Below are 57,671 nucleotides of genomic sequence, written 5' to 3' on the forward strand. Positions count from 1 at the left end.
ATCGCCTGCGCCTGGCCGACGACGGCATCGAGCGGGCGCTTGATCCGGCGCAGCAGTTGCATGCCGAGCAGGCCCATGAGCGCGCCGGCGACGGCGAACCAGCCGAGCAGCTTGAAGGCGCCCCGCCACAGTTCCTGGTAGGCGAAGTGGCTGTGGCTGATCAGCTCGATGGTGGCGAACTGGTTCCAGCCGTTGCTGATCTGCGCCTGGCCCGGCGCCGAGGCGATGGGGAAGATGCGGACGAACCAGTCGGGCACGTTGCCGGCGAGCGGCGGGCTGGTCTTTTCAATCATCGTCCTGCCGTTCGGGTCGGTCAGGCGGACGACGGCGTATTGGCCGCTGTCGAAGATCGCGGCGACCTGCAGCTCGATGGTGATCGGGTCTTTTTCCAGTTGCGAGATGGAGAGGGCGAGCGACGCGGCATTGTCGTTGTTCTTGATGGCGAGTTGCTGTTCCAGGTAGTGGCGGGCCGTCAGCATGCTGGCCAGGAAGCTGCCGGCAAAGGCGATGACGGTGCTGGCGATGACCGCGAGCCAGATTTGTCGGAATAGGGACATCTTCGGTTACCTCACTGGAAGCCTTCGGCGCGCGCCCGGGCCAGCAGGTCCTGCCAGCGGGACAGGTTGCTCTTGCTGGACGTGTTGCCGGTGCCCATCCACAGGCCGGCGCCGTTGAAACTGAAAATCGGGAGAAGGTCGTCCCGCTTCGAAGCCGGGACGAGGTTGGTGTTCAGGTTGTCGAGAATGATCGGGTCGGCCGTTGGCGTCGCGTAGTAGGCGAGCACCATGTGGGCGATCTGGATGGTCGTTCCCAGGCTGCTCTGCGTGGCCTTGACGTAGACCAGGCGCAGCTTGTTGATCGGGATGCCCAGTTCGAGCAGCGAGTAGTACTTGGCGATCGAATAGTCTTCGCAGTCGCCGCGCCCCTGGCCGATCAGTTCGATGGGGGTGGCCCAGTAGTCGCTCTGGCCCCACACCGACATGTCGTCATCGAAGGCGATGTGGCGGTTGAAGAAATCGTTGACCCGCCTGAGCTTGTCCTGTTCGGAGAGCTTGCGCCCTTCGCTGACGGTTTTTTGCCACTCGTGCAACAGCGCGACCTGGCTTTGCCCGAAGCGGCTGGTCAGCAGTTGCTGCAGGCGATCGAAGTCCCAGCCCAGCGCACTCGGCAGGCCGCTCAGCCACAGGCTGAAGAGGGCGGCGGCGGCGACCAGCAGGCGGAGAACGGCGGTTCGGTCAGGCAATGGCAGGCGTCAGGTCGTTGCGGGAATGGGCGGGAAACGAAAGCGCGACAGCGGTAGGGCGAACAGCAGACGGATTATCGCCCATGGGGACGATAAGGGCGAGGTCGGATCGTTTTTCCGGCGACTCGTGGCCCGGCCGCCGGCATGGTGCTTAGTTGCTTGCCTCGACGTCGGCGACGAAGACATAGCCCTGCGAACGCAGGGTCTTGATGAAGCTGCTGCCATCGGCCTGCGTGCCGAGCGCGCGCCGGATCTGGCTGACGTGGACGTCGATGATCCGGTCGTAGGGCATGTATTCCCGCTTGAGGACGCGTGACAGGTGTTCGCGGGAAAGGGTTTCGAAGGGGTGTTCGAGAAAGGCCAGCAGCAGGGCGTAGCCGGATACGCCCAGCGATGCCGCGGCGGCGCCGGGGCGGGTCAGCTCCCGCGAGGCGGTATCCAGCGTCCAGTCGCCAAAGTGCAGCCGGCGCAGGTCGTTGCGCGACACCGGGGCGGTGCGCTGGGTGCGGCGCAGCAGGCTGCGCACGCGGGCGAGCAGTTCGCGCATGTTGCACGGCTTGGGCAGGAAGTCGTCGGCGCCGATCTCGATGCCGATGATGCGCTCGATCTCATCCGAGCGGGTCGAGTGGATGAGAACCGGAATATCCGAGGTCTGGCGCAACTGGCGCAACAGCTCGAGACCGTCGCAATCGGGCAGGCTGAGATCGAGGATGATGACATCCGGCGTCTGGTCCAGCAGCGGCCACATGGCGGCGCCGGTGGCGGCATGGATGCTTTCGATGCCCGCTGTCGCCAGCGTTGCATTCAATACATGACGGGTGCCGGGATCATCTTCAACGATAAGCGCAGTCTGGCGCATGGTTATTTTTTTGTTGCCATCCGGAAAGAAGGGATTGTAATCGAATGTAAACAAAAGGATGCGTTTTGCGATTCTTTTACACTGATCCGAAATACCGAGCGAAAATACGAGCTTGGTTGATGTTGAAAATGAATTTGGAATTTTTCCCGGAGTCCATGTTGGTTCCTGATTCTCTTGATGGTTTTGATGTCTCGGCGGCGGTTGGCCGCATGCTGGATCAACCGGCGCTGTGGTGGCAGGCCGTCGGCCTGTTCGTCGCGCATTTTGCCGACTGGGAAGCGGCGTGGCAGGGCTGCGTGGGCGACGATGCGCGCGAGCGAAAACAGGTTCATGCCCTGCGCAGCGCTGCCGCCAATGTCGGGGCGACGGCGCTCGCGGCCAGCGCCGGGGCGCTGGAGAACTGCCTGCTGGCGCGCCTGGCGGGGGGCGCCGAGCGCGTTCCCGAGGCCTTGCGCGCGCGCTTGCAGGCGGATTTCCGCGGCGCCTGGCGGGGGGCGGCGGATGCCCGGCGGGCAAGCGATCCGGAGGCGCTGGCGCGATGAGCGGGCCGGCTTCGGTTTCGCTGCGCGCCAGGCTGGCGCGCATCAACTTTTCGGTGCTGGCGCTGGCCGTTCTGCTGCTCACGGTCTTCGTCGCCTTCACCTCGGCCTGGATGAGCGTCAAGGGGCGGGTGGACGAGGTGTATCAGCGCATCGACCTGTTGCGCGAAGGCACGCCGCCGGTCCTGCGCATCGCCGACGAATCGGCGGCGGCCGGCGTCTTGGCGGCATGGCGCACCATGCCCTATCTGAAACAGGTCGGCGTATTTCGCGAGGACGGCTCGCTGCTCGCCCGCCATGGCGACGAGTACCCGCCGGACTTCCTGAGCGATCCTGTCGCCGGCCACCGCTACTCCTGGCAGCGTATCGATTTCCTGACGCCGGCCGAGGTCGGCGGTCGCAGCAAGGGCTGGCTGCTGGTGTCGGTCGACCTGGGGCAGCTGTATCGGCAGTTGCTCGGCTATCTCGGGCTGATCCTGATCGAAATGCTCGCCGCCCTGGCGATAGCCCTGCACCTGCAGTCCCGCCTGGTCGGCCGGCTCGTCGAGCCCCTGCAGGAGCTGACAGGACATATGGCCGACGTCTCGGTCGGCCGGCTCGACGCGCGTGCCGCCGATAGTCAGGTGACCGAAATCGGGCAGCTGGCGAACGGCTTCAACCAGATGCTCGAGCAGATTCGCGAACGGGACCATTGGCTGTCGGCGCATCTGGGCAATCTGGAACAGATCGTCGAGCAGCGCACGCGCGAGTTGCGCCTGGCCAAGGAGGCCGCCGAGGCGGGCAGCCTGGCCAAGAGCGAATTCCTGGCGACGATGAGCCACGAGATTCGGACGCCGATGAATGGCGTGCTGGGCATGACCGAACTGCTGCTCGAGACCGAGTTGACGCCCAGCCAGCGTCAGTTCGTCGAGGCCGTGGCGCACTCGGGTCAGCACCTGCTGGGGATCATCAACGACATTCTCGATTTTTCCAAGATCGAGGCCGGCAAGCTGGAACTCGATTGCGCCGATTTCGATCTGCGGGCCATGCTCGAAGAATTGCAGGATATTTTTGCGCAGGCGGCCGGGCGCAAGGGGCTGGTCTTGTCGTCCGAGCTGCCGCCGACGGGCAGCCTGGTGGTGCGCGGCGATGCGCTGCGCCTGCGGCAGGTGGCGACCAACCTGCTCGGCAACGCCATCAAGTTCACCGAGCGCGGCGAGGTTCTGCTGCGCCTCCAGGCCAGCGAGAGGGAGCCCGGCCAACTGGCGGTGGTGCTGACGGTCAGGGATACCGGGGTCGGCATTCCGCTCGGCGCCCAGAAGCGGATATTCGAGCATTTCCAGCAGGCCGACGGCTCGACCACCCGCAAGTACGGCGGTACCGGGCTGGGCCTGGCGATCTGCCGGCGGCTGGTGGAGATGATGGGGGGGGCGATCGACGTCGAAAGCGCCCCCGACCACGGGGCGACGTTCGTCGTCCGCCTCGTTCTGCCCAGGGGCGCATCGCCGATGCCGGCCGAACGGCCGGGGCGGCGCGACGACGCCCAGGCCGGGGCTTCCGGAAAGCTGCGCGGGCGGGTGCTGATCGCCGAGGACAACGAGAGCAACCTGATCGTGGCGCGGGCCCAGCTGCTACGCATGGGGCTCGAGGTCGTCGTCGCCGAGGACGGCCAGCAGGCGCTCGATATCCTCGCCCAGGAGACGGTGGATGCGGTGCTGATGGACTGTCAGATGCCGGTGCTCGACGGCTATGCGGCGACCGCCGCCCTGCGTCGGCGCGAGGCCGGAAGCGGCAGGCATCTGCCGGTCATTGCCCTGACCGCCAACGCCATGCGCGGCGACCGCGAACGTTGCGAGGCGGCGGGGATGGACGACTATCTGGCCAAACCCTATACCGGGGAGGCGCTGCGCGCCATCCTGGCGCACTGGCTGCCGGCCGAACGGCGGCGTCCGCTCCAGGGCGCCCGGGTGCCGCCGGTCGGCATGGGGTACAAGGACCCGCGTGCGGCCGACGAGCCGGCCATCGACCGGGCTGCCTTCGATAAAATCCGGGCGCTGTCGCCAAGCGGCGGCGACGAACTGGTGGCCCAGGTCGTGCAGGCTTATCTGAAGGCGGCCGAACGGGAGCTGGCCAGACTGGAGCAGGGCCTTGCCGATGTCGATGCCGGGCCGCTGGCCAAGGCGGCGCATGCCCTGAAATCGAGCAGCTTCAATGTCGGGGCGGAGCCGTTCGCGGGGTGCTGCAAGGCGCTCGAAGAAGCCGCGCGGGCCGAGCGCTGGGACGAAATCCCGGCCGCCGCCGAGGCGGCTCGTGCCGCCTGGCAGCGCGTGGAGGTCGCGCTCGGCTCCCTGCTGAAGGAGTTGGACAAATGAGCCGTCCGCCCTGGCGCATCCTGGTTGCCGACGACGACCCGACGGCCGCGCTGCTGTTCCGGGCCGCGCTTGCCGGGGATGACTTTTCCATCGCGCTGGCGGCTGACGGTGACGATGCGCTGGCCATGTTTCGCCGGCAGGCCTTCGACGCCGCCTTGCTCGACGTCGAGATGCCCGGGCTGGACGGCCTCGAGGTCTGCGCGGCCATCCGGCAGAGCCATGGCCCGGCGTTTCCGGTATTCCTGATTACCGGGCGGGGGGACGACGCGTTCTTGCATCGCGTTCGCGCCCTGGCGGCCCGCTACGTGGCGAAACCCCTCGACTGGGCCGCGCTGCCCGGGATGCTGCGCGAGGCGCTGGGCGGTATGCCCGGCTGAGCCTAACTGCGTGGCTCAGCCGTTCCGCCCGGCCAGGGGCGCTTCGCTGCATTGGGTTGGTGGTACTTATGGCAGAATCGGGGAAAAATGGCCGCAAGGCTGCGTACTGTCGGTACGGACAAGGGGGAGACCATGAATTTTCGGAGCGCGTCACGAAGCCTGCTGTGCGGGCTGGCGATGGGCATGCTGGGCGCCATGTCGGGAGCGAACGCCCAGGAGGTCCGCGCCCCGAGCAAGGGGCAGGTGCTGTATCTCCCCGTCTATTCCCACATGCTGTACGGCAACCTGGGAAAAACCGGCAAGGCCTCGACGGTGCTGCTGTCGACCCTGGTCAGCATTCGCAACACCGATCCGCGCAGGGCGCTGCGGATACTGTCGGCGAAGTATTTCGACACCCACGGCAAGCTGCTCGGGGAGCGCGTGCCGAACGGGGCCGCGATCCCGCCGCTCGGCACGCTGGAGCTGTTCGTCGAACTGAATGACGCCTCGGGCGGCTCGGGGGCGAATTTCGTCATCAAGTGGGATGCCGAGCAGCCGGTCAACCCGCCGCTGGTCGAAGCGCTGCATGTCAACATGGATGGCGGCAAGGCGGTCATCTTCATGACGCAATCGGTACCCATCGCGGAATGAGCAAGACCGGTGGCGTGACCGCGATCGGCACCATGCAGGCCGGCTACATCCTCCGGCTGCTGTATATCGCCATCGGTGCGCTGGTCTTCGTGCACCTGTTCGGCACCATCGGCTACATGGTGCTGACCGAGCACAAGTACTCGTGGTTCGACTGCTTCTACATGACCTTCATCACCGTCGCCACCATCGGCTTCGGCGAGATCATCGACATGTCGAGCAACCAGCCGGCGCGCATGCTGACCGTGGTCATCGGCATCCTCGGCGCCGGCAACCTGTCGCTGCTCTTTTCGGTCGTCACCGTCGCCCTGCTCGAAACCGACCTCAATGGAACCCTGCGGAGAAAACGCATGGAAAAAGCAATCAAGAAACTCAAAGGCCATTTCATTCTGTGCGGCTACGGCCGCGTCGGGCGCAACATCGCGCATGAACTGGAGGCGACCAACCGGCACTTCGTGGGGATAGACGAGGATTTGCAGCGCCTGGAGGACTACAAGGAACGCAACCCCGGCTTCCTCTACCTGCACGGCGACGCCAGCGACGACGATGTCCTGCTCGCCGCCGACCTGGAAGATGCCCGGGGGCTGTTCGCCGTCACCGGCGACGACTCGCGCAACCTGATGATCGTCATCACCGCCAAGCAGCTGAAGCCGGAGTTGCGCGTCGTCGCCCGCTGCACCGAGCAGCGCAATATCGAAAAGATGCGCAAGGCCGGGGCCGACGCCATCGTCTCGCCCGACTTTACCGGCGGCATGCGCATCGCGTCGGCGATGATCCGTCCGCACGTGGTCTCCTTCCTCGACGAAATGCTGAAGTCGGAGAAGAACCTGCGCGTCGAGGAGGTGGCCGTGCCGGCCGGCTTCATCCCCAAGCCCCTGGGCTCGCTGAAACTGCGCAGCGCCAATTACGTGCTGCTCGCCGTGCGCGAGCGCAACGGCGGGTGGCAGTTCAATCCGGACAAGGATTTCCTGCTCAAGCCCGGCTTTACCTTGATCGCGATGGCCAGCCCGGTCGGGCGCATCGAGATCGAACAACTGTTGATCGAAACGGCCTCCTAGGGGGCTGCTGCGCCATTAACGAAACATGAAAATGTGAGGAAAGAAAGATGAGCAAAACGCTGTTGTTGATCCTTGCCGGCATCGCCGCCGGCGGCACCGCGCAGGCCTCCGACGAACTGGCCAAGGCCAAGAATTGCCTGACCTGCCACGCCGCCGACAAGAAGATCGTCGGGCCGTCCTACAAGGACATCGTCGCCAAGCGGGCCGGCGAGAAGGGAGCCGAGGCGGCGCTGGCCCAGAAGATCAAGGCCGGCAGCAAGAGCGAGTGGGGCACCGTTCCCATGCCCCCCAACAACGTCAGCGATGCCGAGGCCGCAACCCTGGCCAAGTGGGTTCTCGCCCACAAGTAGGCGGCGCCCGGCGGCCGGCTGCCCGCCATCGACCGCAGCCTGACTAAATAAAACAATATTCCCAGAGAGAGAACATGCTGAACCTGACTCCCGCGCAAATGCGCCGACGCTGGCTGGCCCTGGGCATCGTGGCCCTGGCCTACGTCCTGTCCTTCTTCCAGCGTTTCGCGCCGGCCGGCATCGCCAACGACCTGGCGGCCGCCTTCCAGACTTCGGCGGCCTCGCTCGGCGTGCTGGCGGCCACCTACTTTTATGTCTATACCGTCATGCAGGTGCCCACCGGCATGCTGGCCGATACCCTGGGGCCGCGCCGCATCCTGGTGCTGGGCGGGGTGGTCGGCGGCATCGGCAGCTTCCTGTTCGGCTTTGCGCCGTCGCTCGACGTGGCCCTGTTCGGGCGGACCCTGATCGGCCTGGGCGTGTCGGTGACCTTCATCGCCATGCTCAAGCTGATCGCCGTCTGGTTCGAGGAGAACCGCTTCGCCACCATGGTCGGCATCTGCATGCTGATCGGCAACCTGGGGTCGGTGCTGGCCGGGGCGCCGCTCTCCGCCGTGGCGCAGGCGACGGGGTGGCGCGGCGTGTTCATCGGCGTCGGGGCGCTTTCCCTGGTGCTCGCGGCGCTGTGCTGGCTGATCGTGCGCGACCGGCCGGAGCAGCCGGATGGCGTGCCCGGCGCGGCTCCCCGCTTCGACCGTACCGTCCTGCTCAACAGCCTGCTGTCGGTCGTGCGCAACCGCGCGACCTGGCCGGCCATCCTGGTCAATACCGGAACCTGCGGTGCTTTCTTCACCTTCGCCGGTTTGTGGACCGTGCCCTACCTGATGCAGGTGCACGACATGGCGCGGCCGGTGGCGGCGTCGCATCTGTCGCTGTGGTTCGGCGGCTTCGCCGTCGGTTGCCTGCTGCTCGGCACGCTGTCGGATCGCCTGGGGCGGCGGAAGCCGGTCATCATCGCCGCCAGCCATGTTTACGCGCTGGTCTGGCTGTGGCTGCTGTCCGGCATCCGTCTGCCGATCGAATTCTCCTACGCGATGTTCGGCCTGCTCGGCGTGGCCACGGCCGGCTTCTCCCTGACCTGGGCGTGTGCCAAGGAAGTCAATCCGCCGATGCTGTCGGGGATGTCGACCAGCGTCACGAACATGGGCAGTTTCCTCGCCGCCGCCTTGTGCCAGCCGCTGGTCGGCTGGGTCATGGATCTCGGCTGGCGGGGCGAGATGGTGGCCGGGGCCCGGGTCTACGATCTCGCCGCCTGGCGCGGCGGCCTGGGCGTTGCCGTGGCGCTGGCCCTGGCCGGTGCGGCGTGCAGCTGGTGGATCGTCGAAACGCGCTGCCGCAATATCTGGAAGCCGGCCTGATTCCAGCGGGCTGAAAACCCGCGGTAAATCAACGCGCTCGCGGCGCCCTGGCTTGCACTGCGCTCGTGAATTAGAGTATTCTTATATTCATGAACGCAAATGCCTTTCGTCCTTTCGCGTGGGGCTTGCCCCTGTTTGTCGCGGCTGCGCTTGCCGCCGAGCCGGCCGCGGTCGTGACCGTGCGGCCGCATGCCGTCGATCTGGGCTTCCCGGCCGATGCGCTGGTCGAAGCCGTCCAGCAGACCACGGTCGGCGCCCGGCTGGCCGGGCGCATCCTCGAGGTCAGGGCCGATGCCGGGCAGGTGGTGAACAAGGGCGACGTGCTGATGCGCCTTGATGCGCGCGAGGCCGCCGAAGCGGCGCGCGCCGCCGATGCCGTCCATGCCAATGCCAAGGTGCATTTCGAACGCCAGCAGCAACTCAAGGCGCAGAAATTCGTCAGCCAGGCGGCCGTCGACAAGGCCAGGGCCGATCTCGACGCTGCCGCGGCCAATCGCGCCGCGGCGGCTGCCGGGCAGAGCCATGCCACGGTCGTGGCGCCGATTTCCGGCGTCATCGCCCGTCGCCATGCCGAGGCGGGCGACATGGCCATGCCCGGGGCGCCGTTGTTCACGCTCTATCAGCCGGGCGGCTTGCGCGTGACGGCGAGCATTCCGCAGTATCGCCTGAAGGAGATGCGCGCCGTCGGGACGGCGCGGGTCGAGTTTCCGGAACTGGGCAAGTGGGTGACGGCGACCTCGGTCCAGGTCTTGCCGACAGCCGATGCGGCGACCCATGTCTCCCCGGTGCGGATCGGCTTGCCGGCGATGCCGGAAGCGATTCCCGGGATGTTCGCCCGCGTTCATTTCGTCACCGGGCAGGCCGAGAAACTGACCGTGCCGTCGGCTGCCGTCGTGCGCCGCGGCGAGGTCTCCGCCGTTTATGTGCAGGCGGCCGATGGCCGGTTTTCCCTGCGCCAGCTCCGTCTCGGCGATCCGGTCGGGCATGCCGAAATCGAGGTGCTGGCCGGGCTGGCGAGCGGCGACAAGGTGGCGACCGATCCGGTCCGGGTCGGCATCCAGCTCAAGTCAGGCAAATAAGCCGTGTCCGCCGCCAAGAATCCGCTGGGGGTTTCCGGGCGTATCGCCGCCCTGTTCCTGGCCTCGCGGATGACGCCGCTGCTTGCGCTGGTCGCCTTCCTGCTGGGCCTCTTTGCCACGCTGGTCACGCCGCGCGAGGAGGAGCCGCAGATCGACGTCACCATGGCCGACGTGCTGATCCCCTTCCCCGGCGCTTCGGCCAAGGATGTCGAGAACCTGGTCGCCCGGCCCGGCGAGCAGGTCCTGTCGCGCCTGCACGGCGTCGAGCATGTCTATTCGATGTCGCGCCCGGGCATGGCGGTGATCACGGTGCAGTTCGATGTCGGGGTGAAGTACAACGACGCGGTGCTGCGCCTGTACGACACGGTACATTCCCATCGCGACTGGCTGGCGCCCAACCTGGGGGTGCAGGAGCCGGTCATCAAACCGCGCGGCATCGACGACGTGCCCATCCTGTCGCTGACTTTCTGGACCGCCGATGCCGGGCGCTCGGCCTTCGAGCTGCAGCAGGTGGCGCGGGCCGTCGAGACCGAACTCAAGCGCATCAAGGGGACGCGCGACGTGTCCACGCTGGGCGGCCCGGATCACGCCATCCGCGTGCTGATGGATGCCGAGCGGATGAGCGCCTACGGGGTGACGCCGCAGGACCTGGCCGGGGCGCTCAAGGTATCGAACGCCTTGCAGCCGTCGGGCAGCCTGACGGCGGGCAATCGCGAGGTGCTGGTGCATACCGGCACCTACCTGGAGTCGGCCGGCGACGTGAAGCAGCTGGTGGTGGCGGTGCGCGGCGACGAGAAATCGCGCAAGCCGGTCTTCATGAGCGATGTGGCGAGCGTCGAGGATGGCCCCGACCAGCCGCGCCGCTATGCCTGGTTCGGCAATCGCGAGGGCGAGTTCCCGGCGGTCACCGTGCAGTTGTCCAAGCAGCCGGGGGTCAATGCGGCCGATGTGGCCGGGGCGGCGGTGGCACGGGTGGCCTCCCTGCGCGATACGGTGATTCCGGAAGGCGTCGAGGTCACGGTCACCCGCAATTACGGCGAGACGGCGACCGAGAAGGCGCAGAAACTGATCGGCAAGCTCATTTTCGCGACGGCTTTCGTGGTGGCTCTCGTCTTCTTCGCGCTGGGGCGCCGCGAGGCCGTGATCGTCGGCCTCGCCGTGACCCTGACCCTGGCGGCGACGCTGTTCGCGTCGTGGGCCTGGGGCTTCACGCTGAACCGGGTGTCGCTGTTCGCGCTGATCTTCTCGATCGGGATACTGGTCGATGATGCCATCGTGGTTGTTGAAAACATTCATCGCCACATGGCGATGAATGTTTCGGCGCAGGCTAACGCGAGCGAAGCGACCGTTAAGTCCGCAGAAGCGGACGGCCGTAGCCAGAACATTCACCGCTGGCAAGGCCTGTATCCGGAAAAGAAGCTCGCGGAGATCATTCCGGACGCCGTCGACGAAGTCGGCGGCCCGACCATCCTGGCCACCCTGACGGTCATCGCCGCCCTGCTGCCGATGGCCTTCGTGACCGGGCTGATGGGGCCGTACATGAGCCCGATCCCGATCAATTCGTCGATGGGCATGGCCATTTCGCTGGCGGTCGCCTTCGTCGTCACGCCCTGGCTGGCCGCCCGCCTGATGAAGGCGCCGGGCCATGCGCCGGGCGGCGACCGGGTTTCCCGGCTCGACGCCAGGCTGGATGCGACCTTCCGCCGGCTGCTGACGCCCTTCCTCGACCCGCTCACCGGCGGTGCGGCGCGGCGCAAGCTGGCGCTGGCGATCGTCCTGCTCATTCTCGGCTCGGTGTCGCTCGCCTGGTTGCAGCTGGTCGTTCTGAAAATGCTGCCCTTCGACAACAAGAGCGAGTTCCAGGTCGTGCTCGACATGCCCGTCGGCACGCCCGTCGAGGAAACGGCGCGCGTGCTGCACGAGATCGGCGGCGAGCTGGCGAAGGAAGCCGATGTCGTGAATTACCAGGCCTATGCCGGCACGGCCAGCCCGATCAACTTCAACGGCCTGGTGCGCCAGTACTACCTGCGCGCCGCGCCGGAAAAGGGCGACATCCAGGTCAACCTGGCCGACAAGCACCATCGCACGCGGCAGAGCCACGACATCGCGGTGGCGGTTCGCCAGCGCATCGAGGCCATCGGCCAGGCCAACGGCGGTGTTGCCAAGGTCGTCGAGGTGCCGCCGGGGCCGCCGGTCATGTCGCCCATCGTCGCCGAGGTCTACGGCCCCGATTACGCCGGCCAGATGGCCGTCGGCAAGCGGGTGCGGGCGGCTTTCGGGCAGAGCGCCGACGTCGTCGCCGTGGATGACAGCGTCGAGGCGGACAGCCGCAAGCTGGTGCTGCATGTGCTGCAGAGCAAGGCGGCGCAGCTCGGCGTGGCGCAGAGCGATATCGTCGAGGTGGTCGGCATGGGGCTGGCCGGGATGGACGTGACGCCGGCCCGCAATGCCGATTCGAAGCACGAGGTGCCGGTCCGGATCGTCCTGCCGGCGGAGCGCCAGTCGTCGCTCGACGCCTTGCTGAAGCTGCGCGTGCGTTCGCGCGACGGGCGGCTGGTCGCCGTTTCCGAGTTGGTCGAGGTGCGCGACGCGGCGCGCGAGAAGGCCGTTTTCCACAAGGACCTGCTGCCCGTGGTCTATGTCGTCGGCGACATGGGCGGCAAACTTGATTCCCCTCTCTACGGCATGTTCGACATCCGTTCGCGGATCAACGGCATGGCCCTCGACGAGGGGGGAACGCTGGGCGAATGGTTCATCCGCCAGCCGCCGGACCCCTATGCGGGCTATAGCGTGAAGTGGGACGGCGAGTGGAAGGTGACCTACCAAACCTTCCGCGACATGGGGATCGCCTATGGCGTCGGCCTGATCCTGATCTACCTGCTGGTCGTCGCCCACTTCGGCTCGTATTCGGTGCCGCTGATCATCATGGCGCCGATCCCGCTGACACTCATCGGCGTCATGCCGGGGCACGCGCTGTTCGGCGCGCAATTCACCGCCACCTCGATGATCGGCATGATCGCCCTGGCCGGCATCATCGTCCGCAACTCCATCCTGCTGGTCGATTTCATCCGGCAGCAGGTGGCCGGCGGCATGAACGTCCGCGACGCGGTGATCCAGTCGGCCGCCGTGCGCGCCAAGCCGATCGCCCTGACCGCGCTGGCCGCCATGCTCGGCGCCTTGTTCATCGTCGACGACCCGATCTTCAACGGCCTGGCGCTGGCGCTCATCTTCGGCATCCTGGTGTCCACGCTGCTCACCCTGGTGGTGATTCCCGTGCTCTATTTCTCAGCCTTCGGAAAGGAAAAATCATGACCATCGAACGCGTGATCCGGATCATGGCCGGCAGCTTCATCCTGTTGTCGCTGGCACTGGGCGTCGACGAGAGCCCGCTGTTCGTCTCCCGCTGGTTCCTCGCCTTCACCGCCTTCGTCGGCTTCAACCTGCTGCAGAGCGGGTTTACGGGCTTCTGCCCGCCGGAAAAACTGCTGCGCCGGATGGGCTTCCGGAAGGGCGACGGCGGCGCTTGTTGCGAATAAGCAACGCCGCCGAAAGTACTTTCAGGTCAAGGATTAATAGTCTGTCGTAAGCGCTTGTTGTATATGCGCAATGTCTTTTTTCTGTAGTGCAATCGATTTAGGCTGAAAGTAATATTTTTCTCGGCTACACTGCCAGCCATGTTCATGTTCCGGTAGCCGAATCTTGCCTGTCAGCCCGACCGTTCCCGGTCGAAAATATGGTCTCGTTGCCTTCGCGGCTCTTCTGCTGGTGTGGAGCCTGATCGGCCACGACCTGTGGATGCTCGCTTACCCCGTGAAGTCGGGGCTTGCCCTGTCGGCCGTCGGGAACCTGCGCGCCGATCTGCCCAGGGTGGGCTGCGTGCTGGCGCTGGGGGCATTGCTGACCCTGCTCGTCTGGCAGGCGTGCCGGCACATGCGGCGCACCGGGGTCGAGGCGTCGGCCCGGCTGGCCTTGCAGAGGCTGATCGTCGATCACGCGTCGGAAGCCATGATGCTGACCGACAGCGCGCAACGCATTTTGTCGGTGAACGCCGCGTTCACCGCCATCACCGGCTACGCATCGGAAGAGGTCATCGGCCTGACGCCGACCCGCCTCAGCGCCGGGCACCAGGGCCTGACCGGACATCGCAACGTCTGGGATTTCGTCGCCGAGAATGCCTACTGGGAAGGCGAGCTGTGGGACAGGCGCAAGGATGGCACGATCTATCCCAAGCAGATGCGCATCACGGCCATCTGCGAGGATGGCGTGCATATCTCGCACTATGTCGCGGTTTTCTGCGATGCCAGCGAGAGCAAGGCGCAGGCCCAGCGCCTCGAGTATCTCGCCCGCCACGACCCGCTGACCAACCTGCCCAATCGCCTGGCGCTGGATGCCCATTTGCTCAAGGCGCTCGACGGGGCGGTGCCGGGCATCGACCGCATGGCCTTGCTGGTCATCGATCTCGACAATTTCAAGACGGTCAACGACTCGCTCGGCCATCCCGCCGGCGACCGCCTGCTGGCCGAACTGGCGCGCCGGCTCGGGGCCAGCATGGACCAGGCCCGGCGCCTGTTCCGCCTGGGCGGCGACGAATTCGTCATCTTCATCGAGCAGCTCGATAACGAGGAAACGGCCATCGCGCTGGCCGATCGCCTGATCAAGCTGATCAGCGAGCCTTGCGACGTCGATGGCCATATCCTGCACATGACGTCGTCGATCGGCATCAGCCTCTATCCCGAGGACGGACGGGACGGCCAGGCGCTGATCCGCAACGCCGACACCGCCATGTATTACGCCAAGGCCCACGGCCGGGCCAACTACAAGTTCTTCACCGAGCCGATGAACGCGGCGGCCACCAAGCGCCTGCACCTGGAAAGCGAGTTGTGGCGCGCGCTGGCCGAGAACCAGCTGGTCCTGCACTACCAGCCGCAGGTCGATCTGCTCAGCGGCAAGGTGGTCGGCGTCGAGGCGCTGGTCCGTTGGCGCCACCCGCAGCGCGGGCTGATCGGGCCGGCCGAGTTCATCCCGGTGGCCGAAGAGTGCGGCCTGATCCTGCCCCTCGGTCACTGGGTGCTGCTCACCGCCTGCCGCCAGGTGCGCTCCTGGCTGGACCAGGGCGTCGACATGGGCGAGATGGCGGTCAACATATCGGCGCACCAGTTCCGCCAGCCGGAATTCGCGCGCTCGGTGCGCGCCATCCTGGCCGAGACCGGCGTCAGCGCCAACCGGCTGGAGCTGGAAATCACCGAAAGCACCGTCATGCACGGCGTCGACGAGGCGATCCGCACGCTGGCCGAGCTCAAGGACATGGGCATCAAGCTGGCGATCGACGATTTCGGGACGGGCTACTCGTCGCTGGCCTACCTGCGCCGCTTCCCGCTCGATCGCCTGAAGATCGACCGCTCCTTCCTCGCCGATGTCGACAGCGATCCCGATGCCGCGTCGCTGCTCACCTCCATCGTGCTGCTCGGCCGTTCGCTCGGCTTGCAGCTCGTCGCCGAGGGCGTCGAGAATTTTGCCCAGGCCGAGTTCCTGCGCACCCTGGAATGCGAGCGGGTGCAGGGCTTCCATTTCTACCAGCCGGCGTCGGCCGAAGAGGTTGTCGGTTTCGGCGGCTTCGGCCTGTTCAGGGCGCTTCCCGCCTGAACGGTCTTGACCCGGCCTGGCGCTTGCCTAAAATTCGAGGCTTCTCGACTGGGAGTTTTCTATGAAGATCGGATTCATCGGCCTCGGCATCATGGGGCGCCCCATGGCGCTCAACCTCATCAAGGGCGGCCATGACCTCAGCGTCTGGGCGCGCCGCGCCGAATCCATGCAACCGCTCGTCGCCGCCGGCGCACGGGCGGCGCTCGACCCGGCCGATGCGGCGAAGGGTTGCGAGCTGGTCATTTCCATGGTGGCCGATGCGCCGGACGTCGCCGAAGTCATGCGCGGCGTCGCCCGCGGCGCCGAGCCGGGGCTGGTGGCGGTGGACATGAGCACCATCGCGCCCGGGGCGGCGCGCCGGATCGGCGAGGAACTGGCGGCGGCCGGCATCGATTTCGTCGATGCGCCGGTGTCGGGCGGCGAGGTCGGCGCCATCGCCGGCACCCTGTCGATCATGGCCGGCGGTACCGAAGCCGGTTTTGCCAAGGCCGGCCCGGCCTTCGCCTGCATGGGCAAGAACGTCATCCACGTCGGCGCGTCAGGCGCCGGCCAGGTGGCCAAGGCGGCCAACCAGATCGTCACCGGCATGGGCGTGCTGGCCGTTGCCGAGGCGCTGGCCTTTGCCGCGAAGAACGGCGTCGACGGCGCCAAGGTGCGCGAGGCGCTGCTCGGCGGCTTCGCCTATTCGCGCATCCTCGAGAATCACGGCCAGCGCATGCTCGACCGCAATTTCAAGCCGGGCTTCAAGAGCTGGATGCACGAGAAGGATCTCAATATCGTGATGCAGACCGCGCACGAGCTCGGCCTGTGCCTGCCCGGCTCGGCGGCGACGGCGCAGATGTTCAACGCCATGGTCGGCAGCGGCCACGGCGAGGAAGATTCCGTCGCCGTGCTCAAGCTGCTGGAAAAGCTGTCGGGCCAGGCATCATGAAAGTCGGCTTCATCGGCCTCGGCGTCATGGGGCGTCCGATGGCCTTGCACCTGCAGCGGGCCGGGCATGAACTCTTCGTCTGGGCACGCCGCCCGGACAGCGTCGGCGATCTGCCGGCCACCGTGTGCGCCACGCCTGCCGAGCTGGGCCGGCGTTGCGAGGTGGTGTTCACGATGATCACCTCAAGCGCCGATGTCGAAGGCGTCGTGCTCGGCGAGCAGGGGCTGAGCGCCGGCATGGCGCGGGATTCGGTATTGGTCGACTGCTCGACCATCGCCCCGGACGTCGCCCGGCGCATCGCGGCCAAGCTCGGCGAACGGGGCATCCACATGCTCGACGCGCCGGTTTCCGGCGGCGAGCAGGGGGCCATCGACGCCACGCTCGCCATCATGGCCGGCGGCGACGCCCTGGTGCTCGAGCGGGTTCGTCCGCTGCTCGCCTGCCTCGGCCAGCGCATTGTCCATATCGGGCCGAACGGCGCCGGGCAGGTCGCCAAGGCGTGCAACCAGATGATCATGGTGGCCGCCATCCAGGCGGTGGCCGAGGCCATGCGGCTGGCCGCGGCGTCCGGCGTCGATTGCGGCCAGGTGCGCGCGGCGCTGGCCGGCGGCTCGGCCGCCTCGCGGGTACTCGACGTGATGGGCGAGCGCATGGTGCGGCGCGATTTCGCAGCCGGCATCGAAGCCCGCCTGCATCACAAGGATTTCGGACTGGTTCTCGAAGCGGCCAGGCAGAGCGGCGTACCGCTGCCTCTGGCGGCGGTCGTCGACCAGCAGCTCAACGCCCTGATGGCGCAAGGCTGGGGGCGCGACGACACGGCGTCGTTGCTGCGCGTGCTGGAGTTGCCGTGAGCCAGATCGCGCAGCTTTCCGAAGCCGAGATCGAAGCGCGTTTCCATGTCGTCGGCAAACGTCCGGTGGCGTTCACGCTGGATGGCTTTGCGCGCGCAAAAACCGGGTTTTCCGTCCAGTTCCATGGCGGCGAGGAGATGTTCCTGACCACGCTGCTCGCCGTCCTGCCCGAGAAGCAGATGCTGGTTTTCGACTGCAGCGGCAGCCTGGAGACCAACCGGCGCTTTCTGCAGAGCGAGCGCAGCATCTTCGTCGCCCGGCCGGGCGGGATTCACGTCCAGTTCGTCGGCGGCAAGGCGCGGGAGATTCTCTACGCGGGAAGCCAGGCCTTTGCCATCGGCCTGCCGGAGCATCTCGTTCGCTTGCAGCGCCGCGAGTTTTTCCGCATCGACACGCCGCGGGTCAAGCCGCTGCAGTTTCACGGCCGCCTGCCGGGCGGCGCGCTGCTGAGCCTGGCGGCGCACGATATCTCGGTGGCGGGAATCGGGCTCAACGCCGCGTCGCTGGCCGACGACCTGGTCAGCGGCAGCGTGCTGCCCAACTGCCGCTTTTCCCTGCCGGACGATGCGCACGACCTGCTGTTCAGCGCGACCGTCCGCCACATCACCGAACGGGACAGCCGGGGCGGCTTCCGGCAGTGGCGCATCGGCCTGCAATTCAACGATCTGCCGCGCCCGGCCGAAGCCCGGGTGCAGCGCTACATCACCCATCTCGAGCGCGAGCGGCACGAGCTTTCCTGAGCGGGGCGCCGCTCAGCAGATATCGCAGCGATGGATCTCGACCGTGACGTGCATGATCTCCTCGTGCACGCAGAGCGCCTGGCGGATCTGCAGCGGCGTCAGCCCGGCATCGTGGGTGAGCAGGCTGAGCGCGCAGGCATAGGCGCCGTTGCCGACGCGCCAGACGTGCAGGTCGGTGAGCAGCGTGTTGCCGGCCGCCGGCAGCGCGGCGATGACCTCGCGGATTTCGTCGACGACCGGATGATCCATTTCCCGGTCGAGCAGCACGCGGCCGCTCTGCGCGATCAGGTTCTTCGCCCATAACGCGACCAGTACCGCGCCGACCAGGCCGGTGGCCGGATCGAGCCAGGCCCAGCCCCACAGCCAGCCGCCGGCGAGGGCGGCAATCGCCAGTACCGAGGTCAGCGCGTCGGTGACGACGTGGATGTAGGCGGCCTTGAGGTTGAGGTCGTGGTGGTGGTCATGGCCGTGATCGTGGTGATGGCCGTGCCCATGATCGTGCCCGTGGTCGTGGCCGTGCGCGCCGCCCAGGATCAGGGCGCAGACGAGATTGACCAGCAGGCCGAAGACGGCGACACCCATCGCCTCGGCGTAGTGGATCGGCTGCGGCGACCACAGCCGTTCGAGCGAGCCGAAGATCATCGCGCCGGCCACGCCGAGCAGGAAGATGGCGCTGGTGTAGCTGGCCAGCACCTCGATCTTCCAGGTGCCGAAGGCGAAGCTGGGGTCGTTGGCGTACTTGCGCGACGCCGCATAGGCGAAGGCCGACAGGCCGATGGCCAGGGCGTGCGAGCTCATGTGCCAGCCGTCGGCGAGCACCGCCATGGAGTTGAACCACCAGCCGGCGACGATCTCGACCAGCATGGTGGCGAGCGTGATCCACAGCACCAGGCGCGTGCCGCGTTCGGCCGCCGCATTGCCGGTGCCGTAGTGGTGCCGGTGCGCCCAGCGGGCGAGGTCGTGATCCGTGCTCATTGTTGTCCGTAGCCGGCGAATTTGACGAGGACTTCGGCCATCTCGCCGGCCGACAGCAGCACCGGTTCGCCCAGCTGGCAGGCGCGCCAGTATTGTTCGCACAGCTCCTCCAGTTCGACGGCCAGCGCCAGGGCATCGTCGAGATCGTGGCCGGCGACGAGCAGGCCGTGGTTGGCGAGCAGGCAGCCCTTGCGGTCGGCCATCGCGGTCATCGCCGATGCCGACAGGGCATCCGAACCGAAAATGGCGTAGTCGGCGCAGCGGATCGTATCGCCGCCGAAGCGGGCGATCATGTAGTGGAAGGGCGGTATGTCGCGGCGCAGGCAGGCCAGGCTGACGGCGAAGGGCGAATGGGCGTGGAGCACGGCGCCGACCTCCGGCCGGGCGGCGTAGAGGTCGCGGTGGAAGCGCCACTCCGACGACGGCTTGCGCCGGCCGGCATGCGTGCCGTCGAGCGCCATCAGCGGAATGTCGTCGGCGAGCAGGCGGTCGTAAGCCATGCCGGTCGGCGTGATATGGAAGCCGTCGCCGTGGCGCACGCTGACATTGCCCGAAGTGCCCCTGTTCAGCCCGGCCGGCTGCATGGCGCGGGCGGTGGCGATCAGATCGTCGCGCAAATCAGCCACGGCCTTCCTCCGGGTAGAGCGCGAGCAGGCCTTCGCGGCTGGCGGCGCAGACGCCGCGCTCGGTGATGATGGCCTTGACCAGCCAGTTCGGCGTCACGTCGAAGGCCGGGTTGGCGACATCCTCGCCGGCCGGCAGCTGGCGCAGCGCCGACGGTTGGGCGTGGCGGTCGAGGCCGTGCACCAGGCGGAATTCGTCGCCGTCGCGTTCCTCGATCGGGATGTCGGCGCCGTCCGGGCAGGCGAAGTCGAGCGTCGAGCGCGGCGCGGCGACGTAGAAGGGAATGCCGTTGTCGGCGCAGGCCAGCGCCTTGAGGTAGGTGCCGACCTTGTTGGCGACGTCGCCGTTGGCGGCGATGCGGTCGGCGCCGACGATCACCGCGTCGACCCGGCCCTGGCGCATGAGCAGGCCGGCGGCGTTGTCGGCGATCAGGGTGTGCGGCACGCCGTGCTGTTCCAGTTCCCAGGCGGTGAGCAGGCCCTGGTTGCGCGGCCGGGTTTCGGAGACCCAGACATGCACCGGCACCCCGGCGTCGTGCGCGGCATAGACCGGCGACAGCGCGGTGCCCCAGTCCACCGTCGCCAGCCAGCCGGCGTTGCAGTGGGTCATGATGTTCAGCGTCCGGCCGTCGGCGACGATCAGCTCGTTCCACAGCTTCAGGCCGTGCCGGCCGATGGCGGCGTTCTGCGCCACGTCTTCCTCGGCGATGGCGGCGGCTTCGGTCCAGGCGGCGGCGCAGCGTTCATCGGCCGCTAGCGGGCGCAGCAGCTTTTCCATGCGGGCCAGCGCCCAGTGGAGGTTGACGGCGGTCGGCCGGGTGGCGCCGAGCACGGCGATCGCTTCGGCCAGGCGCCGGTCGGAGCCTTCGAAATCGAGGGCGATGGCCAGGCCGTAGGCGGCGGTGGCGCCGATCAGCGGGGCGCCGCGCACCTGCATGGCGCGGATGGCGTGCGCCGCCTCGTCCAGCGTGGCGACGCGGACCCAGTGCAGCGCATGGGGCAGGCGGGTCTGGTCGATGATGTCGATGACGCGCCGCTCGGGATGGGCGCGCAGGGTACGAGTGGGAATGCCGTCGATGTTCATGGGGCGAATTTTGGCATAGCCGCGGGATTCCGGGCGGCTTGTTCGCCGGGCGATGAACTGCCGGGTGGCTCGGCGGTCAATCAGTGCGTGCGTGGCGGAGGCCGGCTGTCGTGTCTGTCCGGTTTTTCCTGACCGATATTTCCGTCACGACTGTCGGTGCGGGACCGAATTGATGATAAAAGCGTAAGTGACTACCGGAAAGGATGCATGGAACACAATATTTCCCTGATTACGACCCTGGCCGCCGGCTTTGGCGTGGCCCTGATTCTTGGCTTCGTGGCCGAACGCGTCAAATTGCCGGCGCTGGTCGGCTATCTGGTGGCGGGCATCCTGATCGGACCGGCAACGCCGGGTTTCGTCGCCGACATGCATCTCGCCGCCCAGCTCTCCGAGATCGGCGTGATGTTGCTGATGTTCGGCGTCGGCCTGCATTTTTCGCTGGGCGACCTGTTGGCGGTCAAGCGCATCGCCGTCCCCGGCGCCGTGGTGCAGATGACCTGCGCCACCTTGCTTGGCCTCGGCGTGGCCCAGGCCTGGGGCTGGGAATGGGGACATGGCCTGCTGTTCGGCCTGTCGCTGTCCTGCGCCAGCACCGTCGTCCTGCTCAAGGCGCTCGAGGCGCGCGGCGTGCTCGACAGCATGAACGGGCGAATCGCGGTCGGCTGGTTGGTCGTCGAGGACCTGGCCACCGTCCTCGTACTGGTCCTGTTGCCGCCGCTGGCCGGCGTGCTGGGCGGCGAGGCCGGTTCCGCAGCGGCCGGCGAATCGGTCGGCCTGACCGTGGCCAAGACGTTGCTCCAGGTTGGCGCCTTCATCGGCCTGATGCTGGCGGTCGGCCGCAAGGCGATTCCCTGGCTGCTCTGGCAGGTGGCCGGCACCGGCTCGCGCGAGTTGTTCACGCTGGCCGTGGTGGCGGCGGCCATCGGCATCGCCTACGGCGCGGCTTCCCTGTTCAACGTTTCCTTCGCGCTCGGCGCCTTCTTCGCCGGCATGGTGATGCGCGAATCGAAATTCAGCCACCGCGCGGCTGAGGAGTCCCTGCCCTTGCGCGATGCCTTCTCGGTGCTGTTCTTCGTCTCGGTCGGCATGCTCTTCCAGCCGGCCATCCTGCTCGAGGAACCGCTGCGCGTGCTGATCGTCGTCGCCATCATCATGCTCGGCAAGACGCTGGCCGCGCTGGCCATCGTGCTGGCCTTCCGCTACCCGCTGAATACCGCGCTGACCGTGGCCGCCAGCCTGGCCCAGATCGGCGAGTTTTCCTTCATCCTGGCCGGTCTCGGCCAGGCGCTGGGGCTGATGTCGGCCGAAGGCATGAGCCTGGTGCTGGCCGGCGCGCTGATCTCGATTGCCCTTAACCCGGTGATGTTCTCGGTCGTCGAACCCTTGCGCCGCTGGGTCCTGGGCAAATCGTCGGTGGCGCGCCAGCTCGAGCAGCGCGACGACCCGTATGCCGAACTGCCGACGAGCACCGAGCGCAAGTATCTCGAACGCCAGGTCGTGCTGGTCGGCTACGGGCGCGTCGGGCAGCGCATCGCCGAGGACTTGCTGCAGCGGAACATCCCCTTCGTCGTCGCCGAACAGAACCGGGAATTGGTGGAAATCCTTCGCCAGCGGGGCATCCCGGCCGTGTCGGGCGATGCGGCGGAAGCCTCGGTCCTGATTCAGGCGCATGTCGCCGCCGCCGCCATGCTCGTCGTCGCCACCCCCGACCCGATCGACGTGCGGAAAATGGTGGCCACGGCGCGGGCGCTGAATCCGGACATCGACATCGTGTTGCGCACGCACAGCGAGGTCGAGTCCGAGCTGCTGCGCCGGGAAAAGCTGGGTACCGTCTTTCTCGGCGAGGAAGAGCTGGCGCGCGGCATGGCCGGCCACGTTTTGCGGCGCAGCGAGGAGAGGCTGGGCAGCCGCTGATTGTCTTGGTGTCTCGTGCAAGGGAGAGCGCATATGACGAACTTGAACCGCATCGTTGCCGCCACCGACCTGTCGGCCCCGGCGCGTCATGCCAGCGAGCGGGCGGCCATGCTCGCCGCCGACCGCGATGCCTGCCTGACCTTGATCCATGTGGCGAGCCAGGCCCCGCTGGCGCAGTTGCGGCAGTTGCTGGGCACGGCCGACGAGCGGGTGGCGGAAGCCTTGCAGGAAGGTTTGCGCGAAGCGATGCGCGAGCTGGGGGAATCCGTCCGGCAGCGCTTCGCCGTCGCGCCGGCCCTCGATCTATCCACCGGCGACCTGTTGCCCGGCTTGCTGGCCCGCGTCGATGCCGCCCGGGCCGATCTGCTGGTGCTCGGGGCCCGGGGCGCCAGCTTCCTGCGCCATATCCTGCTCGGCTCGACCGCCGAGCGCTTGCTCAGTTCGGCGCGCGTGCCGGTGCTGGTGGTCAGGCTGCCGCCCCACGAGCGCTACCGTTGCGTGCTGGTTCCCGTCGATTTTTCGCCGGTTTCGCTGCGCGCCCTGAAGCTGGCGGCGGAGATCGCTCCCGGCGCAGTGATCACGGCGATGCATGTTTACGAGGTGCCTTTCGAGGGCCAGCTGCGTTATGCCGGTGTCGACGAGGCGAAGATCGAGCACTACCGTTCCCTGGCCGCCGCCCGGGCGCAGGCCAACCTGGCCGGCCTGCTCGAGACGAGCGGCATCGAGCCCGGCCGGCTGCGCACGGTGATGGTCAACGGCGACGTATCGCAACGCATCCTCGAGTACGAACAGGAACTCGACTGCGAGCTGATCGTGGTCGGCAAGCACGGCGCGGGCGTTTTCGAGGAGCTGCTGCTCGGCAGCACCACCAAGCACCTGCTGGCCGAGGCGCAGGGCGACGTGCTGGTCGTCGCCTGAGGCGGGCGCAGCGCCCGGCCGGCCGACTGTGGCATAGTGCCCGTCTCGTCTGTTCAGGGCTCGACCATGGAAACCAAGCTTCGCATCGACTCCCGCTTCCCGGCCATGGGAACGACCATCTTCACCGTCATGTCCCGCATGGCCGCCGAATGCGGCGCCGTCAACCTGTCGCAGGGCTTTCCCGACTTCCAGGCCGAGCCGGCCTTGTTCGATGCGGTGCATCGCCACATGCTCGCCGGGCGCAATCAGTACGCGCCGATGGCCGGTCTGCCGGAACTGCGCCAGGCCGTCGTCGACAAGGTGGCCGCCCTGTACGGCCCGCGTTTCGATGTCGAATCCGAGGTCACGGTCACGGCGGGGGCGACGCAGGCCATCTTCACCGCCGTCGCCGCCTTCGTCCGGCCGGGCGACGAGGTGATCGTCTTCGAGCCGGTCTATGACAGCTATGTGCCGGCCATCGAAACGGTCGGCGGCAAGGCGGTCCATGCCCAGCTGAAGTTTCCCGACTACGCGCCCGATTGGCAGCAGGTGGCGTCGCTGATCACCCCGCGGACGCGGATGATCATGCTCAATTCGCCGCACAACCCGACCGGCAGCCTGCTCTCCCGGGCCGATCTCGACCAGCTGGCGGAGCTGGTGCGCGGCACCGACATCGTGATCCTGTCCGACGAGGTTTACGAGCACATCGTCTTCGACGGCGAGCGGCATGCCAGCCTGTGCGGGCATCCGGAGCTGGCGGCGCGCAGCCTGGTCGTCTCCAGCTTCGGCAAGACCTACCACATCACCGGCTGGAAAATCGGCTACGTGGTCGGCCCGGCGGCGCTGATGGACGAGTTCCGCAAGGTGCACCAGTTCAACGTGTTCACCGTGCATGCGCCGTCGCAACTGGCCATCGCCGAGTACATGCGGGATGCCTCGCGCCATCTCGGGCTGGCCGCGTTCTACCAGGAAAAGCGGGACAGCTTCCGCCGGCTGATGGCGGATACGCCGTTCGAGTTGCTGCCCTGCCGCGGCACCTATTTCCAGCTGGCCCGCTACGACCGGATCTCGGATCTGCCGGATCGCGCCTTCGCCGAGTGGCTGACGCGCGAGGTCGGGGTGGCGGTGATCCCGGTCTCGGCCTTCTATGCCGACGGACGCGACGACAAGGTGGTGCGCTTCTGTTTCGCCAAACGCGAAGAGACGCTGGAGGCCGCCGCGGAGCGGCTTTGTAAAGCTCTGTAGGGAAACCTGAAGTTATGAAAAACGCTTGACCGGATTTCGCCGCGGAGAGAATAATCGGCGCATCCATAACCATCTAAACCCAATATCAACGGAGAAAATACCATGGGCATGATTCAGGAATTCAAGGAGTTCGCGGTCAAGGGCAATGCGATGGATCTCGCGGTCGGCGTGATCATCGGCGGCGCTTTCGGCAAGATCGTGGACTCCATCGTCGGCGACCTGATCATGCCAATCGTCAGCCGCGTCGTCGGCAAGCTGGATTTTTCCAACCTCTTCGTCATCCTCGGCGACAACCCGAACAACCTGGCCACCCTGGCCGATCTCAAGAAGGCGGGCGTCGCCGTTTTCGCCTACGGTTCCTTCCTGACCATCCTGGTCAACTTCATCATCCTGGCCTTCATCATCTTCATGATGGTCAAGCAGATGAACCGGCTGCGCAAGGAAGAGCCGGCACCGGCGCCGGAAGCCCCGGTCACCCCGGAAGACATCGTCCTGCTGCGCGAAATCCGCGATTCGCTGAAGAAGTAGGCGCCGGACGCTCGGAGAAAAGCCGCCCGCGGGCGGCTTTTTTCATTTGCGCCGCCCGGTTCAGCCGAAAACGGAACGCCACAGCCCGGTCACCGCCGCGATGTGGTTCTCCACTTCCTCCCGCGGGATCGGTGCCTTCGGATTGGCCGACAGCCGCTTGGCGTGCTGCAGGCGGCGGAACTCGCGGTAGGCGTTGCCGGCCGCCTTGGCCTGGGCCGGGTCGATCAGGCCCAGTTCACCGGCGATGCGCAGCAGGGCGATGTTGCCCAGGTTGCCGGTCAGTTCGGCATGCCGGTGGGCGTGGCCGAGAATCAGGTACTGCACGATGAATTCGACGTCGATGATGCCGCCCGGGTCGTGCTTGAGGCCGAACCCGGTTTCGCTTTTCGAGGCGTGGGCATCGACCATCTTGCGGCGCATGGCGACGACTTCCTCGCCGAGCTTGGCCAGGTCGCGCGGCTGGCGCAGGATCTCGACGCGGATCGCCTCGAAGCGCTGGCCGACCGCCGGGTCGCCGGCACAGAAGCGGGCGCGGGTCAGCGCCTGGTGTTCCCAGGTCCAGGCATTCTTGAGCTGGTAGTCGCGGAAGGCGTCGACGGAGACGGCGAGCAGGCCCGAATCCCCGTTCGGACGCAGGCGGAGGTCGGTCTCGAACAGGATGCCGGCCGGCGTCTGGCTCGACAGCCAGGTATTCAGGCGCTGGCTGAGCCGCGTGTAATGCTCGGCGGCCTCCTGGTCGCCATCGTCGTAGAGGTAGACCAGGTCGAGGTCGGAGGCGTAGCCCAGTTCCTTGCCGCCCATCTTGCCGTAGCCGATGACGGCGAATTGCGGCGTGTCCCGGTGGCGCTTCTTGATGGTGCTCCACACCAGGGGCAGGGTTTCCTGGACCAGCGTGTCGGCCAGTTCGGTCAGGTGGTCGGACAGGCGCTCGATGGTCTGCAGGCCGGCCAGGTCCTGGGCCAGCAGCCGGAAAACCTGGCCGTGGTGCATTTCGCGCAGGATGTCCATCTCGCGCTCGGTGTCGCCGGCATGCTGGGCCAGGTTGGCGCGCAGGTTGTCGCGGAAGCCGCTCCAGTCGGTGGCGATTTCGTACAGGCGCGGGTCGAGCAGTTCGTCGAGGAGCAGCGGGTAGCGGTTCAGGTAGTCGGCGGCCCAGTGCGAGGCGCACATCATGTCGGCCACCCGGCGCAGCGCCATCGGGTATTGCTGGAGCAGGGCCAGGTAGGCGCCGCGCCGGGAGATCCCCTCCAGGAAGCTCAGCCCGCGCACCAGCGTGGTGTCGGGGTCCGGCGTCGCGCCGGCGGCTTCGAGCAGGCGCGGGCCGACGGCGTCGAGGCGCGAACGGTTGGCCGAGGGCAGCTGCTGGTAGCGGCTGGAGGCGCGCAGGTCGGCCAGGCGCGCGATGGCTTCACGCGGCTGCCGGAAGCCGAGGTTGCCGAGCGCCTCGATGGCGCCGTCCTCGTCGAGCTGCCCCTGCCACAGGCCGGTCAGCGGGTGTTCGCCGGCCTCGGGGTCGGAAAACACGGCCTCGAAATGGCGGCTGACGATGTCGCGATGCCCGGCCAGCACCTCGGCCATCGCGTCCCAGCCGGCGAAGCCCATGCTGCGGCCGATCTTTTCGCGCTCGGCGGGGTCCGTGGGGAGCATGTGCGTCTGCTTGTCCTCGACATACTGCAGGCGATGCTCGAGGCGGCGCAGGAAAACGTAGGCGGTGTTCAGTTCGCGCTCGGTCTCCGCCGAGATCAGCTTGCGCTCGGCGAGCAGGGAGAGGACTTGCAGGGTCGGGCGGACCTGCAGCGCCGGGTCGCGGCCGCCGCGGATGAGCTGGAAGACCTGGGCCATGAACTCGATTTCGCGGATGCCGCCGGGGCCGAGCTTGACGTGGTCGGCCATGTCCTTGCGGGCGACTTCGCGGCGGATCTGCGCATGCAGGTCGCGCATGGCGTTGATCGCGCCGAAATCCAGGTACTTGCGGAACACGAAGGGGCGGGCGATTTTCTGCATCGCCACCACCCAGTCGGGCTGCAGGTTGTCGCCGGCGTTCATGGTGCGCGCCTTGATCCAGGCGTAGCGTTCCCATTCGCGGCCCTGCGTGATGAAGTAGTTTTCCAGCGCGTCGATGGAACAGACCAGCGGCCCGGAATCGCCGTTCGGGCGCAGCCGCATGTCGACGCGGAAAACCTGTCCGTCCGCCGTGATGTCGCCGAGCGCCTGGATGACCTTCTTGCCCACGCGGTTGAAGAAATCGAAGTTCTCGATGCGCTTCTGGGCGCCGGCCGTATCGCCTTCTTCGGGGTAGATGAAGATGTAGTCGACGTCGGACGAGACGTTCAGCTCGCGGCCCCCGAGCTTGCCCATGCCGATGACCATCAGGCGCAGCGGCCGACCCTGGCTGTCGAGCGGCTCGCCGTAGGTTTCCGCCAGCTGCCGGTGATAGTGGTCGAGGGCGAAATTGGTGGTGACGTCGGCGAGCAGGGTCATGCATTCGACGATTTCCGCCAGCGGCGCCAGGCCGCACAGGTCGCGCAGCACGAGGTGGGCCATGGCCCGCTGGCGCAGGCGGCGCAGGGTCGAGCGCACCGCCTCGTCGTCGGCCAGGGGCTGGCGCAGCGGCGCCATGAGCAGCGCCTCGTCCAGCGGCTGCTCCCAGGTGGCGGCCAGTTCGGGAATCAGCTCGGGGCGGGCGTTGAGCAGGGTAGTCAGGTAGCGGCTGTGATCGAGGGCCGGCTGCCAGCGGGGATCGAGCGTGGTGTCCATGATGTTGGGGCGGCTACTGGGCCGAAAAGGTAGAATGTCATCTTTTGCGATTTCCCGATTGTAGTGATCTATTACCCCCAATGGCAAAGCGGTTTCGCCGGTGAGTGAGCCGTCAGGCCCGAATGCCGGCGTAATGTCGCCGGACCTGCGTGCCGCGGCCTATCACCGCTTGCACTGGCTGTGGCCGATCCTGGCCAAGCCGGCGGTCGCCCGCGGATTGCGCTGGAGCGGCTGGCTGGTTTTCGCGGCCTGGCTGGCGTTCACCGTGCTGGTGCTGGCCTTGCGTTTCGTCGTGCTGCCCAAGGTGGCGGATTACCGCGACGAGATCGAGCGCGCCGCCAGCAAGGCGGTCGGGCAGGCCGTCAGCATCGGCCGCATCGAGGCGCGCTGGCAGGGGCTGAATCCCGATCTCGTGCTCGACGACGTGGTGGTCGCCGACCGCCAGGGCATGCCGGCTTTTTCGCTGGCCCGCGTCGAGGGCGTGATGTCGTGGCAGACCCTGCTGCGTCTGCGCCCGACCTTGTCGCTGCTGGCCTTCGACGGGCCGGTGCTGCACGTCCGCCGGGAGACGAACGGAAAGCTGACCGTCGCCGGCATCGATACCGAGGGCGAGGGCGACCCGGCGTTTGCCGAATGGGTGCTCGACCAGAAACGCATCCGCATCCACGACGCCACCATCGTCTGGGAGGATCGCCTGCGCAAGGCGCCGCCGCTGGTCCTCGAGGATCTGCAGTTCGCGCTGGACAACAGCGGCCGGCGGCACCGTTTCGGGCTGTCGGCCGCGCCGCCGGCGCATCTGGCGGCGCGGATCGATATCCGTGGCGAGGTGCGCGGCAAGCTGGGCGATGCCCTCGACCAACTGACCGGCAAGCTCTTCGTCGAGCTGGATTATGCCGACCTGGCGGGATGGCGGGCCTGGGTCGACTACCCCGTCCTGCTTCCCCAGGGGCGCGGCGCCTTGCGGGTATGGGGCGATCTCGGCGCCGGTGCCGGCAAGGTGACGGCCGACGTCGCGCTCGAGGAGCTGCGCATCCGGCTCGGCCGCAAGCTGCCGGAACTCGATCTGGCCAGCATGCGCGGCCGCCTGGAGGGGCGCTACGCAGCCAGCGAATGGGCGCTGGCCGGACACAAGGTCGAGTTGCTGACCCAGGACGGCGTGCGCGTCGCGCCGACCGATTTCAAGCTGGAGTGGCGCCAGGATCCGCAGACGATGCTCGTCAATGGCAATGCCAGCGCCAGTTTCCTCGATCTCGGCATCCTCGCCCGGCTGGCCGCCTACATGCCGCTCGATGCCAAGAGCCGCGAGTTGCTCGAACGGCACAAGCCGCAGGGGCGGGTCGCCGAATTGCGGGCGAGCTGGACGCTGGATGACGAAACGCTCAGAAAATACAGCCTGAAAACGACTTTCCACGACATGGGCCTGGCCGCGGGCGGCTATTTCCCCGGCGCCGAAGGGGTATCCGGAAACGTCGAGCTGACCGAGAAAGGCGGCGAACTGCTCCTCGATTCGGGCAGGTCCGGCCTGTCGCTGCCGGCCATCTTCCCGGTTCCCGACATTGCGCTCACCCAATTGAAGGCCAAGGCCAGCTGGAAAAATACGGCGGAGGCCATCGACATCCGCCTCGACAAGCTGGAGTTCGCGGGGCCCGACGCCGCCGGTTCGGCGCAGGGCGTCTATCGCTATAGCGGCGACGGTCCGGGCGAGATCGACCTGACGGCGAAGGTGGACCGGGCGGAGGCCACCGCCGTCTGGCGCTACATGCCGCACGTCGTCAATGCCGAGGCGCGCGCCTGGATACGGCGCGGCATCGTTGCCGGTCGCGGCTACGACGGCCGGCTGGTGCTCAAGGGCAAGCTGCAGGATTTCCCCTTCCGCGACGGCAAGGGGGGCAAGTTCCTGGTCACCGCCAGGGCCGCCGACGCCAAGGTGGATTACGTGCCGGGCTGGCCGGCCATCGAAGGCATCGAGGCCGAAATGAGCTTCGATGTCGGCATGAAGATCGCCGCCAGCAAGGGGCGCATCCTGGGCGCCAGCCTGTCCGGCGTCGACGTGCGGATTCCCGATTTCGAATCGCACGAGGAAATGCTGCATGTGCGCGGCCTCGCCCAGGGGCCGACCGGCGAGTTCCTGCGCTTCATCGAGAAAAGCCCGCTGGCCGAGACCCTCGACCATTTCACCGACGGCATGAAGGCGGTCGGCAACGGCAGCCTGAACCTGGAGCTCGACATCCCCTTGCGCCACGCGCAGGACACCAGGATGCGCGGCGACTACCGGTTCCAGAACAACCAGCTGCAGCCCCTGGCCGGGCTGCCGCCGCTGACCCAGGTCAATGGCCGCCTGCAGCTCACGGAAAACAGCGCGACGGCGCAGGACATCGCCGGTCGGGTGTTCGGCGGCCCGCTCAAGGTGCAGGTCCGCAGCGTCGGCGACAAGGTGGGCATCCAGGCCAGCGGTGCCGCGCAGATCAAGGAGGTGAGCAATCACTTCGGATGGCCGCTGATCAACCACCTGGTCGGTGGCGCTGGCTGGAAGGCCGACATCAATATCCGCAAGAAGAACGCCGAAGTCGTCGTCGAGTCCGACCTGGTCGGCGTCAGTTCCCCCTTGCCGGAGCCCTTGAACAAGACGGCGTCGACGCCGCTGCCGCTGCGCATCGAACAGACGCATCCGGACGCCCAGCGCGAGCAGTTCCGCATCACCCTGGGCAAGGTCGGGCAGGGCGTGATGGTCCGCCGCGGGGAAACCTGGGAACGCGGCGTCTTTGCCGTCGGCGATGCCGAGCCGCGCTTGCCGGACAAAGGGTTGGCCATCCGGGTGGCCGCTCCGCGGCTCGATGCGGATGCCTGGAAAAACTATCTGCCGGACGGCGCCAATGGCGCATCCGCCGACCCCGGGGCGCTGGCGCTCAGCGTGCTGTCCCTGAAGGCGCCGCAGCTTCGCGTCTTGGAGCGCGACTTCAGCAATGTCGAGACGAGCTTGCGGCCGCGCGACGGCGGCTGGCAGATCGGGCTGAACACGCGTGAGGCGGCGGGCGACCTGTTCTGGAAGCAGGCCGGCGAAGGCTGGGTCGAAGGGCACTTCAAGCGGCTGGTGCTCAAGCCCGCGGCCGAGATCGGCGAGGGCGGCGCGACGCTGATCAACAGCCTGCCGGGCATGAGCCTGGTGGTGGACGACCTGCAGATCGGCGACCGGGCGCTGGGCCGGCTGGACTTGAAGGCGCGCAACGACAAGGGGGCCTGGAATCTCGAGGCGCTCAGCCTGCAGAACCCGGATGGCGCCTTGAAGGGCAAGGGCGTGTGGGTCAATGCCGGGCGCCATCAGACGCGGCTGGATTTCGAGCTCGCGGCCAAGGACGTCGGGCGCTTGCTCGACCGCCTGGGCTATGCCGATGCGGTGCGTCGCGGCAGCGGCACGCTGAGCGGCAACGTGCAATGGAACGGGCCGTTGACCGGAATCCACTACCCCAGCCTGGGCGGGCAGCTGTCGGTCAATGTCGAGAAGGGGCAGTTCAACAAGCTGGAGCCGGGCGTCGGCAAGCTGCTCGGCCTGATTTCGCTGCAGTCCCTGCCGCGCCGGCTGACCCTCGATTTTCGCGACATCTTCAGCGACGGCCTGGCCTTCGACAGCATCGAAGGCAAGCTCGCCGTGCGCAAGGGCGTGATGCGGACCATCGAGCCCTTGCGCATCAACGGCCCCGCCGCCCAGATCGAAATGCTCGGGGAAACCGACCTGAAGACGGAAACGCAGGACATGCAGGTTGTCGTCCGCCCCGAAGTGGGCGGGCTGGCGGCGGTCGGCACGGCTGCGCTGGTCAATCCGGTGATCGGCGCCGCCGCGCTGGTGGCCAACACCGTGCTGCAGAAACCGCTCAATCGCCTGTTCAGCTATCGTTATCATGTCACCGGAACCTGGGCCGACCCCAAGGTCGACAAGGCCGGGGAGTCGTCGCAGGAAGTCAGGCCGAAGGCAGAGGAGGAAGACAAGCAATGAGCAAGCAGAATTGCCGGATTGCCGCCTTGCAGATGGTTTCCGGGCCGCGCGTCGGAGAAAACCTCGCGGCGGCGGGGCGTCTGGTCGAGGAGGCCGTGGCGCAGGGGGCGCAACTGCTCGTCCTGCCCGAGTATTTTCCGATCATCGGCGCCGCGGATGCGGACCGGGTGCGCGCCCGCGAAAGCTTCGGCCACGGCCCGATCCAGGCATGGCTGGCGGAAACGGCGCAGCGCCACGGCATCTGGCTTTTCGCCGGCTCGCTTCCGCTGGCCGCCTCGTCGCCGGACAGGATGCGCAATGCCAGCCTGGTCTATAACCCGGCCGGCGAATGCGTCGAGCGCTACGACAAGGTGCATCTGTTCGGTTTCAGGAAGGGCGAGGAGGCCTACGACGAAGCCAGTTTCATTGAGGCCGGCGACCGTGTGGCGGCGGTCGATACGCCCTTTGGCCGCGTCGCCCTGTCGATCTGCTACGACCTGCGCTTCCCCGAGTTGTACCGGGCGCTGGCGCCGGTCGACCTGATCCTGGTGCCGGCGGCCTTCACCGAGACGACCGGCCGGGCGCACTGGGAAATCCTGTTGCGCGCCCGGGCCATCGAGAACCAATGCTACCTGCTCGCTGTCGGACAGGGCGGGACGCATGAAAACGGCCGCATGACGCACGGCAACAGCATGATCGTCGACCCGTGGGGCGAAATCCTCGATCGCAAGGCCAAGGGGCCGGGCGTGGTCATCGCCGACCTGGATCACCAACGCATTGCCGACATCCGCGAGAGCCTGCCGGCGCTCGCTCACCGCAAACTGTAAGGAAGCTTCATGACTCAACCGAGCGCCTTGGCGCAAGCCGAATCCCTGCTGCTCACCCCCTTCTCGCTGACCGAGGGCGATCTCTCGCGCACCTTCGGGCAGATCCTGAAGAACCAGGTCGACTATGCCGACCTTTATTTCCAGTATTCCCGCTCCGAGGCGTGGAGCCTCGACGAGGGCATTGTCAAGTCGGGCAGCTTCAACATCGACCAGGGGGTCGGCGTGCGCGCCATTTCCGGCGAGAAGACGGCCTTTGCCTATTCGGACGACATCAGCGCCCGGGCCCTGGGCGATGCCGCCAACGCGGTGCGCGCCATCGCGACGGCGGGGCAGTCGGGCAGCCTGCCTGCCTTGCAGGCGGTCAAGGCGGCGCGCGCCCTCTATGTGCCGAACGATCCGATCGCGTCGCTGCCGGCCGATGCCAAGGTCAGGCTGCTCGAGCGCCTGGAAGGCTACGCCCGGGCCATCGACCCGCGTGTCGTCCAGGTCATGGCTTCGCTGGCCGGCGAATACGAGGTGATCCTCGTCGCCGGCTCGGACGGCCGCCTGGCCGCCGACATCCGGCCGCTGGTGCGCTGCTCGGTGTCGGTCATCGTCGAGGAAAACGGCAAGCGGGAGCAGGGCGGCGCCGGTGGCGGCGGCCGTTTCGATTTCGGTTATTTCGACGACGAAGTCCTGCAGCGCTACGCCAGGGAGGCGGTGCATCAGGCGGTGGTCAACCTGCACGCCGAACCGGCGCCGGCCGGCCAGATGACGGTGGTTCTCGGTTCCGGCTGGCCGGGCATCCTGCTCCACGAAGCGGTCGGCCACGGCCTGGAAGGCGACTTCAACCGCAAGGGCAGTTCGGCCTTCAGCGGCCGCATCGGCCAGCGCGTGGCGGCCAAGGGCGTCACCGTGATCGACGACGGCACGATCAGCGACCGGCGCGGCTCGCTGAACTTCGACGACGAGGGCAACCCGACCCAGCGCAACGTGCTGATCGAGGACGGCATCCTCAAGGGCTACATGCAGGACAGCCTGAACGCCCGCCTGATGGGCGTCGCCCCGACCGGCAACGGGCGTCGCGAATCCTTCGCCCACCTGCCGCTGCCGCGCATGACCAACACCATGATGCTGGCCGGCCGGCACGACCCGCAGGAAATCATCGCCTCGGTCAAGAAGGGCATCTATGCCGCCAACTTCGGTGGCGGCCAGGTCGACATCACCAGCGGCAAGTTCGTGTTCTCGATGAGCGAGGCCTACCTGATCGAGGATGGCAAGGTGACGCGTCCGATCAAGGGGGCGACGCTGATCGGCAACGGGCCGGACGCGCTGACCCGCGTGTCGATGATCGGCAACGACCTGAAACTCGATCCGGGCGTCGGCACCTGCGGCAAGGACGGGCAGAGCGTGCCGGTCGGCGTCGGCCAGCCAACCCTGCGGATCGATGGACTGACCGTTGGGGGTACTGCATAATAGCCCCTTCCACTGTAAGGGAATTGTTATGCGCTTGTTTGTCGCAGCCGCGGGACTTCTTTTTGCCAGTTTTTCGCTGTTCGCCCAGCCGGCGACCCAGGAGCGCCTGAAAGCCGTGCAGGGCGACCCGGCCGCCTTGAAGGCCGCTGTCGAGGCCGGCCGCAAGGCTTCCTTCTTCTGCGCCAACTGCCACGGTGAAACCGGCGTCAGCAAGGCGCCGGAAGTCCCCAACCTGGCGGGGCAGAATGCCGCCTATCTGCTTGAACAGATCAGGAAATTCGGCAGCGGCGAGCGCAAGGATGCATTCATGCAAGGCCTGATCAAGGTACTGAAGGACGACGAGAGGGTGCAGATAGCGCTGTTCTTCGCCAGCCAGGCAGCGACCCGCTCCAGGGCCGATGCCGGGCAGGCTGCACGGGGCGGGGAGTTGTTTGCCAAGCTATGCACCCGTTGCCATGGAGCCGATGCCCATGGCAACGAGCAGTATCCGCGCCTGGCGGGACAGAATATCGTCTATTTGCAGAGTTCGATCACGCGCTATCGCGACGGCACGGGCGTTCGCAACAATCAGCTGATGTCGATTGCGACGGCGACCCTGAAGAACGATGACATTGTTGCGGTGACTAACTATCTTACCCAATTGCCATGAGCGAAATTGTCACGCCCTTGTCACGGCGTTGATGCAAATCATTGCAGTTGCCCGGCGATAGCGGATAAGCTCGCAACTCATCGAAAATTTGCGGGGGTCTTCTTGAAGACTTTGCTGGGTATCCTTATCGCTGTTTTTCTCGGCTTGGGTGTCGACGCGGCCCAGGCGCAGATCAACGACATCAACTCGGCCATCAACAAGGCGGGGCGCCAGCGCATGCTGTCGCAGCGCATGGCCAAGGCCTATTTCCAGATCGGCCAGGGCGTCGAGCTCGAGCGCAGCAAGAAGGTGCTCGATACCTCGGTTGCCACCTTCGACCGTCAGTTGGTCGAATTGAAGAATTACGCGCCAACGCCCGAGATCAAGGCGACCTATGTCAGCCTCGAGCAGTCCTGGCTGGCCTACAAGGACTTGCTGGTCGGCAAAAATCCCTCGCAGGACGGCGGGCGCAAGGTTCTGGCGCTCTCCGAGGAAGTGCTCACCCAGGCCCATCAGGGGACCGTCCAGCTGGAGAAGCAATCGGCCTCCACGGCGGGCCGCCTGGTCAATATCTCGGGGCGCCAGCGCATGTTGTCGCAGCGCATGGCCAAGTTCTACCAGGCAAGTGCCTGGGGCGTGAATGACGCAAACAGCGCCGCCAACCTGGAAAAGGCCCGCAAGGACTTTGCCGAGGCGCTCGCCGAGCTTGGCGCGGCGCCGGCCAATACCCCGCAGATCAAGGATGGCCTCGAGCTCGTCAAGCAGCAATGGTTCTTCTTTGAAAACGCCCTGGGGCAGAAGGTTGGCGCCGACAAGCGCCCGCAAACCGCCGTCGCCACCACCAGCGAGCGCATCCTGGAAGAAATGGAAGGCGTCGTCGGGCTTTACGAAAAGCTGCCGAAGTAAGTTCCTCGCCTGTTCCTCGGCACCTGCCTGCCGTCGGTATCGACTGCGGACAGCGCCTGTCGTAACCGGCGCGGGTTTTTGGCTTGCCGGTTTTTATCACATAAGTGATAATGATTCTTATTAAAAGATATCGTGTCACCATGCCAGCAGCCGTCCCCGTCCCTCCGGAAATCGATCGCCTTGATCTTCTGCTTGCCGCATTGCGCGAGCATTATGGCGAATTGGTCCGGCACGTGCGTCGGCATGCCGCACGCCTGGGGGGCGATCCGCACTGTGCGCGCGACGTGGTGCACGATCTTTGCGTCGAATTGATCGCTGCGCCGCCGGCGCAGCCGGTGCATACGCCCCTCGCTTTCTTGCGCGAGATGAGCCGGCGGCGGGCTATCGACCACTATCGCCGGCAGGCGACGCAAGCACGCTGGATCGATAGCTGCGACACGCCGCCCGATGTGGCCGATGCCGGCAGTTTTGGCTGCGACCCGGCATTGGCGCTGGCAAGCCAGCAGGCGTTGCGCCTGCTGGTCGCCGCCATCGAGGCCCTGCCACCGCGCTGTCGCGATGTTTTCGTGTTGTGTCGCATCCATGAATACACGCAGCCCGCGGCAGCGGAGTATCTGGGCATCAGCCTGAAGACGGTCGAAAAGCACTTGCGCCTCGGCCTCGCTGCCTGCCGCAAGGCACTGGCCGAGATCCGCTGATGAGCGCCTCACCTCCCGAGCCGCGTCCATCGGAACCGGCTGCCGGCGAGATCGACAGCCTGCTTGCCGACCAGCGTGCCGCGCTGCAACGCCTCTTTCCGCTGCCGCCGCGCCGGACACCGCCACGGCGGCGCAAAGCGGCACTGGCCGGCCTGCTGTGCACGGCGCTGACCGCCCTGGTGCTGGCGATGAATCCCGTCTATCGCGAGGAAAGCTATGCGGCTGCCGACCAGTCGGTGCTGGGGGTGCGCCTGGCGGATGGCAGCCAGTTGGATCTCGAACGGCGTAGCGCGGTGACGTTGCGCTGGCGGCTGCGCAGTCGCGAGGCCGAACTGCACGCGGGGCGGGCGCTGTTTTCGGTGAGTCCGGCATATCTGCGCACCTTCAGCGTCGAGGCGGGGAGCGGGCATGTCGTCGTGCGCGGCACGCAGTTTGCCGTCAGCCGCCGCGCATTGGCTACCGGCGAGTCGCTGACTGTGCAGGTTGCCGAGGGGCGGGTCGCCTTCTTCCCGGCTTTCGGCGCGGACGTCGAGTTGCTGGCCGGGCAGCGCATGCACAGCGTCGATGGTCGTCCCGGCAAGGTCGAGCCGTCTTCCTCCGAGGCCGCGACGGCCTGGCGCGACGGCACGCTGATTTTCGAGAGCACGCCGCTTGGTGCAGCCTTGGCGGAATGGTCGGCGCTCACCGAGCGGCCGCTGCGCGCCGCCGACGATATTGCGGCGCTGCCGCTATCGGGGGTTTTTGCGGTCGAGCGTGTGGACGATTTCATTGCCTTGCTTCCCGAAATCCTGCCGGTCGCGTCGCGCCGCCTGGCAGATGGCGGCATCGAGTTCGTTCGGCGCTGACTTCGGCCCGCCGGTATTCCAGCGGCCGGTGGCGCCTGAAAAAAATTCCATTCCGGGGTAGGGGGTGAGGGCGGCAAATACGACAGATGGGGCGAACGATTGCCATTAACCTTCGGAGTTCCGTCATGTTTCGCCCCACCTCCAGTTCTTTCTCGCGTTTTGCGCCGCGCGCCTCATCCCGCGTTCTAGCGGTTCGGCAGGCCTTTCGTCTATCCACGTTGACCGGCGGGCTGTTGCTTGCCTTTGCCGCGGCCGCCGGCGCTGCGGATGGCGCTCGCCAGTCCTACAACCTGCCGGCCGAGCCGCTGACCCGCGCCGTCAATGCCGTGGCCCGCCAGGCCGGGGTGCAGCTGATTTTTTCCGGCGGCATTACCGACGGCCTGAGTGCGCCGGCGCTGAGCGGCGAGTACAGCGCCCGCGAGGCCCTGGAAAAGCTGCTCAAGGGCAGTGGCCTGCGTTTGCGCCAGCGGGACGAGCGCAGTTTCGTGATCGAGCCGGTCCCGGCGACGGGGGCTGCCGGCAGCGGTGAGCAGACCCTGCGCCCGGTGCTGGTTTCGGCCGCCGGTGTCGTGCCTTTTCGCCCGGCCACGGTGCGCAGCGCGACCAAGACCGAGACCCGCCAGCTCGATGTCGCGCAGTCGGTCGCCGTCATCGACCAGGAGTTGATCCGCGAGCAACGAGCCATCCGCATGGAGGATGCCTTGCGTAACGTCGCCGGGGTGTACGCCGGGCAGAGCGAGGGGCGCCGCGATACCTTCACCATCCGCGGTTTTTCGGCAGAGTTGGATACGTATGTGGATGGCGTGCGCGATAACGCCGGGTATCGCGATTTTTCCAACATCGAGCGCGTCGAGGTGCTCAAGGGGCCGGCGGCGATGCTCTTCGGGCGCGGCTCGGCCGGCGGCATCATCAACCGGGTGAGCAAGAAGCCGACGGCCGATGACATGCGCGAGGCGCAACTGACCGTTGGCAGTTTCGATTTTCTGCGTGCCGAATGGGATCTTGGCGGCGCTCTAGCCGCCGGTGCCAATGCGCGGTTCACCGGTGCCCATGAGAAGGGGGGCGTATTCCGCGACAAGATCGGGCATGAGCTGAGCACGGCGGCGCTGGGTGTCGATTTTCGGCTTGCCGAGCGGACTTCGCTGCTTGCCCAGGTCGAATGGCAGCACCACGAGCGCACGCCGGACCGGGGTTTGCCCTCGGTCGGGCGCCAGCCGGCCGACGTGAAGACCAGCAATTTCTACGGATCGCCGTATGACTACGCGACCCGGGACACGGTTGGTGTCGGCGCCGTGTTCGACCATGCCTTTTCCGATGCGACGCAGTTCAAGGCGACAGTGCGTTGGAGCCAGATGGAGCTGGATGCGATGAATACCCGCAACATCGGACTGAATGCCGGCATGAATGAAGTTCGCCGGCAGAGCCTGCGCTTTCCCAAGCAGAAGGAATTCGCCTTCGCCCAGTTCGATCTGACCCACAAGCTCGTCACTGGCGGTTTGCAGCATGAAATCCTTGCCGGCTACGAGCACGGCTCGCAGCGCGGCAGGCTGGAAGTGTGGCGGCGCAGCGCTGGCAACGTCAATCTGTACGACCCGGTCGACAATGCGCCCGAGCCGGTGTTCACCCTGGCCAACAAATCCTACGACACGCGCTTCGTGGGCACCACCGACGCCTTCTATCTGCAGGACCAGATCACCTTCTCGCCGGAGTGGAAAGCGGTAGCCGGGATTCGCCACGACACTTTCCGCCAGCGCCAGGAGGCCGGGCTGGTCAATTTTGCGCAAAGTCCCGCGCTGGAACGCACCGACCGAGCCTGGAGCCCGCGTCTCGGCCTGATCTGGCAACCGGCGGCGGCGCACAGTATCTATGTCAGCACGGCGCACGCCTTTCAGCCCAAGGCCGAAGACCTGCTCTTTGCCAGTGCGGCCGACACGCGCATGAAGCCGACCGAGACGGTGCAGTATGAAATCGGCAACAAGAACGAATTCTTCGGTGGCCGCCTTGGCGTCAACCTTGCGCTCTACGACATCACCATGCGCAACGTCGTCACCAGCGACCCGAGCAACCCTGGCCAGCTGATTCAGGTAGGCGAGCAGCGACATCGCGGCGCCGAGATCGATATCTCCGGCGAGCTGGGCGATGGCTGGCGCGTCTATGGAGGCGCCACGCGCATCGATGCCGAGGTGACCCGATCCAACGACCCGGCGTTGCCCGAGGGCAACCGTCCGCTCAACGTGCCGCGCGTCTCGGCCAACCTGTGGCTCAGCAAATCCTTCCTCGACTATTGGCGCGCCGGTTTCGGCGCCTACTACGTCGGCGAGCGCTATGCCTTTTCCGACAACGTCGTGACCATGCCTGGCTACACCCGCCTGGACGGTGCGTTGTCGTACCGTTGGAAATCGGCCGAGTTCTCGCTCAACCTGCGCAACCTGGCCAATGTCCGCTACTACGATTCGGCGACCAACAACAACCAGATACTGCCGGGCATTCCGCGCAGCGCGATGCTTACCGCCCGCTTCGCCTTCTGATCCGGTGGCCGGGCTCGGGTTACGGTAGACCGTGAGCCGCTCCCGGCCGCCTGCGCCCTTGGGCATGCCAGGCAAAGGCTTGGGATCATGTTCAGCCAACGACATCCGGTAGAATGCTGGGTTTCCAGCATTTTTTTATGGGGCAGGCCATGACGACGCCGCACAGCGCACAATCCAGCAAACCGAATACCGACGACGTTCGCATCAGGGAAATCAAGGAACTGGTGCCGCCCGCCCACGTTTTTCGCGAATACCCGGTTTCCAGCCGGGCCGCGCAGACCACCTACGATGCCCGTCAGGCCATCCATCGCGCCCTGCATGGCGCCGACGACCGCCTGCTGGTCGTCATCGGCCCATGCTCTATCCACGACTACGACCTGGCGATGGATTACGCGAAGAAGCTGGCCAAGGAAGCGGAACGTTTTGCCGACGACCTGATCGTCGTCATGCGCGTCTATTTCGAAAAGCCGCGCACCACGGTCGGCTGGAAGGGGCTGATCAACGATCCGCGCCTCGACAACACCTTCCGCATCAACGAAGGCCTGCGCCTGGCGCGCCGCATCCTGCTCGAGGTCAATGAGCTGGGCCTGCCCTGCGCGACCGAGTTCCTCGATACCATCACGCCGCAATACACGGCCGACCTGATCGCCTGGGGGGCCATCGGCGCCCGCACCACCGAGTCGCAGGTGCATCGCGAGCTGGCTTCCGGCCTGTCCTGCCCGGTCGGCTTCAAGAACGGCACCGACGGCAACATGCGTATCGCGGTCGATGCCATCCGTTCGGCCAACTCGCCGCACCATTTCCTGTCGGTCACCAAGTCCGGCCATACCGCCATCGTGTCCACCATGGGCAACGAGGACTGCCACGTCATCCTGCGCGGCGGCAAGGAGCCGAACTACGACGCGGCGAGCGTCGATGCCGCCTGCCAGGAAATCGCCAAAGCCGGCCTCGCCGCCCGATTGATGGTCGATTTCTCGCACGGCAACAGCCGCAAGCAGTTCAAGCTGCAGATGGAAGTCTGCGACAGTGTCGCCGGGCAGATCGCCGGCGGCGAGGAGCGCATCGTCGGCGTCATGGTCGAGTCGCACCTGGTCGAAGGCCGTCAGGACCTGTCGCCGGACAAGCCGCTGACCTACGGGCAGAGCATCACCGATGCCTGCATCAACTGGGACGACAGTGTCGCGGTCATGGAAAGCCTGGCGGCGGCGGTGCGCGCCCGCCGCGTGGCCGAGGCGGCCGAGTAAATCCGGTTTCCGGGGCGATCAACTAAAAATCCGGCTTTCGCCCTTTGGGCGGCGAAGTGCTGTGTTAGAATTCGCCCCGGCGGGTCTCCCCGCATTGCAGGGTGGTGAACCTGGTCAGGTCCGGAAGGAAGCAGCCACAGCCATTGACTGCAAGTGCCGGGGGTTAGGCTCGCCATTTTCATTTTTTCTGCATTGGTGTGGGGCGCATGAGTTATCAGGTTCTTGCGCGCAAGTGGCGGCCGCGCAATTTTTCGACGCTGGTTGGGCAGGAGCATGTGGTGCGCGCCTTGTCGCACGCCCTGGCCGAACAACGCCTGCATCACGCCTATCTGTTCACCGGCACCCGCGGTGTCGGCAAGACGACCATTGCGCGGATTCTCGCCAAGTCGCTGAATTGCGAGACCGGCATCACGGCCACGCCCTGCGGCCAGTGTTCCGCCTGCCAGGAAATCGACAGCGGCCGTTTCGTCGATCTGCTCGAGGTCGATGCGGCGACCAATACCCGCGTCGACGAGATGCGCCAGCTGCTCGAGAACGCGGTTTACGCCCCGACGCGCGGTCGCTTCAAGGTCTATGTGATCGACGAAGTGCACATGCTCTCCAATTCGGCCTTCAACGCCATGCTGAAGACGCTGGAGGAGCCGCCGGAACACGTCAAGTTCATCCTGGCGACGACCGATCCGCAGAAAATTCCGGTCACCGTGCTGTCGCGCTGCCTTCAGTTCAACCTGAAGCAGATGCCGGCGGTCGCCATTACCGGCCATCTCGCCCATATCCTGCAGGCCGAAGGTGTGCCTTACGACATGCCGGCGCTGGCGCTGGTCGCCCGTTCGGCGGCCGGCAGCATGCGCGACGCGCTGTCGCTGCTCGACCAGGCCATCGCCCACGGGGCCGGCAAGGTCGAGGAGGCGCAGGTACGCGGCATGCTCGGCACGGTCGACCAGGATTTCCTGCTTGCCATTCTCGAGGCGCTGCATGCCGGTGAGGCCGGGGTGCTGCTGCAGGTGGCGGCCGACATGGGGGTGCGCAGCCTGTCGTTTACGGCGGCCTTGCAGGAATTGGGCGCCCTGCTGACGCGGATACAGATCGTGCAGTGCGTGCCGTCCGCCATCGACGACGATGAGCCGGAAAAAGAGCGCATCGTGGCGCTGGCCAGGGCCTTTTCGCCCGAATTCGTGCAGTTGGCCTACCAGATCGTCAATGTCGGGCGCACCGAGTTGGCCTCGGCGCCCGACGAGTACTCCGGCTTCGTCATGACCCTGCTCCGCCTGCATGCGTTCCGCCCGAGCAGCGTGGCCGATGTGGTCGGTTCGGTGGCGCCGCGCAGCCGGGTGCAGGTGCCGGCAGCCAGGGTGCAGCCGCCAGTTCAGCAAGCGGTGCCGCAGCCGGCTCCGCCGCCCGCCCGCGCAGAGGCGCCGGCGGTTTCCCGGGCGCCTGCCGCAAGTGCCGGTGCGGGAGACTGGCATCAGATCGTCGCGGCGCTGTCGCTCTCCGGTCTGGCCAGGGAGCTGGCGCAGAACTGCGAGTTGCGGAAGCTGGCCGACGGGCAGTGTCTGCTTCGCCTGTCGCCCAAGCAGACGCACCTGCAGATGAAGCCGAATCCGGATCGTCTGCAGCAGGCGCTTGCCGACTACCTCGGGCATCCGGTGCAGCTGCGCATCGAGCTGGCCGAGAACGAGGTCGATACGCCGGCCGCCACGGCGGGCAAGCAGCGCCAGGAACTGCAGGAGAGGGCGGAGAATGCGATCGCCCAGGATGTATTCGTTCGCGACGTGATCGATGCCTTCGAGGCGTCCGTCGTTCAAACATCAATCAAACCAATCGTCTAACGGAGAGAAGCATATGATGAAGGGTGGCTTGGGTGGCCTGATGAAGCAGGCACAGGCAATGCAGGAAAACATGAAGAAGGCCCAGGATCAGCTGGCCCAGCTCGAAGTTGAGGGGCAGTCCGGAGCCGGGATGGTCAAGGTGGTGATGACCTGCGCGCATGAGGTGCGTCGCGTCAGTATCGACCAGTCCGTCATGGACGACCGCGAAATGCTCGAGGATCTCGTGGCGGCTGCCCTGAACGATGCCGTTCGGCGCGGCGAAGCCCTGAGCAAGGAAAAGATGGCTGGCTTCACGGCCGGTCTCAACCTGCCGCCCGGATTCAAGCTGCCGTTCTGATTCCGTGAATCCGTCCGGGCTTGAGTCGCTGATCGAGGCCTTGCGCTGCCTGCCCGGAGTGGGGCCGAAATCGGCGCAGCGCATGGCATACCATTTGTTACAGCGCGACCGGGCGGGGGCGCAGCGACTCGGTGACGCCGTGTTGCACGCCTTGCAGTCCATCCGGCATTGCCAGCGCTGCAATACCTTCTCCGAGGCCGATGTTTGCGAGCGCTGCCTGTCGCCCCGGCGCGATCCGACGCTTCTGTGCGTCGTCGAGACGCCGGTGGACATGAACATGATGGAGCAGACGCTGAGTTATCAGGGGCTCTACTACGTGCTGATGGGCCGGATTTCCCCGCTGGACGGCGTCGGTCCGCGCGAACTCGGCCTGGAGCGGCTGATGGCGCGGGCGCTGGACGGGGTGGTCAAGGAGGTCGTTCTAGCGACCAACTACACCAACGAGGGCGAGGCGACGGCGCATTACATCACTGCCATGCTCAAGCCGAAGGGGGTCGGGGTGAGCCGGATCGCCAGGGGGGTGCCGGTCGGCGGTGAGCTCGAATACGTCGATAGCGGCACGCTGGCACAGGCTTTGCGAGAGCGAAAGGCCTGTCCAGGTTGACAGCGGCTTTTAACGACGGTTCCGTTGTCGTATAATCCAGCGTTTATTTTTATCCCATCCAATTCCTTTAGGGGTCAGGTTATGAGCAATCAAGGAAAAGTGGACTGCGGACGGCGGCGCCTGGTCGTCGCGACCGCAGCCGTGGGCGGGGCAGGTGCGGTTGCCGCGCTTGTGCCGTTCGTCTCCAGCTTGCTTCCTTCCGAACGCGCCAAGGCAGCAGGCGCTCCGGTTGAAGTCGATATCAGCAAGCTCGAGCCGGGTCAGATGATGACCGTCGAGTGGCGCGGCAAGCCGGTGTGGATCATCAACCGCACCAAGGACATGCTGGACACCCTGCCCAAGCTGGCCGATGCCGTCGCTGACCCGAAATCCGAAAAGAACCAGCAACCGGCCTACGCCCAGAACGATACCCGCTCCATCAAGGCGGAAATCATGGTCGTCGTCGGTATCTGCACCCACCTCGGCTGCTCGCCGTCGCAAAAATTCAAGAAGGGCGCGGAAGAAGGCATGCCGGGCGAATGGCTGGGCGGTTTCCTGTGCCCCTGCCACGGTTCGACCTTCGACTTCGCCGGCCGCGTGTACAAGTCGAAGCCTGCTCCGACCAACCTGGAAGTGCCGCCGCACTACTACATGGCCGATACCCGCATCCTGATCGGCGAAGACAAGAAGGGAGCATAAGAAATGGCTGCTGGCAATTTCGAAAAATACAAGTCCGACGGTTCGTTGGCCGGTAATGCCCTGGAGTGGCTCGATGCCCGCTTCCCGGCAACTTCCATGTGGAAGGGCCACCTGTCCGAGTACTACGCCCCGAAGAACTTCAACTTCTGGTATTTCTTCGGCTCCCTGGCCCTGCTGGTCCTGGTCATCCAGATCGTTACCGGCATCTTCCTGGTCATGCACTACAAGCCGGATGCCGCCGTGAACGCCAACGGCGTGCCGGTCGCCTTCGCCTCCGTCGAGTACATCATGCGCGACGTGCCGGGCGGCTGGTTGATCCGCTACATGCACTCGACCGGTGCCTCGGCCTTCTTCATCGTGGTTTACCTGCACATGTTCCGTGGCCTGCTCTACGGTTCCTACCGCAAGCCGCGTGAGCTGACCTGGCTGTTCGGCGTCGGCATCTTCCTGTGCCTGATGGGCGAAGCCTTCTTCGGCTACCTGCTGCCGTGGGGTCAGATGTCCTTCTGGGGCGCCCAGGTTATCGTCAACCTGTTCTCCGCCATCCCGGTCATCGGTCCGGACCTGTCGATCCTCATCCGCGGCGACTTTGTGGTTGGCGACGCAACGCTGAACCGCTTCTTCTCCTTCCACGTGATCGCCTTCCCGCTCGTCCTGATCGGTCTGGTTGCCGCCCACGTGCTGGCCCTGCACGAAACCGGCTCGAACAACCCGGACGGTGTCGAGATCAAGGCCAACAAGGACGAAAACGGCATTCCGCGCGACGGCATCCCGTTCCACCCGTACTACACGGTCAAGGACATCGTCGGCGTCATCGTCTTCCTGATGGTCTTCTCCGCCGTGATGTTCTGGGCGCCTGAAGGTGGCGGCTACTTCCTCGAAACGCCGAACTTCTACCCAGCCGACCCGCTGAAGACCCCGCCGCACATCGCGCCGGTCTGGTACTTCACGCCGTTCTACTCGATCCTGCGCGCCGTGACCTATCCGCTGTTCGGTCTCGATGCCAAGTTCTGGGGCGTGGTCGCCATGGGCGCTTCGGTCGTCATCTTCGCCTTCCTGCCCTGGCTGGATCGCAGCCCGGTCAAGTCGATCCGCTACCGCGGCCCGATCTACAAGACCCTGCTGACCATCTTCGTCATCTGCTTCTTCATCCTGGGCTATCTGGGCACCCTGTCCCCGTCGCCGATGGGCGAGCTGGTGTCGCAGGTTTGCTCGGTGTTCTACTTCGGCTTCTTCCTCGGCATGCCCTGGTGGTCCCGTATGGACAAGTTCAAGCCGGTCCCCGACCGTGTGACGTTCAAGTGAGAGGATGCCTAAAATGAAAAAATTCCTTATCGCATTGCTCTTCGCTCCGCTGATGGCTTTCGCCAGCGGTGGCAACGTTCATCTCGACAAGTGGCCGGGTTCGGTGAGTGACAAGGCTGCGCTGCAAAACGGCGCCAAGCTGTTCGTCAATTACTGCCTGAACTGTCACGGTGCTTCGTACATGCGCTACAAGAACCTGATGGATCTCGGCCTGACCGAGACCCAGGTCAAGGACAACCTGATGTTCACCTCCGACAAGATCGGTGGCCTGATGGCTGTCGCGGCGCGTGCCGACGAGCAGAAGCTGTGGTTCGGCGCCACCCCGCCGGATCTGACCATCGTCGCCCGGGCCCGTGGCGAAGCCGGCAATGCCGCAGCCGGCGCCGACTGGCTCTACACCTACCTGCGTTCCTTCTACCGCGACGCCAACCGCCCGACCGGCTGGAACAACGTGATCTTTGAAAACGTTGGCATGCCGCACATCCTGTACGGCCTGCAGGGCCAGCAAGTGCTGAATCACGAGACGCACAAGCTGGAACTGGCCGTTCCGGGCGCCATGGCGCCGGCCGAGTTCGACAAGGCCGTTTCCGACCTGGTCGGCTTCATGGTCTGGATGGGCGAACCGCAGCAGGAGTTCCGTCGTACCCTGGGCTTCTTCGTCCTGGCCTTTTTGGCAGTCCTCTTCGTTGTCGCTTACGCACTGAAGAAGGAATACTGGAAAGACATTCACTAATCCGCCAAGGATTGGTTAACGGCATCGCGGGTTTGGCTTCGGCCAACCCCCGATGCCGAATCGCTTTTTGAGGGTTACCCCAAATGATGAACCTCTATTCGGGCACCACCTGCCCATTCAGCCATCGTTGCCGCATTGTCCTGTTCGAAAAGGGCATGGATTTCCAGGTTATCGATGTCGACATGTTCAACAAGCCGGAAGAAATGGCCGCGATCAACCCGCACAACCGTGTGCCGGTCCTGGTCGAGCGCGATCTGGTCCTGTTCGAGCCGAACATCATCAACGAATACATCGACGAGCGCTTCCCGCATCCGCAGCTGATGCCGGCCGACCCGATCATGCGTGCCCGCGCCCGCCAGCTGCTGGTCGGCATGGAGCGCGAAATCTTTTCGTTCATGGAAGTGATCGAAAAGAACGGCAAGACGGCCGACAAGGCGCGCCAGGAAATCCGCGCCCGCCTGACCGAGATCGTGCCCATCTTCAACAAGCAGAAGTTCATGCTCGGCGACGAGTTCTCCATGCTCGACGTGGCCATTGCCCCGCTGCTGTGGCGTCTCGACCACTACGGCATCGACCTCGGCAAGGCCGCCGCGCCGCTGATGAAGTACGCCGAGCGCATCTTCAGCCGCCAGGGCTTCATCGACGCGCTGACGCCGTCGGAAAAGGCGATGCGCAAGTAAGCATGGAACTGCCGTCCACCAAGCCCTATTTGCTGCGCGCCATCTGGGAATGGTGCTGCGACAACGGTTTCACGCCGCATATTGCCGTCGAGGTCGATGGCCGGACCCGCGTTCCGCGCGAGTTCGTGCGCGACGGCCAGATCGTTCTCAATCTCGGCCCGACGGCGACCAACAAATTGCAGATCGGGAACGAATACATCGAGTTCCAGGCGCGGTTTGGCGGCGTCGCACGCGAGTTGTCCATTCCGATCGAGCGCGTTTCGGCCGTCTATGCCCGGGAAAACGGCGCGGGAATGGCCTTCGAGGTGGATGGCGACAGCGAGATGGCGGATGAGGCGCCAGCCGCCGCCACCGTCGCCGATGCACCGAACGACGAACCGCCGCCCGAGCCGCCGCCCGAGCCGCCGCGCCCCGATGAAGGGCGTCCCAGGTTGCAACGCATCAAATAGGGACAAGCGCGGCGCTGGATGCACCAAAAAAGGGAGATTTCCGAAGGGAGTCTCCCTTTTTTTATCCCAAGTCCATGATTTCTATAGGTGGCATGCCTGTTGCTCAAAGCATGCCGGAAGGAAAATCATGAAAACTGAAGTCAAATCCACCTGTTGTTACTGCGGCGTCGGCTGCGGCGTCCTGATCGAAACCGAAGCCGGCAAAATCACCGGCGTCCGGGGCGATCCGGAGCATCCCGCGAATCGCGGGCGTCTATGCACCAAGGGCGCGACCCTGGCGCTGACCGCCGATCCGGGCTATCGCCTGCTGCATCCGGAGCGCCGCGGGATGCGCGGCCAGCCGGGCGAGCGCGTCGCCTGGGATCAGGCGCTCGACGATGCGGCCGAACGCTTCGCGGCGACGATCCGCGAACACGGCCCGGATTCGGTGGCCTTCTACATCTCCGGCCAGTTGATGACCGAGGACTATTACGTCTTCAACAAGCTGGCCAAGGGCCTGATCGGCACCAATAACGTCGATACCAATTCACGCCTGTGCATGTCGTCGGCGGTCGCCGGCTACAAGCAGACGCTGGGCGTCGATGCGCCGCCGTGCAGCTACGAGGATATCCTCGCGGCGAAGGTGATCTTCATTGCCGGGGCGAACCCGGCGGTCGCCCATCCCATCGTCTTCCGGTATGTCGAGGATGCGAAGGCGGCCAATCCCGACCTGAAAATCATCGTCGCCGATCCGCGCCGCTCCGAGAGCGCCGAGATCGCCGACCTGCACCTGGCGATCAAGCCCGGCAGCGACATCGCGCTGTTCAACGGCATGCTGCACCTGATGATCGCCGAAGGCTTGATCGACCCGGATTACATCGAGCGCCACACGACGGGATTCGCCGAGCTGAAGGATATCGTCAAGCCCTATACCCCGGCCGCCGTCGCCGAGGTGTGCGGTGTCGCGGCCGCCGATATCGTGCAGGCGGCCCGCTGGTTCGGGCAAAGCGGCGCCGCGCTGTCGATGTACTGCCAGGGCCTGAACCAGTCGGTCCATGGCACGCACAACAACGCCGGCATCATCCATCTGCACCTGGCGACCGGCCTGATCGGGAAACCCGGCGCCGGCCCCTTCTCGCTGACCGGGCAGCCGAACGCGATGGGCGGGCGCGAGGTGGGCGGCTTGTCGAACCTGCTGTCGGCGCACCGCGATCTGGCCAATCCGCAACACCGCGCCGAGGTCGCCGCCCTGTGGGGGGTGCCCAGCGTACCGGAAAAGCCGGGCAAGTCGGCCATCGATCTGTTCGCGGCACTGCAGACTGGCGAAATCAAGGCGGTATGGATTGCCTGCACCAACCCCGCGCAGTCGTTGCCCAACCAGGCGGCCGTCCGCGCGGCGCTGCAGAGCGCGGAATACGTGGTTCTCCAGGAGGCCTACGGCAATACGGATACGGCGGCCTATGCCGACCTGCTGCTGCCGGCCAGCGGCTGGGGCGAGAAGCACGGCACGGTGACCAACTCCGAGCGGCGCATCACCCACGTCAATTCCGCCGTGTCGCCGCCGGGCGAGGCGCGCCACGACTGGGAGATCGTCGTCGATTTCGCGCGCCGCCTGGGGCAAAAGCTGGGGATCGACGGCGAACGCCTCTTCCCCTACGCCGATGCCGAGGCTATCTTCGCCGAGCATTGCGCCAGCACGCGCGGGCGGGACCTGGATATCACCGGTCTGGACTACGCCCTGCTCGATGCCGCCGGGCCGCAGCAGTGGCCTTACCCGGCCGGGGCGAGCGGCGGCAAGACCCGCCTCTACGAGGACGGTGTCTTTCCGACGGCGGACGGCAAGGCGCGCTTCGTGCCGGTCAAGCATCTGGCAACGGCCGACGTGCCGGATGCCGACTACCCGATCAGCCTGCTCTCGGGGCGCATGCGCGACCACTGGCACGGCATGAGCCGCACCGGCACCGTGCCGCGTCTGTTCAACCTCGAGGACGAGCCGCTGCTCGCCATGCACCCGTGCGACATGCGCCACCGCGGGCTGGAGAGCGGCAGCCTGGTGCGCATATCCAACCCGCGCGGCGAAGCCGTCGTCAGGGTGGAGGAGCGGCCGGGACTGAAGAAAGGGCGGGCCTGGATGCCGATGCACTGGGGCAGCCAGTTCATGAACACGCCGGGCGTCAATGCGGTGGCTTGCGACGCCACCGACCCCTATTCCCGCCAACCCGAGCTCAAGCATGCCGCGGTGCAGATCGAAAAACTCGATCTGCCCTATCCGCTGGCCATCGTGCGCCGCTGCGCCAGCCAGTCGGAGGCGCTGGCGCTGCTGCAGGCGGTGCGGCCGGTATTGCAGCAATATCCGTATGCCACCCTCGGCCTCTACGGCCGCAGCACCCCGCTTGTCGTGCTGCGCGCCGCCATGGCCGAGGCGCCGGGCGACGCGGAGATCGACACCCTGGATCGCCTGTTCGGGATCGCCGGCAGCGACGGCGCCATCGTTTACGTGGATGCCACCAAGCGCGTCGCCAAGAAGGCCGTCGCCGCCGACGGGCGGTTGCAGGCGGTCCGCCTGTGCGGCGAAACGCAGGCGGTCGCCTGGCTGAAGCAGGCCATGGCGGAGGACGAACTGGATGCCAGCCTGATTCGCTTCGCGCTGGCGCCGCTGGGCAAGCCGCCGGTCAGCGTGGCGCCGCGCAATATCGTCTGCAAGTGCGCCGACGTCACGGATGTGCAGATACGCCAGGAACTGGCGGCCGGCGCCGACCTGCCGAAACTGCAGGAAAAGCTGCGTTGCGGCACCTTCTGCGGCTCCTGCGTGCCGGACATCCGGCGCATGGCGGCGGAATTCGCGCCCTCGGAAACGGCAGCGGCCTGAGACGGGCGAGGAGAACAAGGTGAGCTACGGACAATGCATCAGGGAGATCGGTCGCGGCGCGGAAGGCGCCCGGGACCTGTCGCATGACGATGCCCGGCAACTCTACGCGGCCATGCTCGACGGCGGCGTGCCCGATCTCGAACTGGGCGCCATCATTGTCGGCCTGCGCGTCAAGGGCGAGTCGCTCGACGAGATGCTCGGCTTCATGGCGGCCACCGACGAGCGGACCCACCAGCTGGAATTGCCGCATGGCCGTGGCCGCCCCGTCGTCCTGCCGACCTACAACGGGGCGCGCAAGGAGGCCAACCTGACGCCGCTGCTCGCCCTGCTGCTGCAGCGCTTCGGCGTCCCGGTCCTGATGCATGGCCTGATCGAAGGCAACGGGCGGGTCAGCAGCGCGCATGTCCTGCGCGAGCTCGGCATCCTGCCGGTGTCGTCGACCCACCAGGCGCAGAAGGCGCTCGACGAAAACGGCCTGGCCTTCCTGCCGCTCAGCGCGCTCTGTCCCGGCATCCACAACCTGCTGTCGCTGCGCGCCCGCATGGGCGTGCGCAGCAGCGCCCACAGCCTGGTCAAGCTGATCGATCCTTTCCATGGCGAAGGCTTGCTGGTCGCCGCGGCGACGCACCCCGATTTCATCGGCCTGATGCGCGACATCATGATGGCGCGCGGCCAGTGCGGCCTGCTGCTGCGCGGTACCGAGGGCGAGCCCTACGCCAATGCCAAGCGCCGGCCGCGCCTGGAATATGTGCACGACGGGGTGGCCGACCTCCTGTTCGAAGCCGAGCACGAAAGCCTGCGCGCCCTGCCCAATCTGCCGGAAGCGGCCGATGCCGTGGCGACCGCGCGCTGGATCCGCCGCGTCCTCGACAAGCAGGTGCCGCTCCCCAAGCCGATCGCCAACCAGCTCGCCAGCCTGCTCTATGCCAGCGGCTATGCCGACGACCTCAACCAGGCCAAGGCCATCGTCGCGGTCGAGGCGACGGGGCTGCTGGTCGGCGGCAACTGAGGCGGGCGCCCCGCACCGAGGTGGCATGGAATGCACCGAAGTGGTGCGCCACCTTGGGCTTGTTTTCACGAATTATCATTTAAATCAGTCGCTTGCCGTGTTGGCACGCTGATTGCAAAGAATAACGCGAAGCAGCGAATCAACCGTCAACGCGGACGGTCAGATGGCAACGACGTCATGCGCTGGAAAAATATTTGCACCGCAAGGTGCGCGCAACGTTGGAGCCATAACATGAGCAAACCCCGTCTTGTCCTGATCGGTAACGGCATGGCCGGTGTCCGCACCGTCGAAGAGTTGCTGAAGATCAAACCGGATCACTACGACATCACCATCTTCGGCGCCGAGCCGCACCCGAACTACAACCGCATCCTGCTTTCGCCGGTGCTGGCCGGTGAAATGGGCGTCAAGGACATCATCCTCAACGAGCTCGACTGGTACGCCGAAAACAAGATCACGCTGCATACCGGCAAGCAGATCAAGACCATCGACCGCATCAAGCGCAAGGTCATCGCCGAGGACGGCACCGAGGAAGCATACGACCGCCTGCTCATCGCCACCGGCTCGACGCCGTTCATGCTGCCGATCCCGGGCAACGACCTGCCGGGCGTCATCGGCTACCGCGACATCAAGGACACCGACGAGATGATCGATGCGGCGACCAAGCACAAGCACGCGGTCGTCATCGGCGGCGGCCTGCTCGGCCTGGAAGCGGCCAACGGCCTGAAGCTGCGCGGCATGGACGTGACCGTGGTGCACCTCGGCCCGTGGCTGCTCGAGCGCCAGCTCGACGAAGTCGCCGGCAAGATGCTGCAGAAGTCGCTCGAGGACAAGGGCCTCAAGTTCCTGCTGCAGACCCAGACCGAAGCCCTGATCCAGGGCGAGTCCGGCCGCGTCGCGGCGATCCGCTTCAAGGACGGCCTGCAGATCCCGGCCGACCTCGTCGTCATGGCCGCCGGCATCCGCCCCAACTACGCGCTGGCCGAATCCTCCGGCATCTACTGCAACCGCGGCATCGTGGTGAACGACACCATGCAGACCTACGATCCGAAGGTCTATGCCGTCGGCGAGTGCGTCAGCCACCGAGGCATCGCCTACGGCCTGGTCGCCCCGCTGTTCGAGCAGGCCAAGGTCGCCGCCAACCACCTGGCCGGCTACGGCATCGGCCGCTACACCGGTTCGGTGACCTCGACCAAGCTCAAGGTCACCGGCATCGACCTGTTCTCGGCCGGCGAATACATGGGCGGCGAGGGCACCGAGGAAATCGTCCTCAACGACCCCTACGGCGGCGTGTACAAGAAGCTGGTGATCAAGGACAACAAGCTGGTCGGCGGCGTCATGTACGGCGACACGGCCGACGGCCCATGGTACTTCCAGCTGCTCAAGGACAAGCGCGACATCCACGACATCCGCGATTCGCTGATCTTCGGCCAGAACCTGGTCGGCGACGTCGGCCACGCCGGCAACAGCAAGGCGGCCGAGATGGCCGACAGCGCCGAGGTCTGCGGCTGCAACGGGGTGACCAAGGGAACCATCGTCCAGGCCATCAAGGCCAAGGGCCTGTTCACGCTGGACGAGGTCAAGAAGCACACCAAGGCGGCTTCGTCCTGCGGCTCCTGCGCCGGCCTGGTCGAACAGATCCTGGCCTCGACCATCGGCGGCGCCTACACCCCGGCGGCGCTCGACTCCAAGCCGGTCTGCGGCTGTACCGACCATTCGCACAAGCAGGTACGCGAAGCCATCTTCGGCCAGCACCTGACCAGCAAGGAAGCCGTCTTCAAGGCGCTGGAGTGGAAGACCCCGAACGGCTGCGACAAGTGCCGCCCGGCGGTGAACTACTACCTGATCTCGAGCTGGCCGCACGAAGCCAAGGACGATCCGCAATCGCGCTTCATCAACGAGCGTGCCCACGCCAACATCCAGAAGGACGGCACCTACTCGGTCGTGCCGCGCATGTGGGGCGGCCTGACGACGCCGGCCGAACTGCGCGCCATCGCCGATGCGGCCGAGAAGTACAAGGTGCCGACCGTCAAGGTCACTGGCGGCCAGCGTATCGACCTGCTCGGCGTCAGGAAGGAAGACCTGCCGGCGATGTGGGCCGACCTCAACGCCGCCGGCATGGTCTCCGGCCACGCCTACGGCAAGTCGATCCGCACCGTGAAGACCTGCGTCGGCGCGGAGCACTGCCGCTTCGGCACGCAGCTGGCGATGTCGATGGGCGTCAAGCTGGAGAAGATGCTGTTCGACATGTACGCCCCGCACAAGGTCAAGCTGGCCGTCTCCGGCTGTCCGCGCAACTGCGCCGAGGCCGGCATCAAGGACGTCGGCGTGATCGGCGTCGATTCCGGCTACGAGCTGTACATCGGCGGCAACGGCGGCATCAAGACCGAGGTCGCCCAGTTCCTGTGCAAGGTGAAGAGCGACGAGGAAGTGATGGAATATTCCGGCGCCTTCCTGCAGCTCTACCGCGAGGAAGGCTGGTACCTCGAGCGTACCTGCCACTACATGGAGCGCGTCGGCCTCGACTACATCAAGGGCAAGATCCTCGAGGACGAGGAAGGCCGCAAGGCCTACTACGCCCGCCTGCTGGATTCGCTGAAGGACGCCAAGGACCCGTGGGCCACCTCGCGCGAGGAACAGCCGATCAAGCAGTTCATTCCCATCAAGCTGGAAGCATGAGGCAGGGGTTGCTTGCCAGTCATTAATCACTGGCAAGCAACCCCTAACCACCAATAGCTGGCAACTAACTACTAGGTACTGAAAAATGAACTGGAACTTCATCTGCAAGCTGGACGACATCCCGCAACTCGGTTCGCGCGTCGTGCAGCGCCAAAGCGGCGGCGACATCGCCATTTTCCGCAATGCCGAGGACGAGGTCTTCGCGCTGCACGACAAGTGCCCGCACAAGAACGGCCCGCTGTCGCAGGGCATCGTCCATGGCCGCAAGGTGACCTGCCCGCTGCACGGCTGGAACATCGGCCTGGAAGACGGCCACGCTGTCGCCCCGGACGTCGGGTCGTGCGGCAAGTTCGAGGTCAAGGTGGAAAACGGCGAGGTCTACCTCTCCATCTGACCGGCGCATGCCCCCCTGGGCCGGCAGCGTCGCCGGCCCGGCCTATCCCAATGGTGGGATTCCGGCCCCCCGGTCTTGAGAGCAGACCCGGGCGCTTTCACAACAAACCCAATCCGAAAAGGAAACCACCATGGCCTATCTTGCGCCTACCGAATTCGTCACCAAGATGATCGATGCCGGCGAATCGAAAATCTTCATGTCCACCCGCGATACCCTGATCCGCGCCTACATGGCCGGCGCCATCCTTTCGCTGGCTGCCGCCTTCGCGGTCACGGTGAGCGTGCAGACCGGCCAGCCGCTGGTTGGCGCCATGCTCTTCCCGGTCGGCTTCATCCTGCTCTACCTGCTCGGCTTCGACCTGCTCACCGGGGTGTTCACCCTGTGCCCGCTGGCCCTGATCGACAAGCGTCCGGGCGTCACAACGAGCGGCATCCTGCGCAACTGGGGGCTGGTGTTCTGCGGCAACTTCGGGGGCGCACTGACCGTGGCGGTGATGATGGCCATCATCTGGACCTTCGGCTTCACCGAGGCGCCCAATGCCGTCGCCCAGAAGATCGGCACCATCGGCGAAGGCCGGACGGTGGGCTATTCCGCGCACGGTGCCGCCGGCATGCTGACCCTGTTCATCCGCGGCGTGCTGTGCAACTGGATGGTGTCGACCGGCGTCGTCTGCGCCATGATCTGCACCAACGTCACCGGCAAGGTCGTCGCCATGTGGATGCCGATCATGGTCTTCTTCTACATGGGCTTCGAGCACTCCATCGTCAACATGTTCCTGTTCCCGTCCGGCCTGATGCTCGGCGGCAACTTCACGCTGTACGACTACTTCGTCTGGAACGAACTGCCGACCGTCGTCGGCAACCTGGTCGGCGGCCTGGCCTTCGTCGGTCTGACGCTGTACTCCACGCACATCCGCACCGCACCGAAGCGCAAGCCGGTCTGATCGCGGGCAGGGAGCGGCCCCCGGCCAAGGGTCGGGGGTTTCGATTGCGGCCGGACTTTTCCGGTCGACCGTAGCACGGGCGAGGGACGTCATGAGCCGTCATCTGCAAGTCGCCGTCGGGCAGTATTCCGACAAGGGGCGCAAGGAACTCAACCAGGATTTCCACGGGGTGTGCATCCCGCGTGAGCCGCAGCTCGGCGCCAAGGGCATCGCCGTGGCGCTGGCCGACGGCATCAGCAGCAGCCAGGTCAGCCAGGAGGCGGCGCAGTCGGCGGTGACCGGCTTTCTCGAGGACTATTTCTGCACCGCCGACGCCTGGTCGGTGAAGAAGTCGGGCGAGCATGTGCTGACGGCCACCAATTCCTGGCTGCATTCGCAGACCCAGCAGAGCCAGCATCGCTACGACCGGGAGCGCGGCTATGTCTGCACCTTCAGCGGGCTGGTCATCAAGTCCATGACGGCGCACCTCTTCCACGTCGGCGATGCCCGCATCTACCGCCTGCGCGGCGACGAGTTCAAGCAGCTGACCGAGGACCATCGCGTCCGCGTGTCGTCGGCGCAAAGCTACCTGGCCCGTGCCCTGGGTATGGACCGCAAGGTCGAGATCGACTATGCGCAGGTGCAGCTGATGGTCGGCGACCTGTTCATGCTGGCGACCGACGGCGTCTACGAGCACACCGATGCGCTGTTCGTCCGCTCGGCCATCGACGTCGCCGCCGATCTCGACGCGGCGGCCAAGGTGATCGCCGACGAGGCGCTGAACCGCGGCAGCGGCGACAACCTGACCGTCCAGCTGGTGCGTATCGACCAACTGCCGGACCCGGAGGCCAACGAGGTTTTCCGCCAGGTTTCCGACCTGCCGTGCCCGCCGCAACTCGAAGCGCGCGACGAGTTCGAGGGCTTCCAGATCGTGCGCGTTCTGAAACGCAGCGCGCGCAGCCACATCTACCTGGCGGTCGACAAGGAAAGCGGCGAGCGCGTCGTGATCAAGACGCCGTCGGTCGACGTGCAGGCCAACCCGGCCGCGCTCGAGCGTTTCCTGCTCGAAGAGTGGATCGCCCGCCGCATCGACAGCGCGCATGTGCTCAAGCCCTGTGCGCAGACGCGGCAGCGGCGGAGCATCTACGTCGTCACCGAATACATCGAGGGGCAGACCCTGGCGCAGTGGCTGATCGACAACCCGAAGCCCGATTTGCCCACCGTGCGCGGCATCCTGGAGCAGGTCGCCAAGGGGCTGCAGGCTTTCCACCGCCTGGAAATGATCCACCAGGACCTGAAGCCGGACAACATCATGATCGACGGCACTGGCACCGTGAAGATCATCGATTTCGGCGCCACCCGCGTCGCCGGCCTGGAGGAGGTCGACACGCCGATAGGCCAGATCAACCTGCTCGGCGCCGCGCTCTACGCCGCGCCGGAATACTTCCTCGGCGAGCAGGGGACGCAGCGTTCCGATCTCTATTCGCTGGGCGTCATCGCCTACCAGATGCTGTCCGGGGATTTTCCCTACGGCACCCAGGTGCCCAAGTCGCGCACCCGGGCGGCGCAGAAGAAACTGGCCTACAAGAGCGTGCTCAGCGAGGAGCGCGAGATCCCGGCCTGGGTCGACGACGCCATCCGCAAGGCGGTGGAGCCCGACCCGCTCGCCCGCCACGAGGAGCTGTCGGAGTTCGTTTTCGACCTGCACCACCCCAACCGCGAATTTCTCAACAAGACAAAACCGCCGCTGATCGAGCGCAATCCGGTCATTTTCTGGAAAAGCGTTTCGCTGCTGCTCCTGCTGGCCCTCATCGTCGTCAGCGTCGTCCGTTTGCACTGAACCAACCGTCACATCAAGAGAACACCAACACCCATGTCTTTTTCAGGCCATCGCAAAATCAATCGTCTGCTTGGCGCCGACCTCGGCATCAGCGAACCGGAAGAGGTGCACATCATGCTGATTCCGCACCTGCATCTCGCCCACCTGCTGGCCAGCGGGGAATGGAGTCATTTCCACGTCGCCTCGGTGGCCAGCGTGTTCAACGTCGCCCTGGCGCTGGCCTACCTCAACAAGGAC

General features: G+C 66.1%; 49 protein-coding genes and 1 other RNA gene (2 of these 50 only partly in view). 43 read left to right on the forward strand and 7 right to left on the reverse strand.

The window, feature by feature from the left end:
* From Q0P59_RS01525 to Q0P59_RS01535, 3 genes are all read right to left on the reverse strand, one after another.
* On the reverse strand, nucleotides 1–557 hold the 5' portion of the coding sequence (locus tag Q0P59_RS01525) for an EAL domain-containing protein (RefSeq protein WP_295002771.1). It extends 1,357 nt beyond the left edge of the window; 557 of the gene's 1,914 nt are visible here — the first part of the coding sequence; the start codon lies at nucleotides 555–557; its stop codon lies off the left edge, out of view.
* Between the two features lie 11 nt (nucleotides 558–568).
* Nucleotides 569–1,243, reverse strand: a complete 675-nt coding sequence (locus Q0P59_RS01530; RefSeq protein WP_295002773.1) for a transglutaminase-like cysteine peptidase — start codon at nucleotides 1,241–1,243, stop codon at nucleotides 569–571.
* A 151-nt stretch (nucleotides 1,244–1,394) separates the two neighbouring features.
* Nucleotides 1,395–2,102 (reverse strand): response regulator transcription factor, encoded by a 708-nt coding sequence (locus Q0P59_RS01535; RefSeq protein WP_295002776.1) that lies wholly within the window; start codon nucleotides 2,100–2,102, stop codon nucleotides 1,395–1,397.
* 209 nt (nucleotides 2,103–2,311) lie between these two features.
* Between Q0P59_RS01535 and Q0P59_RS01540 the strand changes: the two genes are divergently transcribed.
* The 14 genes from Q0P59_RS01540 (at nucleotide 2,312) to Q0P59_RS01605 (ending at nucleotide 18,006) form a co-directional block, all read left to right on the forward strand.
* Nucleotides 2,312–2,644, forward strand: a complete 333-nt coding sequence (locus Q0P59_RS01540; protein WP_295002778.1) for an Hpt domain-containing protein — start codon at nucleotides 2,312–2,314, stop codon at nucleotides 2,642–2,644.
* Nucleotides 2,641–4,992: an ATP-binding protein gene (locus Q0P59_RS01545; protein WP_295002781.1), complete on the forward strand. Its 2,352-nt coding sequence runs from the start codon at nucleotides 2,641–2,643 to the stop codon at nucleotides 4,990–4,992. The genes Q0P59_RS01540 and Q0P59_RS01545 overlap by 4 nt, the downstream gene beginning before the upstream one ends.
* Entirely contained in the window at nucleotides 4,989–5,369 is a 381-nt protein-coding gene (locus Q0P59_RS01550) for a response regulator (RefSeq protein ID WP_295002783.1), read from the forward strand. The genes Q0P59_RS01545 and Q0P59_RS01550 overlap by 4 nt, the downstream gene beginning before the upstream one ends.
* Before the next feature lie 132 nt (nucleotides 5,370–5,501).
* Nucleotides 5,502–5,999, forward strand: a complete 498-nt coding sequence (locus Q0P59_RS01555; protein WP_295002785.1) for a DUF3124 domain-containing protein — start codon at nucleotides 5,502–5,504, stop codon at nucleotides 5,997–5,999.
* Nucleotides 5,996–7,054, forward strand: coding sequence for a potassium channel protein (locus Q0P59_RS01560; protein WP_295002787.1), 1,059 nt, complete (start codon nucleotides 5,996–5,998; stop codon nucleotides 7,052–7,054). Before Q0P59_RS01555 ends, Q0P59_RS01560 begins: the two co-directional genes overlap by 4 nt.
* Before the next feature lie 47 nt (nucleotides 7,055–7,101).
* Complete coding sequence (locus Q0P59_RS01565; protein WP_295002790.1) at nucleotides 7,102–7,404, forward strand: c-type cytochrome; 303 nt, start codon at nucleotides 7,102–7,104, stop codon at nucleotides 7,402–7,404.
* Nucleotides 7,405–7,478: 74 nt separating this feature from the next.
* Nucleotides 7,479–8,762, forward strand: coding sequence for an MFS transporter (locus tag Q0P59_RS01570; protein ID WP_295002792.1), 1,284 nt, complete (start codon nucleotides 7,479–7,481; stop codon nucleotides 8,760–8,762).
* Nucleotides 8,763–8,851: 89 nt separating this feature from the next.
* Nucleotides 8,852–9,841 (forward strand): efflux RND transporter periplasmic adaptor subunit, encoded by a 990-nt coding sequence (locus Q0P59_RS01575; protein WP_295002794.1) that lies wholly within the window; start codon nucleotides 8,852–8,854, stop codon nucleotides 9,839–9,841.
* 3 nt (nucleotides 9,842–9,844) lie between these two features.
* A complete protein-coding gene (locus Q0P59_RS01580; protein ID WP_295002796.1) occupies nucleotides 9,845–13,153 on the forward strand; it encodes an efflux RND transporter permease subunit in 3,309 nt (1,102 codons plus the stop codon).
* Entirely contained in the window at nucleotides 13,150–13,377 is a 228-nt protein-coding gene (locus tag Q0P59_RS01585) for a DUF2892 domain-containing protein (RefSeq protein WP_295002798.1), read from the forward strand. Before Q0P59_RS01580 ends, Q0P59_RS01585 begins: the two co-directional genes overlap by 4 nt.
* A 163-nt stretch (nucleotides 13,378–13,540) precedes the next feature.
* Entirely contained in the window at nucleotides 13,541–15,484 is a 1,944-nt protein-coding gene (locus Q0P59_RS01590) for an EAL domain-containing protein (RefSeq protein WP_295002800.1), read from the forward strand.
* 61 nt (nucleotides 15,485–15,545) lie between these two features.
* Complete coding sequence (locus Q0P59_RS01595) at nucleotides 15,546–16,415, forward strand: NAD(P)-binding domain-containing protein (protein WP_295002802.1); 870 nt, start codon at nucleotides 15,546–15,548, stop codon at nucleotides 16,413–16,415.
* Nucleotides 16,412–17,266, forward strand: a complete 855-nt coding sequence (locus tag Q0P59_RS01600; RefSeq protein ID WP_295002804.1) for an NAD(P)-dependent oxidoreductase — start codon at nucleotides 16,412–16,414, stop codon at nucleotides 17,264–17,266. The genes Q0P59_RS01595 and Q0P59_RS01600 overlap by 4 nt, the downstream gene beginning before the upstream one ends.
* On the forward strand, nucleotides 17,263–18,006 hold the full coding sequence (locus tag Q0P59_RS01605; protein WP_295002806.1) for a flagellar brake protein: 744 nt from the start codon (nucleotides 17,263–17,265) through the stop codon (nucleotides 18,004–18,006). The genes Q0P59_RS01600 and Q0P59_RS01605 overlap by 4 nt, the downstream gene beginning before the upstream one ends.
* Before the next feature lie 12 nt (nucleotides 18,007–18,018).
* Here Q0P59_RS01605 and dmeF read toward each other — a convergent pair whose 3' ends face one another.
* The 3 genes from dmeF to mtnA are packed head-to-tail and all read right to left on the reverse strand — an operon-like array spanning nucleotide 18,019 to nucleotide 20,688.
* Nucleotides 18,019–18,981 (reverse strand): CDF family Co(II)/Ni(II) efflux transporter DmeF, encoded by a 963-nt coding sequence (dmeF, locus tag Q0P59_RS01610; protein WP_295002808.1) that lies wholly within the window; start codon nucleotides 18,979–18,981, stop codon nucleotides 18,019–18,021.
* Nucleotides 18,978–19,607, reverse strand: coding sequence for a class II aldolase/adducin family protein (locus tag Q0P59_RS01615; RefSeq protein WP_295002810.1), 630 nt, complete (start codon nucleotides 19,605–19,607; stop codon nucleotides 18,978–18,980). The genes dmeF and Q0P59_RS01615 overlap by 4 nt, the downstream gene beginning before the upstream one ends.
* Entirely contained in the window at nucleotides 19,600–20,688 is a 1,089-nt protein-coding gene (gene mtnA / locus Q0P59_RS01620) for an S-methyl-5-thioribose-1-phosphate isomerase (RefSeq protein ID WP_295002812.1), read from the reverse strand. Before mtnA ends, Q0P59_RS01615 begins: the two co-directional genes overlap by 8 nt.
* Nucleotides 20,689–20,895: 207 nt before the next feature.
* Here mtnA and ybaL point away from each other — a divergent pair, with 207 nt between their 5' ends.
* The 4 genes from ybaL (at nucleotide 20,896) to mscL (ending at nucleotide 25,272) form a co-directional block, all read left to right on the forward strand.
* A complete protein-coding gene (gene ybaL, locus Q0P59_RS01625; RefSeq protein WP_295002814.1) occupies nucleotides 20,896–22,602 on the forward strand; it encodes a YbaL family putative K(+) efflux transporter in 1,707 nt (568 codons plus the stop codon).
* Nucleotides 22,603–22,635: 33 nt separating this feature from the next.
* Complete coding sequence (locus Q0P59_RS01630) at nucleotides 22,636–23,520, forward strand: universal stress protein (protein ID WP_295002816.1); 885 nt, start codon at nucleotides 22,636–22,638, stop codon at nucleotides 23,518–23,520.
* Between the two features lie 66 nt (nucleotides 23,521–23,586).
* Nucleotides 23,587–24,744, forward strand: coding sequence for a pyridoxal phosphate-dependent aminotransferase (locus tag Q0P59_RS01635; protein ID WP_295002818.1), 1,158 nt, complete (start codon nucleotides 23,587–23,589; stop codon nucleotides 24,742–24,744).
* Between the two features lie 102 nt (nucleotides 24,745–24,846).
* On the forward strand, nucleotides 24,847–25,272 hold the full coding sequence (mscL, locus tag Q0P59_RS01640) for a large conductance mechanosensitive channel protein MscL (protein ID WP_295002820.1): 426 nt from the start codon (nucleotides 24,847–24,849) through the stop codon (nucleotides 25,270–25,272).
* A 60-nt stretch (nucleotides 25,273–25,332) separates the two neighbouring features.
* Here the strand turns inward: mscL and glnE are convergent, their stop codons facing one another.
* Complete coding sequence (glnE, locus tag Q0P59_RS01645) at nucleotides 25,333–28,029, reverse strand: bifunctional [glutamate--ammonia ligase]-adenylyl-L-tyrosine phosphorylase/[glutamate--ammonia-ligase] adenylyltransferase (RefSeq protein ID WP_295002822.1); 2,697 nt, start codon at nucleotides 28,027–28,029, stop codon at nucleotides 25,333–25,335.
* A gap of 100 nt (nucleotides 28,030–28,129) precedes the next feature.
* Here glnE and Q0P59_RS01650 point away from each other — a divergent pair, with 100 nt between their 5' ends.
* The 25 genes from Q0P59_RS01650 to Q0P59_RS01770 form a co-directional block, all read left to right on the forward strand.
* Nucleotides 28,130–32,020, forward strand: coding sequence for a YhdP family protein (locus Q0P59_RS01650; protein WP_295002824.1), 3,891 nt, complete (start codon nucleotides 28,130–28,132; stop codon nucleotides 32,018–32,020).
* Nucleotides 32,017–32,826 carry a carbon-nitrogen hydrolase family protein gene (locus Q0P59_RS01655; RefSeq protein ID WP_295002827.1) on the forward strand — a complete coding sequence of 270 codons (810 nt, stop codon included), beginning with the start codon at nucleotides 32,017–32,019 and terminating at the stop codon, nucleotides 32,824–32,826. The genes Q0P59_RS01650 and Q0P59_RS01655 overlap by 4 nt, the downstream gene beginning before the upstream one ends.
* Nucleotides 32,827–32,835: 9 nt before the next feature.
* Complete coding sequence (gene tldD / locus Q0P59_RS01660; RefSeq protein ID WP_295002831.1) at nucleotides 32,836–34,281, forward strand: metalloprotease TldD; 1,446 nt, start codon at nucleotides 32,836–32,838, stop codon at nucleotides 34,279–34,281.
* Nucleotides 34,265–34,930, forward strand: coding sequence for a c-type cytochrome (locus tag Q0P59_RS01665; protein ID WP_295002833.1), 666 nt, complete (start codon nucleotides 34,265–34,267; stop codon nucleotides 34,928–34,930). Before tldD ends, Q0P59_RS01665 begins: the two co-directional genes overlap by 17 nt.
* 102 nt (nucleotides 34,931–35,032) lie before the next feature.
* Nucleotides 35,033–35,815: a type IV pili methyl-accepting chemotaxis transducer N-terminal domain-containing protein gene (locus Q0P59_RS01670; protein ID WP_295002835.1), complete on the forward strand. Its 783-nt coding sequence runs from the start codon at nucleotides 35,033–35,035 to the stop codon at nucleotides 35,813–35,815.
* 140 nt (nucleotides 35,816–35,955) lie between these two features.
* The gene (locus Q0P59_RS01675; protein ID WP_295002837.1) at nucleotides 35,956–36,513 is read left to right on the forward strand and encodes an RNA polymerase sigma factor; all 558 of its coding nucleotides are present in this window, start codon (nucleotides 35,956–35,958) and stop codon (nucleotides 36,511–36,513) included.
* Entirely contained in the window at nucleotides 36,513–37,358 is an 846-nt protein-coding gene (locus Q0P59_RS01680) for a FecR domain-containing protein (protein WP_295002838.1), read from the forward strand. Before Q0P59_RS01675 ends, Q0P59_RS01680 begins: the two co-directional genes overlap by 1 nt.
* A 125-nt stretch (nucleotides 37,359–37,483) precedes the next feature.
* Nucleotides 37,484–39,886 carry a TonB-dependent siderophore receptor gene (locus Q0P59_RS01685; protein ID WP_295002840.1) on the forward strand — a complete coding sequence of 801 codons (2,403 nt, stop codon included), beginning with the start codon at nucleotides 37,484–37,486 and terminating at the stop codon, nucleotides 39,884–39,886.
* Nucleotides 39,887–40,035: 149 nt separating this feature from the next.
* A complete protein-coding gene (gene aroG, locus Q0P59_RS01690) occupies nucleotides 40,036–41,130 on the forward strand; it encodes a 3-deoxy-7-phosphoheptulonate synthase AroG (protein WP_295002842.1) in 1,095 nt (364 codons plus the stop codon).
* A gap of 78 nt (nucleotides 41,131–41,208) precedes the next feature.
* An RNA gene (ffs, locus tag Q0P59_RS01695) (signal recognition particle sRNA small type) lies at nucleotides 41,209–41,307 on the forward strand.
* Nucleotides 41,308–41,336: 29 nt separating this feature from the next.
* Nucleotides 41,337–42,959, forward strand: a complete 1,623-nt coding sequence (dnaX, locus tag Q0P59_RS01700; RefSeq protein WP_295002844.1) for a DNA polymerase III subunit gamma/tau — start codon at nucleotides 41,337–41,339, stop codon at nucleotides 42,957–42,959.
* Nucleotides 42,960–42,972: 13 nt separating this feature from the next.
* Nucleotides 42,973–43,296: a YbaB/EbfC family nucleoid-associated protein gene (locus Q0P59_RS01705; RefSeq protein ID WP_150427392.1), complete on the forward strand. Its 324-nt coding sequence runs from the start codon at nucleotides 42,973–42,975 to the stop codon at nucleotides 43,294–43,296.
* A 4-nt stretch (nucleotides 43,297–43,300) separates the two neighbouring features.
* Complete coding sequence (recR, locus tag Q0P59_RS01710; RefSeq protein WP_295002847.1) at nucleotides 43,301–43,900, forward strand: recombination mediator RecR; 600 nt, start codon at nucleotides 43,301–43,303, stop codon at nucleotides 43,898–43,900.
* Between the two features lie 81 nt (nucleotides 43,901–43,981).
* Complete coding sequence (gene petA, locus Q0P59_RS01715) at nucleotides 43,982–44,578, forward strand: ubiquinol-cytochrome c reductase iron-sulfur subunit (protein ID WP_295002850.1); 597 nt, start codon at nucleotides 43,982–43,984, stop codon at nucleotides 44,576–44,578.
* 96 nt (nucleotides 44,579–44,674) lie between these two features.
* Nucleotides 44,675–45,883: a cytochrome b N-terminal domain-containing protein gene (locus Q0P59_RS01720; protein WP_295003192.1), complete on the forward strand. Its 1,209-nt coding sequence runs from the start codon at nucleotides 44,675–44,677 to the stop codon at nucleotides 45,881–45,883.
* 13 nt (nucleotides 45,884–45,896) lie between these two features.
* Nucleotides 45,897–46,616: a cytochrome c1 gene (locus Q0P59_RS01725; protein ID WP_295002852.1), complete on the forward strand. Its 720-nt coding sequence runs from the start codon at nucleotides 45,897–45,899 to the stop codon at nucleotides 46,614–46,616.
* Between the two features lie 83 nt (nucleotides 46,617–46,699).
* On the forward strand, nucleotides 46,700–47,296 hold the full coding sequence (locus tag Q0P59_RS01730; RefSeq protein ID WP_150427397.1) for a glutathione S-transferase N-terminal domain-containing protein: 597 nt from the start codon (nucleotides 46,700–46,702) through the stop codon (nucleotides 47,294–47,296).
* 2 nt (nucleotides 47,297–47,298) lie between these two features.
* Entirely contained in the window at nucleotides 47,299–47,745 is a 447-nt protein-coding gene (locus Q0P59_RS01735) for a ClpXP protease specificity-enhancing factor (protein ID WP_295002854.1), read from the forward strand.
* Between the two features lie 127 nt (nucleotides 47,746–47,872).
* Nucleotides 47,873–50,593 carry a nitrate reductase gene (locus Q0P59_RS01740; protein WP_295002856.1) on the forward strand — a complete coding sequence of 907 codons (2,721 nt, stop codon included), beginning with the start codon at nucleotides 47,873–47,875 and terminating at the stop codon, nucleotides 50,591–50,593.
* A 19-nt stretch (nucleotides 50,594–50,612) separates the two neighbouring features.
* Nucleotides 50,613–51,602, forward strand: coding sequence for a DNA-binding protein YbiB (ybiB, locus tag Q0P59_RS01745; protein WP_295002858.1), 990 nt, complete (start codon nucleotides 50,613–50,615; stop codon nucleotides 51,600–51,602).
* 231 nt (nucleotides 51,603–51,833) lie between these two features.
* Entirely contained in the window at nucleotides 51,834–54,278 is a 2,445-nt protein-coding gene (nirB, locus tag Q0P59_RS01750; protein WP_295002860.1) for a nitrite reductase large subunit NirB, read from the forward strand.
* 85 nt (nucleotides 54,279–54,363) lie between these two features.
* A complete protein-coding gene (nirD, locus tag Q0P59_RS01755; RefSeq protein ID WP_295002862.1) occupies nucleotides 54,364–54,672 on the forward strand; it encodes a nitrite reductase small subunit NirD in 309 nt (102 codons plus the stop codon).
* 130 nt (nucleotides 54,673–54,802) lie between these two features.
* The gene (locus Q0P59_RS01760; protein WP_295002864.1) at nucleotides 54,803–55,615 is read left to right on the forward strand and encodes a formate/nitrite transporter family protein; all 813 of its coding nucleotides are present in this window, start codon (nucleotides 54,803–54,805) and stop codon (nucleotides 55,613–55,615) included.
* 91 nt (nucleotides 55,616–55,706) lie between these two features.
* Nucleotides 55,707–57,434, forward strand: coding sequence for a bifunctional protein-serine/threonine kinase/phosphatase (locus Q0P59_RS01765; protein WP_295002866.1), 1,728 nt, complete (start codon nucleotides 55,707–55,709; stop codon nucleotides 57,432–57,434).
* A gap of 33 nt (nucleotides 57,435–57,467) precedes the next feature.
* Nucleotides 57,468–57,671, forward strand: the beginning of a protein-coding gene (locus Q0P59_RS01770; protein ID WP_295002868.1) for a hypothetical protein. 228 nt of this gene lie beyond the right edge of the window; 204 of the gene's 432 nt are visible here — the first part of the coding sequence; its start codon is at nucleotides 57,468–57,470; its stop codon lies beyond the right edge, outside the window.

Source organism: uncultured Dechloromonas sp. (assembly GCF_945957265.1).
GTDB lineage: Bacteria > Pseudomonadota > Gammaproteobacteria > Burkholderiales > Rhodocyclaceae > Azonexus.

Bases quoted from the DNA above. Each gene is read 5' to 3' on its own strand.
- Q0P59_RS01535 (WP_295002776.1), bottom strand. From the start codon at position 2,102: ATGCGCCAGACTGCGCTTATCGTTGAAGATGATCCCGGCACCCGTCAT.
- Q0P59_RS01540 (WP_295002778.1), top strand. From the start codon at position 2,312: ATGCTGGATCAACCGGCGCTGTGGTGGCAGGCCGTCGGCCTGTTCGTC.
- Q0P59_RS01545 (WP_295002781.1), top strand. From the start codon at position 2,641: ATGAGCGGGCCGGCTTCGGTTTCGCTGCGCGCCAGGCTGGCGCGCATC.
- Q0P59_RS01550 (WP_295002783.1), top strand. From the start codon at position 4,989: ATGAGCCGTCCGCCCTGGCGCATCCTGGTTGCCGACGACGACCCGACG.
- Q0P59_RS01555 (WP_295002785.1), top strand. From the start codon at position 5,502: ATGAATTTTCGGAGCGCGTCACGAAGCCTGCTGTGCGGGCTGGCGATG.
- Q0P59_RS01560 (WP_295002787.1), top strand. From the start codon at position 5,996: ATGAGCAAGACCGGTGGCGTGACCGCGATCGGCACCATGCAGGCCGGC.
- Q0P59_RS01565 (WP_295002790.1), top strand. From the start codon at position 7,102: ATGAGCAAAACGCTGTTGTTGATCCTTGCCGGCATCGCCGCCGGCGGC.
- Q0P59_RS01570 (WP_295002792.1), top strand. From the start codon at position 7,479: ATGCTGAACCTGACTCCCGCGCAAATGCGCCGACGCTGGCTGGCCCTG.
- Q0P59_RS01575 (WP_295002794.1), top strand. From the start codon at position 8,852: ATGAACGCAAATGCCTTTCGTCCTTTCGCGTGGGGCTTGCCCCTGTTT.
- Q0P59_RS01585 (WP_295002798.1), top strand. From the start codon at position 13,150: ATGACCATCGAACGCGTGATCCGGATCATGGCCGGCAGCTTCATCCTG.
- Q0P59_RS01595 (WP_295002802.1), top strand. From the start codon at position 15,546: ATGAAGATCGGATTCATCGGCCTCGGCATCATGGGGCGCCCCATGGCG.
- Q0P59_RS01600 (WP_295002804.1), top strand. From the start codon at position 16,412: ATGAAAGTCGGCTTCATCGGCCTCGGCGTCATGGGGCGTCCGATGGCC.
- dmeF (WP_295002808.1), bottom strand. From the start codon at position 18,981: ATGAGCACGGATCACGACCTCGCCCGCTGGGCGCACCGGCACCACTAC.
- mtnA (WP_295002812.1), bottom strand. From the start codon at position 20,688: ATGAACATCGACGGCATTCCCACTCGTACCCTGCGCGCCCATCCCGAG.
- ybaL (WP_295002814.1), top strand. From the start codon at position 20,896: ATGGAACACAATATTTCCCTGATTACGACCCTGGCCGCCGGCTTTGGC.
- Q0P59_RS01630 (WP_295002816.1), top strand. From the start codon at position 22,636: ATGACGAACTTGAACCGCATCGTTGCCGCCACCGACCTGTCGGCCCCG.
- Q0P59_RS01635 (WP_295002818.1), top strand. From the start codon at position 23,587: ATGGAAACCAAGCTTCGCATCGACTCCCGCTTCCCGGCCATGGGAACG.
- mscL (WP_295002820.1), top strand. From the start codon at position 24,847: ATGGGCATGATTCAGGAATTCAAGGAGTTCGCGGTCAAGGGCAATGCG.
- glnE (WP_295002822.1), bottom strand. From the start codon at position 28,029: ATGGACACCACGCTCGATCCCCGCTGGCAGCCGGCCCTCGATCACAGC.
- Q0P59_RS01655 (WP_295002827.1), top strand. From the start codon at position 32,017: ATGAGCAAGCAGAATTGCCGGATTGCCGCCTTGCAGATGGTTTCCGGG.
- tldD (WP_295002831.1), top strand. From the start codon at position 32,836: ATGACTCAACCGAGCGCCTTGGCGCAAGCCGAATCCCTGCTGCTCACC.
- Q0P59_RS01675 (WP_295002837.1), top strand. From the start codon at position 35,956: ATGCCAGCAGCCGTCCCCGTCCCTCCGGAAATCGATCGCCTTGATCTT.
- Q0P59_RS01680 (WP_295002838.1), top strand. From the start codon at position 36,513: ATGAGCGCCTCACCTCCCGAGCCGCGTCCATCGGAACCGGCTGCCGGC.
- Q0P59_RS01685 (WP_295002840.1), top strand. From the start codon at position 37,484: ATGTTTCGCCCCACCTCCAGTTCTTTCTCGCGTTTTGCGCCGCGCGCC.
- aroG (WP_295002842.1), top strand. From the start codon at position 40,036: ATGACGACGCCGCACAGCGCACAATCCAGCAAACCGAATACCGACGAC.
- dnaX (WP_295002844.1), top strand. From the start codon at position 41,337: ATGAGTTATCAGGTTCTTGCGCGCAAGTGGCGGCCGCGCAATTTTTCG.
- Q0P59_RS01705 (WP_150427392.1), top strand. From the start codon at position 42,973: ATGATGAAGGGTGGCTTGGGTGGCCTGATGAAGCAGGCACAGGCAATG.
- petA (WP_295002850.1), top strand. From the start codon at position 43,982: ATGAGCAATCAAGGAAAAGTGGACTGCGGACGGCGGCGCCTGGTCGTC.
- Q0P59_RS01720 (WP_295003192.1), top strand. From the start codon at position 44,675: ATGTGGAAGGGCCACCTGTCCGAGTACTACGCCCCGAAGAACTTCAAC.
- Q0P59_RS01725 (WP_295002852.1), top strand. From the start codon at position 45,897: ATGAAAAAATTCCTTATCGCATTGCTCTTCGCTCCGCTGATGGCTTTC.
- Q0P59_RS01730 (WP_150427397.1), top strand. From the start codon at position 46,700: ATGATGAACCTCTATTCGGGCACCACCTGCCCATTCAGCCATCGTTGC.
- Q0P59_RS01735 (WP_295002854.1), top strand. From the start codon at position 47,299: ATGGAACTGCCGTCCACCAAGCCCTATTTGCTGCGCGCCATCTGGGAA.
- Q0P59_RS01740 (WP_295002856.1), top strand. From the start codon at position 47,873: ATGAAAACTGAAGTCAAATCCACCTGTTGTTACTGCGGCGTCGGCTGC.
- nirB (WP_295002860.1), top strand. From the start codon at position 51,834: ATGAGCAAACCCCGTCTTGTCCTGATCGGTAACGGCATGGCCGGTGTC.
- nirD (WP_295002862.1), top strand. From the start codon at position 54,364: ATGAACTGGAACTTCATCTGCAAGCTGGACGACATCCCGCAACTCGGT.
- Q0P59_RS01760 (WP_295002864.1), top strand. From the start codon at position 54,803: ATGGCCTATCTTGCGCCTACCGAATTCGTCACCAAGATGATCGATGCC.
- Q0P59_RS01765 (WP_295002866.1), top strand. From the start codon at position 55,707: ATGAGCCGTCATCTGCAAGTCGCCGTCGGGCAGTATTCCGACAAGGGG.